Source organism: Pseudomonadota bacterium, from assembly GCA_016711215.1.
In the GTDB taxonomy this organism is placed as follows: domain Bacteria; phylum Myxococcota_A; class Polyangia.
In genome coordinates, this window is sequence record JADJTL010000001.1 from 1 (window position 1) to 57,671 (window position 57,671).

Sequence of the window (57,671 nt, forward strand, 5' to 3'; positions counted from 1 at the left end):
ACGGCTCGATGGTTAATGGTATCGGCATGTTCGATGATCAGGTTGGGGCGGCTTCGGCGCGGAAGTTGTTAGCCGACGGCGCCCCGACGGTGCCGCTACGGGGGTGGGGCGCTGGCTGGGGCTTCGGTCGCCGGTGGGGGGAGGGTGGGGACCCCAGGCGGCGCGGCCGCCCGCGGGCGATTCGTCGAGCGGGCGATTCGTCGAGCGGGCGATCGCTTCAGCGGGCGATCATATCGACGGGGAAGGTCGGCAGGGAGCACTCGGGTCGGTCGCTGAGCGGGGAGCGCGGCGCCTCGCTCGCGGCGAGGATTCGAGTCGGCGGTAGCAGCACGGCTGCTCGCTCCTTGGCGCTGATCTGCGTCTTGAACCAGGCGTCGTAGGCGGTCCTTGTGCCGCGGGTGGTCGAGACCTCCAGCTTGGCCGTCAGCGTGCCGCCGGCCTGCCGGAGATTCGGATAGCTGGCGGCCAGGCTGATCGCCAGGATCCCGTGCCGCTTCAAGGAGGCCAGCTCACCGGGCTGCGAGACGCCGTCGTGATTCGCGTCGAGCCAGAGCGACAAGCGGGTGAAGACCGCGTCGCGCGCGTCCAGCACGCGGTCGCCGTTGCCGCCCTCTGCCGGCTCGTCGAAGAGCGCGAGGGCCTCGACGCCGTCGTAGCAGCGCCCGTCGCGGCAGGGCGTTTGTTCGCCGAAAAGCTCGGCGCCCGTGCTGATCACGCCGTCACCGTCACGATCGAGCACGAGGAGGCCGTCCCGCGCGCCGACCCAGGTGGTGGCCTGCGGCCTGCCGCTGCCCACGAGGTCGAAGCGCACGCGCTGCGTCGAGAGCTCGACGCCATCCTCGTCGAGGTCGATCACGATCGGCGAGCAGCACTCGGGGAAGGCCTTGCGCGGGGCGGGCTCCTCGCCCGGTAAATAGGTCCTGCCGTTCGGCGCTGGCGGCGGATACATGACGTCCCACCAGTATGTGACCTGCGGCGGCGGCGGTGGCGGTGGCGGTGGCGGTGGCGGCGGCGGTGGCGGTGGCACGGCCGGGGCGGGTGGCGGAGGGGGCGGGGGCGGCGGCGGCGGCGGCGGCGGCGGCGCGCAGAGGTTGCGCTCGCTGATGGTGCGTCCGAGCTCGTTGCGGAGCACCTCGACCTGTTGGTCGATACCGACCTGGATGCCCTTCTCGCGCTCGCCGTCGATCTCGCGGCGCGCCGGATTGACGGCGCTGAGATCGGCCGTCGGGCAGAGGACATAGTCCGCCACCAGGGTCGTCACCTTGCGCTTGGAGCGCGTCCGCGCCTGTTCGGCAACGCCGTCGGGGCCGATCCTGCAGCCCTCGATCTGAGTGATCGCCCACGTGCGCTCCCCGTAGACGAGCTCGACGCCCTCGGTTACGCCTCGGCGGTAAGCGACCAACTTGCGGCTGGCGTTGTTCTCGCACTTCTCCGCCGCCCTGAGCTCGTGGGCCGCGTAGGCGGAAGCGGCCAGGGCGCTGTTCTGCGCTGACGCGATACCCCAGGCCGCGATGAAGCGATGCGAATCGCTGCTGAGGTCCGGATAGAGCGTGCCGACGTGCTCGGCTGCAGCGCTCGTGTCGTCCGGGATCGAGCTCTGGACCTTCTCGAGGGCTCGGCGCACGAGCTCCTCGCAGGGGGTGCCCTCGCTATCGGTCGCCGGTACATCCAGCGGGCAGTCCCTGTACTGGGCGATCTCGGCCTCGGTTAGCGCCGCTGCCACCGTGCCGATGCCGATCATCGCCTGAGGCTTGGTCTCGCTGTAGCGCGCTGCGATGGCCTCGGTTCCCGGCAGCGGATCGCCCAGCCGCTCGGCCTTGAGCTGGCTCAGCGCGGGCAGCTCGATGCGGCGCGCGGCCAGGTCCTCCTGGAGCGCTGCGACGAAGGCGTTGACGCCTGCCGCTCGGGCGGCCGCGGTTACCGTGTTGGCGGCATCGCTCGTGGCGTAGGCCTCGTCGTCCGAAACGCTCTCGAGGGGCGCGGCGCCGCTCGGGTCGCGGCGCGCTTGCAGCTCCGTCAGGGAGGGCTGCTCGACCGGCGTGTTGGAGCAGCCGGGTGCCAGCGCGAGTGCCAGTGAAAGGCCAACCGGCGCCAGTCTGCTTAACCAGGACGCGGGGAGCCACGCGCCCGCGCTGGACGAAACCAGCTGTCTCATTCTCATCATCGTCAGACCTCCGAGCGCTAGGACGCCAGGGCATGCGCCTCCCATCGCAGAAGGACGGCATTGCCCCTGGCGGAAGGAGGCAATAGCAAGTACCGCGCCGCGCGCAGCGCGGGCCCTTCCGGGCTGGCTTCGACCCTCGGTGGCTGTGGCACTCGTTCGCACTGCGTCGGTATTGAAGGGTTTCGTGAGTCGGTCGAGCGCGCTCGCCACGAGGTGTGGGCTGGGTCGGTCCCGCCAGGCCGCCGCTCCAAGGGCAGTCAGCGGGGCTCAGCGGGGCTCCGAGCCCTCGGGTGTGGGGGGCCCCCACGCGGCAGCACCGCGCGCCACGGCCATTGCGCACGCCGCTCGGGCGGCCCAGTAGCCCTCCGCGCAGCACTCGCGCTAAGGTGGGCCGCTGCGGCCCGGCGGCCGCAAGGTGCTCTAATGCCTGATTCATCGCTTTCGTCGCTGCGCTGCATTGCCTGTGGCCAGGTCGAGCCCGTGACCACCTCGCGCTTTCGCTGCAGTGCCTGCGGCGACCTGCTGCGCGTCGACCACGACCTGCCGCGCCTGGCGCGGCGCTATCCGGACCTCAAGCAGCGCTTCGCGGCGCGCCTACAGGAGCTGCGCGAGCCCTATGTGTCAGGGGTCTGGCGCTACCACGAGCTGATCTTGCCCGACCTTCCCGCCGCCGCGATCGTCACTGTCGGCGAGGGCCATACGGGGCTCTATCGACGGAGCGCGATCGATCGCTTCGTCGGGGTCGCGACGGCGTATATCAAGCACGAGGGCGAGAATCCGACGCTGAGCTTCAAGGACCGCGGCATGACCGCCGGCGTCTCGTGGGCCAAGCACGTGGGCGCGCGGCGCGTGGCCTGCGCCTCGACCGGCGATACCTCGGCCGCGATGGCCTGCTATGCGGCTGCCGCCGAGCTGCCGGCGCTGGTGCTCCTGCCGGAGAACAAGGTCTCGATCGAGCAGCTCGCGCAGCCGATCGTCTACGGCGCCCGCGTGCTCGCGTTGCAGACGGACTTCGACGGCTGTATGGGCGTGGTCAAGCAGCTCACCGACGACGGGGAGATCTACCTGCTCAATTCGATGAATCCCTTTCGCATCGAAGGGCAGAAGGCGATCGGCATCGAGACGCTGCATCAGCTCGACTGGCAGGTGCCCGACTGGTTCGTGATTCCGGTCGGCAACGCGGGCAATATCTCGGCGCTGGGCAAGGGGCTGCTCGAGCTGCACGAGCTGGGGTTGATTTCACGCCTGCCGCGCCTGGCTGGCGTCCAGGTGCGCGCCGCCAATCCGCTCTACACCAGCTTTCGCGAGGGCTTTCGCCAACGCCACCGGATGACGGCGCAGCCGACGATCGCCTCCGCCATCCGGATTGGCGACCCCGTCTCCTTCGACAAGGCGCGGGTGGTGATCCAAGGGCTCGAGGGCGTGGTCACCGAGGTCAGCGACGAGGAGGCGATGGAGGCCAAGGCCGCGGCTGACGCCGCCGGCGTCAACATTTGCCCCAACTCGGGCGTCGCGGTGGCTGGGGCGCGGCGGCTGCGCGAGGAGGGGGTGATCGCGGCCGGTGCCAGCGTGGCGATTATTGCCACGGCTCACGGCGGCAAGTTCGCCTCGACCACGCTACCCTATCACACGGCCGCCGCGGGCCGCGGCGCCTATCGCAACCCACCCCGCGCCACGGCGCCGACGGTAGAGGCCGTCCGCGCCGCGCTGCGGGCCGAGTAGGGCCTTCAAGCAGGGGGCTTGCCTTCGAAAGGGGAGACGCGTGCCACCACAAGCAGTTGACGCCGCGGCGGCGGAGTGGCTCCAGCGCGTCACGGAGCTCCTCGAGGGCCTTCGGCTGGGTCAATACTTCTCGCTTTCCCAACAGCTACCGGACAATCAGGAGTTTCCCCTCGACGGGGGCGGCATGCTGCGCTTTCCCGCCGGGACGGTGGTGACCCTGTCGGTCAAGCCTGCGAAGGGCGAGGGAGGCGCACGATCCTTCGACCTCACCTTGGATCCGGAGCCGGACGGCTTCCTTACGCTGCCCGCCGTGAGCCCGGGGTCGCCCGCCAGCAGCCTGCTCCCGCTCCCGCAGCGACTCTTTGCGCTTGCCGCGGCCGCCGGGTTCGCTCGGTTGATGGCTGCGCCGCGGATCGGGAGCTTCACGGCCACCGTGACCTTGAATGAAGCCCGGGGTGGGCCGGCGGGGCTCTTTCCCCGCTTGCAGGTGACGCAGCCCAGAGTGCAATGGCGGGCACAGGGCGCGCGGGAAGAGCTCGGGAGGCTGGGGGCGGTGACCCGGGTTGAGCCCTACCTCAGGCAGGTCCTCGATGGCGTGGGAGGCAGCGTCAACGCCTTGCTGGCGGAGGCCTCGACGGTGCTGGTTCAGCACCTGGCGGCGCCCGGTGTCAGGCGGGTCGGCCAGCAGGCAAACGACACCTTCGGGAAGGTGGCCGGGCAGCCGGAAGAAGAGGTCTTCAACGACCTCGTGCGGCTCTTGGGCCTCACGCCCTCCAACCCGGGACCCGCCGCTTGCACGGCGGCGAATTGGCTCCGCGGCTTTCGGGAGTTCCGCTTCCAGTTCTGGTTGATGAAGTCGATCAGTAGCTCTGTGCCCGGTGACACTACGGACCGGGGGATCGAGCTTGTTGCGCCGCTGCCGATCGATTTCGCCATTCGGTATGACCTCGCTCGCAAGGTGGTCGTGGTGAGGCTCAGCCGAAATTTCTGGGTGGGGCGCCCGGCGGGGGTCAGCAGGCCCGACGGTGGGCGAAAGGAGGGCCTCTTCGTCCGCGGGTCCGGACACGTCATGCGCGCCGAGTGGCTCGAGTTCGAGCATCCTTTGACGGGTGTCGGCAGCGGAGGGTTCACCGGCGTCGGGTTGGAGACGACAGCCGGCCCGACGCTTGACTTCGCCGTCCTGATTGGGCTCGGCGCCATGTATGCGGGGTCGGATCCGGAGGCCGTCAGGCCTCTGGCGAATGCCGCGGTTCCGATAGCGGCCAGAGAGATCCTCGGGCGGCTGAACCAGGAGGTGCCGCGCGTCGCCGGCGTGCTCGATGCCTTGCTGGAGCAGGCGGCGACGCAGGCGCCGCCGCAGCTGCAGGAATGGATCGCCACCGCGCGCTCCGCGCTGACGGTGGAGGGGACCTGTCCCGTGCGTACCGTCGTCGCCACCGCGTCGAGGTAGGGGGGCTCGCTGGCGATAAAGCGTCGAGGCGGGCCGGGGACGTCAGCAACGCAGGACGCTTGCCGCTTACCGCTGCCTTGGGCCATCGTCGCGGACATGACGATTCATCGGCGTGAGCTTGCGCTCGAGACGACGGCGGCGACGGACATCCTCGACCTGAGCGGCGAGGTCGCGCGCGTGGTCGCCGAGAGCGGAGTGCGCCACGGCAGCGTGTTGGTCTTCGTGCCCGGCTCGACGGCGGCGCTGACGACGATCGAGCTCGAGAGCGGCGTGGTCGAGGACCTACGACGCGCGATCGATCGGCTCGTGCCGGCGGACGCTCCCTACCTGCACGATCGGCGCTGGGGCGATGGCAACGGCTATGCCCACGTCAGGGCCGCGCTCCTCGGCCCCTCGCTGACCGTGCCCCTGATCGATGGGCGCCTGGCGCTCGGCACCTGGCAGCAGCTCGTCCTGATCGACTTCGACAACCGCCCGCGCTGCCGGCAGGTCCTGGTCCAGGTGACGGGGGAGCCGTAGGCGCGAAGGGCGGGGTTGCGGCGGTGGTGGGGCTAGCGAATGACGTGCCGCATCGCTCGTTGAGCCCGCGACGATCCTGGCGCATTGGATCCATGGGACCGTGAGGAAGCGCTGCTGGTCGCGTCCCTGTTGGAGAGATTGAAGGGCGTGGCCATTTTCGCTCGCTGTGTCGCGTCGGCGCGTGCCTGGGCAGCATCAGTTCGCGCGTTTCGCCGCTGCGTCCGCACTTCGTCTACGTAGGTGCGGAGCTGGGCTGTCGCGCCAGCGGCGGCGTCTCCGAGCCGTTGCAAGAGGGAGCGGGTGTTCTCGCTCGCTCCCTCGTCAGCCGAACCAAGCCAGTCCTGAAAAAAGGCGCCCTTTGCCGCTGCCGGCGAGGTGGCGAGCAGCAGGCCCAGGAGGCTTGTCGCCACGACCGATCCGCACCTCATCCCACTCGACCCGATCCTCGTCCCCATCCTCGACCCGATCCTCGTCCCCATCCGTCTCGGCATTAGAGGCTCCCTTCGTTCGTCTGGCTCGCGTTTGGTTGGCGTTTGGTTGGCGTTTGCCTGGCGTTTGCCTGGGCCTGGTCAACCGCGAATGCCCATACGGGCCTCCGTGGCTGCCTCGCAGCGCGCCATCCCGTATCGGCGCCCTTGCAGAGCAACTCCCGTTCCACAAAAACGTGGGTCTGGTTCTTAATTGTTTCGGTGGCAACGCGGCGTCGCGCCCTTAGCCGCCTCCGAAAATCAATGGTCCTTGATACCGGGCCGGAGCCGCGGAACCCCGCCCAGGAACGGTCCTATTTTCGCTGGAGGTGCGGGCTGCAAAGTTCGGGCTGCGAAGGGCGCGGCCGGCGGCACGCGATGACCGTCCTCGGGCGCCCGGCCGAGGGTCGATCGCGGCCGTGTTTCCCACGCTTGACGATATGGCGAGCGCTGCGCCAAATTGCCGCCTTTCGCGAATTGTCGTTCTTCGCAAATAGTTCTTGTTCTTGTTGGGGGGAGGGTTCGATGGCCTTGCGCGTCGCCGTGTTGGGTGCCTCTGGCTATGCCGGGGGCGAGGTCGTGCGCTTGATCGACGGCCATCCGTCCTTCTCGATCGCCTACCTGGGGGCGCATTCCCAGGCCGGCCGAGCGCTGGGGGTGGCCCATCCGCAGCTCAGCGGCGGTGAGCGCCTGCTCGCGCCGAACAGCCCCGAGAGCGTACCGGACGTCGACCTGGCCTTCATGGCGCTGCCGCACGGCGCCTCGGCGGCGACCGGCGCGGCGCTGGCGGCCCGCGGCATCAAGGTCGTCGACATCGGCAGCGACTTCCGCATGGACACGGCCGCGCGCTACGAGGAGGCCTACGGCGCCGCGCATCCACTGCCCGAGGAGCTTCCGGCCTGGGTCTACGGCCTGCCCGAGCTCTTTCGCGCCCGTATCGTCGGCGCCGACCGCGTCGCCGCCCCCGGCTGCTACCCGACGAGCTCATTGCTCGCGCTGGCGCCGCTCCTGCGCCAGGGGCTGATCGGCGAGCAGGGCCTCGTGATCAACGCGCTCTCTGGGGTCTCGGGCGCGGGCCGTGCGCTGCGCGAGGATCTGCTCTTCGGCGCGGTCGCCGAGAGCGTGCGCGCCTATGGCGTGACGAACCACCGCCATCGGCCGGAGATCGAGATGGGCCTCGAGCTGGCCTGTGGCCGCCCGCTGCGCGTGCTCTTCACGCCGCACCTGATGCCGATGCAGCGCGGCATGCTCGCGACCTGCACCGCGCCGCTGGCGCGTGCGGTGACCCGCGCGCAGCTCCTTGCCGCCCTGCGCGAGGCCTACGCCGACGCGCCCTTCGTCAGCGTGATCGACGACCCGCCGCAGACGCGCTGGGTCGTCGGCTCGAATCGCGCCGTGCTGACGGCTTACGTCGACGCGCGGACCCAGAGCGCGGTGGTGCTGAGCGTGATCGACAACCTGTTGAAGGGCGCCGCGGGCCAGGCCGTGCAGTGCGCCAACCTGATGTGCGGGCTCGACGAGGCGGCAGGCCTGCCGCGGAACGGAATCATGCCATGAAGAAGCCCTTCCCCGCTGACCCCGAGGCCGAGGGCGCGATCGTCGCCGCCCGCGGCTTTCGCGCGGTGGGCCTGGGTTGCGGGATCAAGCCCCAGGGCCTCGACCTGGCGCTGCTGGTCGGGGAGCGCGCCGTGCCGGCCGCGGCGGTCTTTACCAGCTCGCTGGCGGCCGCGCCGCCGGTGCAGCTCAGCCGCCGACATCTCGCGCAGCCCTATGCTCGCGCCGTGCTGGCGACCTCCGGCTGCGCCAACGCGGGCACCGGCGCGCCGGGTCTGCAGGCCGCCGAGCAGTCGGTGAGCGCCGTGGCTGCCCAGCTCGGTTGCGCTGCCGAGGAGGTGTTGGTCTGCTCGACGGGCCTGATCGGGCCGCGCCTGCCGGTGGAGAAGATCGTCGCGGCGCTGCCGCAGGCGGTCGCGGGGCTCGACCGCGGTCGCGAGGCGGGGCGGGCCGCCGCCGCGGCGATCTGCACGACGGACAGCCGCAGCAAGCAGTCGCTGCGCCGCGGCGGTGGCTTCGTCGTAGGCGGTATGGCCAAGGGCGCTGGGATGATCTGCCCAGACATGGCGACGATGTTGGCCTTCATCACGACGGATGCCGTCGTCGATCCGGCGCGGCTGGCCCGCAGCCTGCATGCGGCCGTCGCCGTGTCCTTCAACTCGCTCAATGTCGATGCCTGCCAATCGACCAACGACACCGTCATGGTCCTGGCCTCGGGAGCTGCTGCGGTCGAGCCGACCGAGGCCGAGTTCACGGCGCTTCTGAGGGAGGTTTGCTGCGACCTGGCCTTCCAGATCGCCGCCGATGCGGAGGGCACGACGCGGGTCGTTCGGCTGCGCCTGCGGGGCGCCACCGACGATGCCGTGGCTCGAAAAATCGGCAAGCATGTCGCCAGTTCGGACCTCGTGCGCGCGGCGCTCTGGGGCGGCGACCCGAACTGGGGCCGCATCCTCGCGGCGCTCGGTACGGCCGGCGTGCCGCTCGATTGCCAGGCCGTCGAGATCGACTACGCGGGCGTGCCCACCTGCCGCGCTGGCGCGGCCGTGCCCTTCGACGATCCGGCGCTGGCGGCCCAGGTGGCCACCGGCGACTTCGCGATCGATATCAGGGTCGGTACGGGACCCGGCTGCGCCGAGGTGCTGACCGCCGACCTGACGCCCGACTACGTGGTCTTCAACGGGGAGCGCTCGTGAGTCGGCCGGACGATGGCGAGGAGGTCAAGACCGGCCTCACGACCAGCCCGGGTCCGGCTGCCGCTGGCGCGGCGCGGGCGGCGACCACGCTCAAGGCGCGCATCCTGATGGAGGCCAAGCCCTACATTCAGGCCTATCGCGGCAAGATCGTCGTGATCAAGTACGGCGGGTCGGCGATGACCGACGAGGCCCTGCGCGAGAGCTTCGCGGGCGACGTCAGCCTGCTCAACCTGGTTGGCATCAAGCCGGTGATTGTCCACGGTGGCGGGCCGCAGATCACGCGGGCGATGCGGCAGGCGGGCGTCGAGCCGAAGTGGGTCGATGGCCTGCGCGTCACCGACGCCGAGTCCGTGCGCGTGGTGCAGACGACGCTGGTCGGCGAGATCAATCCGGACATCGTGCGCCTGCTCAGTGGGCATGGCACGATCGCCGCCGGGCTCAACGGCCTCGACGGTCAGCTGCTGGTTGCGCGGCCCAAGGACGCGCGCCTCGGCTTCGTCGGCGAGGTCGACGAGGTCAATCCAGCGATCATCTTTGGGCTGCTCGACCGCGGCATCGTCCCGGTGATCGCGCCGATCGGCCATGGGCGCGACGGCGCGGCCTACAACATCAACGCCGACACGGCGGCGGCGGCGGTGGCGGAGGCGATCGGCGCCGAGAAGTTGGTCTACCTCACCGATGTCGAGGGGCTCTACCGCGATCTCGGCGACCGCAACAGCCTGCTTCCGCGGATCAGCCCGGCCGGGGTGCGCGCGCTGATCGACTCCGGCGCGATCTCGGCCGGCATGGTGCCAAAGCTGCTCTCCTGCCTCGCGGCGCTGAAGGGCGGCGTCCAGCGGGCGCATATGCTCGACGGTCGTCTCGAGCACGCGCTGCTGCTCGAGATCTTCACGCCCGAGGGCGTCGGCACGATGATCACCGCGGAGGATGAACCATGAGCGCGAGCTGGCCAGCGCGGGCCGACGCCGTGCTGATGGCGACCTATCGCCGCGCGCCGATCGTCTTCGTGCGCGGCGAGGGGAGCTGGCTCTACGACGAGGCTGGCAAGGCCTACCTCGACTGTCTGGGCGGGGTGGCGGTTTGTTCGGTGGGCCACGCCAATCCGCGCGTCGCGCGGGCGATCAGCGACCAGCTCGGCACCCTGGTCCATGTCTCCAACCTCTTTTACACCGTGCCACAGGTCGAGCTGGCGGAGCGGCTGGTCGCGCGCTCGGGCCTCGATCGCGTCTTCTTCGCCAACTGCGGCGCGACGGCCAATGAGACGGCGATCAAGCTCGCGCGGCGCTGGGGTCAGCAGGGCGCGCAGCGGCGCCACGGCGTCATCTCGCTGCTGGGCTCGTTCCACGGCCGCACGCTCGCCACGCTGGCGGCCACCGGGCAGCCCGAGAAGCAGGCGGTCTTTGAGCCGCTGCCGCCGGGCTTCAGCCAGGTGCCGCCCGAGGATCTCGACGCGCTCGCCGCGGCCATCGAGCCGACCACGGTGGCGGTGATGATCGAGACCCTGCAGGGAGAGGGCGGCGTACGCCCGCTCGGTCCAGCCTACCTCGAGGGCCTGCGGCGCCTCTGCGATGAGCGCGGGCTGCTGCTGATCGTCGACGACGTGCAAGCGGGGATGGGACGTTGCGGTCGCTGGTTCTCGTGGCAAGATCTCGGCCTCATGCCCGATATCGCGACCACGGCCAAGGCCCTCGGGGGCGGGCTGCCGATCGGCGCCTGCCTGGCCCGCGAGGGGGTCGCGGCGGCCTTTCGCCCGGGAGACCATGCGACGACCTTCGGCGGTGGCCCGGCCGTCTGTCGCGGCGCCCTCGCGGTGCTCGACGAGATCGACGAGCGCGACCTGCTCGCCAACTGCGTGGCTCGCGGAGCCGAGCTGCGAGCGGCGCTGGAGCGCGTGCCGGGGGTTTGTGCGGTGCGCGGGCGCGGCCTGCTGCTGGGCGCGGTGCTCGAGCGGCCCTGCGCCGAGGCGCTGGTGGCACGCGCGCTCGAGCTCGGGTTGGTGGTCAACAACGTGCGGCCGGAGGTGGTGCGTTTCGCACCGCCCCTCTCGATCACGACCGGCGAGGTCGGCGAGGCAGCGGAGCGTTTCGCGCGGGCGTTGGTCGCGGTCGCGACCTGAGCCGAGCGAGCAGGCAGTCGGCGAACAGGCAGTAGAAGGAGCGACGCAGATGTTGTACGCGAGCGCGGTGAGGGTTGGGGCGTTGAAGCTCGGTCGAGCGCGGGGCGCGCTGGCTTGCCTGGCGGTGACCGGTGTGCTGCTGCTGGGCTGCAACGATTCGCGGGTGCGCGAGCGCGAGTGCCGGACCGACGACGATTGCCCGCCGCATCACGTTTGCTCGGTGACGGGGCAGTGCGTGCCGGAGGTCGGCGATGGCGGCGTTGGCGACCTGTCGCGCGCGGATCTCGGTCCCTGCGGGGGCTGCGCCGAGGGCGAGCGCTGTGTGGCCGGGCGCTGCATCGAGATTCAGAGCTGTCGCCACGATAACGAGTGCAGCAACGACACCTACTGCGACGAGGGTCAGTGCATCCCCTGGGGAACGGGTCCGAAGGGCGACTTCGACCGCTCCTGCTCCACGCTTCAGCCGATCGGGCTCTTCGCGCCGGCGATCCAATGCGCCTGGAGCGGCCCGCCCTCCGGCGACCGTTTTCCGGCCCACCGCAACGTGCTCGGTACCCCGCTGGTCGTCGACTTCGACTTCGATGGTGACCCGCAGCAGCGGCATCCCTCGATCGTCTTCGTCTCCTACGACGGCACCGACGGCAAGGCGCAGGCGGAGTACTGCGCCGACGGTCATCACGGCGTGATTCGCGTGATCGACGGTGAGCGCTGCGCGCAGCAGCAGACCGTCGATCCAGCGCTCGGACGAATTCGGGCCGCGGCGATCCTCGCCGTCGCTGATCTCGACGCCGACGGTCGGCCCGAGATCGTCGCCCTGCGCTGCGAAGGCGGCGTGGTCGCGTTCACCTACGACCGGACGCAGCAGCGCTTCACGCAGCTTTGGGACGCGCCGCATGCCGCGAGCAAGACCTATAGCGGCTGGACCGGCCCTTCGATTCATGACCTCGACAACGACGGCAAGCCCGAGGTGCTGAGCTGGGGCGTCGTCTGGGGCCACGATGGGCGGCTGCTCGACGACGCGCTGGGCGACCTGAGCTACGACGCCGGGTTCATCCCCGTGGTCGCCGATCTTCAAGGTGACGGGCTGGTCGAGCTGACCAACGGTGAGACGGCCTGGCAGTGGCGCGAGGGTCGCTGGCAGCCCTGGAAGCAATATGACCACGAGCGCGGCCAGGTGGCCTTCGGTGACTTCGGCACCTACGGCGCCGAGGCGGCCGCGGACGATCGCCAGCGACTGGATGGCGTGCCCGAGATCGCCGTCGTCGCGGCTGGCCAGGTGCGGGTGCAAACGCTCGACGGCCGCATCATCTTCGGGCCGCTGGCGCTGCCCGCCGGCGGCACCGGTGGCGCGCCGACGATCGGCGACTTCGACAAGGATGGGCGTGCCGAGCTGGCGGCCGCCGGCAGCGATAGCTACACGGTCTTCGATCTCGACTGTGGCAAGAGCTGGCAAGCGGCGCCCTGCCAGGACGCGGCTGGCATCCTCTGGACCAGCCGCTCGCAGGATCACAGCTCGAACGTGACGGGCTCGTCGGTCTTCGATTTCGAGGGCGACGGCGCGGCGGAGGCGGTCTACGCCGACGAGTGCTTCACGCGCGTCTACGACGGCAGGACCGGCGAGGTGCTCTTCTCGCAGTGGCGCACCTCCTGCACCTGGTACGACAACCCGGTGATCGCGGACGTCGATGGCGACTTCAACGCCGAGATCGTCGTCTCGGCCAACGCCAACTGCCAGACCTACGAGGGCAACGAGAACGGCGGCCCGTGGCAATGCGCCACCGATCGCGCGACTTATCCCGAGCGCCATCCCTTGACCGACGAAGCGCTCGATCCGCTCTTCGCCGGGCTGCGCTGCCGAGGTGCGGAGGACTGCCCTGGGGGCTCGTGCAATGAGGGGCTCTGCCGCTGCAACAGCGATGCGCAGTGCGGCAGCGGCGGCGGCTTCGGCTGCACGCCGCCGCGGGCGGGGACGGCGGGGGCCGGCAACGTCTGTCGCGCGGTCTTCAAGGGCTACGTGCAGGGCGTGCGCGTCTATCGCGACATTCAGGACCGCTGGGTGCGCTCGCGCATGATCTGGAACCAGCACGCCTACGCCGTGACCAACGTCGACGAGACGGGCACGGTGCCCCGCACCTCCGCCTGGCAACAGAACTGGAAACAGGCCGGCCTCAATAACTTCCGTCAGAACGTGCAGGGCTCGCTCGAGCCGGGAGCGCAGCCCGATCTGACCGTGCGCCGCAACCAGAACCTGGCCTGCGAGCGCGAGGGTTGGCGCTTCTCGGCCAGCCTCTGCAACCGCGGCCTCGAGCCGGTGGGGGCCGGCACGCCCGTCACGTTCTATCGCGGCGCGCGCGATGCTGGCGGCACACCCCTCTGCATCGGCCGCTCGGAGGCGGCGATCGGGCCCGGTGTCTGCACCGAGGTGACCTGCCTGTGGCAGGACGCCGACGGCACCTTCTCCCTCGGGGCGGACGTCTACGCCATGGGCGACGATGACGGCACGGGCCTGGGCCAGAACCGCGAGTGCAAGGAAGGCAACAACGGCGCCCGCATGCGCCGCCCGCTCTGCACGGTCATTTACTAAGCTCACCTCCTTCTTCTCTTCGCGCTGCTAGGCTGACGGGCAGGCCGGCGTGCGTTGCTTGCCTGCGCGAGCGGGGGGGCCGGGGCCGGGGCACGGGTCGTCCTGGCCCTCGGCGAGCGGAGGAGAACGCAGGGTGGTGGGACCGCCGCAAGGTTGCATGGCGCGCTTGGCGCGCTTGGCGCGCTTGGCGCCCGAGCGCGCGCGGTCCTGCTGACGCTGGCCGCCCTCGGCCTCGGCGTCGGCTGTCCCGGCTCGATCGGCTTCGTGACGCCAGCCGGCGACGCCCGTCGCCCGGCCCGAGACGGCGGGAGCTCCGATCAGAGCGCTGGTTGCCGACCGGCGTGTCTTGCTGGTCAGCGATGCGTCGACGGCTTCTGCTATCTCGGGGACGCCCCGCCCGCGTGCCCGGCGCAGCCGACGCGGCCCTGCAGCGTCGCGCGCGGCAGCGGCACGCAAACCTGCGCCCGCGGCGTCTGGGGCGCTTGCGTCCTGGAGTCGTGCGACGACGCAGCGGCGACGCCTCCGGCCTGCGGCTTCACCCCTCGGAGCTGCGCGGGCGCGCCGCGTGCCTGTGCTGCCGTCAGTCACCAACTACCCCTGCCGACCCACTTCAGCGCCGCCAGCGGTGGCGCGTCGTTCCTCGCCACCGACCCGCCGGAGCTGATGTTGCAGCCGAGCCTCTCGCCCGATTACACGCCGGGGCTCTGCTACCGGGTCTACAACTACGGGCTGATTCCTGACGTCGATGATTACCCGGCGGCTACCTTCACGACGGAGGCGCCCAGCAACGCCAGCGCTGAGGCCTTCGCCGCGGCGAGCTGTGCCGCCACCGGCGTGCCGCTCGAGCACCGGCGGCCGCCGACCGGCGACGGCGTTTGGGCCTCCGGCGCACCGACCTCGAATAGCTGCCGCACGCAGGTGATCCATGCGAGCATCGCCGACCACTCGCTCTACACGGTCTTCCTGCCGCCGAACTGGTCGGCCGACGCGCCCGCCGCGACCTACCCGATCCTCTTCAACGGCCAGTACGACCTGCACGCCAACACCTTTAGCCAGTACGGGTCCCTGCTCGCGCGCGTGGTCAGCGAGAGCGGCCTGCAGGGTCGCCGCGGCGTGATCGGCGTCTTGTGGAATGGCGGCGGCGCGGCGGCGAGCCGCACCACCAACGAGCGCGCCCTCGCTCAGTTCGCCGCGGTCATCGCCCAAGTGGTCGAGCGCTACCACGGCAACCCGCAGTGGATCGTCACCTTCGGTGCCTCCCGTGGGGGGGGCACGGCGCTGGCGATGGCGGCCAACCCCAACGGCGCGCCCTACCGTGTGGTGCTGGCCGCGGCGCAGGTGCCGCCGACGCTCCTTGGCGACCACGCCCGACTGGGCACGGTCACCTATCCGGCATTGCTCGGCGCCGTGAGCTGGAGCACGGGCCTCGCCGACGCCTGGTTGACCGGCTGGACCTACCCGAGCTGCGCCGGTCGACCGGCACTCACGGGGCTGCGCGGCTGGCAGGCTCACCTGCACGTGCTCGTCGGCACCACCGACCCAGCGGTGGCGGATACCCAGCACAGCCTGCTCTCGGAACGCTTCCTCGGCGCGCTGCAGCGCGCGGGCACGCAGATCTACCTCGAGATCGGCGAGCACGACCACATCGTGCCCTACCCGCACCAGGTCCGTTACGCGACGGCGCTGCGCGCGCGCGGGTTGCCGGCCCAGGTCGAGGTCGTGCTGCGCGGCGGTCACGGCTCGCTGCGCACGACCCTTGGGGGCGCGGGCCCCGCCTTCGACTACCTGGAGCGGCTCGTCCGCGACGCCGGGCTCGCGCTCGCCAACAGCGCCCAGAGTCTCCAGGCGTCGCCGCCCGCCCTGGTCACGCCCGGGCTTCGCTTCCACCGCGTGCGCCGCGGCGATGGCGCGACCGAGCTCGTCTCGCCGGCGAAGGGGAATTACCCCTTCGCGATCGATGTGCCCTGGATCGTTGCCGCCGGCACCGGCTTTCCCGTGATCGCCGTCGGCGAGCCGGGCACGCTTTACGAGTTCTCCGCGACCCACGTGCCCACCGGCGCCGCGGGGGGCACCCTCGCGGGCACCATCGCGGCGAACCACACCCGCGAGGATTGGGTCGAGCTGCCGGTCACGCAGCCCCTCGGTGCCTACCGCTGGGCCCTGCGCATCCAGCGCCCGGGCGAAGGCTGGCAGGAGATCCCCAGCACCGCGACCCCCACCGGCGCCCTCTGCACCACCGAGGTCATCCCCTCCGAGCCGCCCCTCACCGGTGACGCTGCCAGCGCTGGTGCCCAGCCGCCGACGGTGCCGGGCTACGCCGGCACCAACTGGGGTCTCTCCGAGTATTGAGCCGCCGAGCGACGCGCGACGCGACGCTCAAGGTGCCGGCAGCTCGAGCCGCACGTCGTCGTAGTAGACCTCGCCCTCGTAGTAGTTGGTGTGCGGGTCGCCGAACATGAAGTAGTCGGGCCAGCCGACGCCTGCGGGCCAGACGGCGCCTGTCACTGCGGGCCAGCTCGCGGCATCGAGGCAGCCGCTGGTGGCTGTCTCTCCGGGCTGGTTGTAGTGCCAGACGCAGGCGGTAGCGGCGTCGAGGGTGGCGCGGTAGTGCTGGCGCCCGCCGTAGGCGAAGTCGCCGCTGACCTCCAGCGTATAGCGTCCACCGTCGCGCGTGATGCGGACGTCGTACCAGGTCGCCGGGCGGTAGGCGTCGACCGCGCGAATCGCGTCGAGCTCGGCCTCGCGCTGCCACTGGCCGGCGGCGTAGGTGACGAAGCGCTTGCCGATCTCGACGCGGTCGGCGTCGAGCGCACGATCGCGCCCGTCGATCGCGAACATCGTCAGCCCGTGCTTGCCGCTGGCGACGAAAGATTGCCCGTTCCAGATCTCGACCCAGGGCGGCGGCAGGTGGTTGTCGGTGTCGATCACGACCTTGCGGTGGTGGTGGATCCAGATGTTGTTATGAGGCCGCGGGCGGCTGTCGAGGATGGCTAGCCAGTAGCAACCGTTATCCGTCTGCGCGCTGGCGTCGCGCCAGGGCTCGGCGCGCTCACCCCCGCTGTAGCCGTTGGCGCCGCTGCCGTCACCAAAGCTCAGATGGCCGACGCGCAGCGAGACGCGATAGCGCGCGGGAAGCGGCGCACTCGGCCGCACGACGGTCGCATCGGTGTGGCGTGGCGAGCGCAGCCGCAGCACCTGATTCGACCCACCGCTGGGGTCCGCGACCACGCTCGCGAGGGTCGTGAGCGTGGTCGTCGCATCGCGCGTCGAGGACTCGAGCGTCAGCCAGGCGGCCTCGCCGAAGGGCAGGCTGAGCCGGTACGCGCTCGGTGGCGCGAGGCCTTGCTCCGTGAAGTAGCTGCCGCGATCGGCGAAGGGGCCGTCGTCCGGGTAGCCATCGGGCTGCCACGCGGCCGTGCCCAGCGCGCCGGTCTCGAAGTCCTCGAGGTGGCTTACAACCCAGCCGCCGGCCATGCCGTCTGCGCCGGCGCGGGCATCCTTGCGGTCGGTCGACGCGCTGCTGTCGCCGCCCTCGGGCTGGCCCCCGTCGCGCGTGCTTGTGTCGCGGTCGCTGCGCGCATCGGCCCTGGGTGGCGGCTCTCGCCCATCCTTCGACCAGGGCACTGGGCGATGCTGGTGGCAGGCCGCGCCGAGCAAGAGCAAGCCGGCCAGCGCGCCGCGCCGCGCCTCGCTCGCCCGGCGTGGCGGGCCCGCGCCCGGTCGCGTTCGTCGCAGGTCACGCCGCTGCACGCCGCCCTCTTCGCTCCCTCAGTCGGCAGCCGCGGGCGTGTTCTCGCAGCGCGAGGGAGCCTGCAGCACGCAGCGGGTGGCCGCCGGGAGCGCCCGCTGCGCCAAGCGATCGTCGACGAAGCGCAGCAGCTCGGGCAGCGCCCAAAGCGTGGTCTTGGTGTGGCCAGCGTCCCGGCACTCGAGGTACTGCAGCGGCAGGCCCTGGCTACAGAGCGTCGCGAAGCTCTCGCGCTCGATCGGCGTGTTCACCAGCTGGTCGGCCTCGCCGGTGACGAAGAGCATCCCGTAGCTCTCGCTCGCCTGGCCGAGGCGTGCCACCGAGGTCGTCGTCAGGCCGTTCTCGCGCACGATGCAGCCCCAGGGATCGAGCGCGGCGAAGCGGTCCTCGGCAGCAGCGCTCAGCACGCCCGGCGAGAAGACCTCCTCGAGCGCGGTGGGGCGGAACGCGTCCCCCAAGTCACAGCCTGCGCCCAAGAGCGCTGGGATTCTGCTCGGCCACGGTTCCGCGAAGACCTCATCCAAGCGCGCGCCGACCCCGTACCAGAAGGGCACGGTGCCGAGGAAGGCCACCGCGTTCTTGCTCGCGTCGACGAGGGAACGCAGCGCACGTTCCGATTGTCGCAGGAGATCGGCCGGTGGCACCGTGGCCACCCCGCCCAGATGCTCGAGCTCCCGCGCGTAGTAGGGCGCGAGGCGCTCGACCCAGAGCGCCGCATGGCCACCCTGTGAGCCGCCAAAGGTGACGAAGCGCGGTCGCGCGCAGACGCCGCCGCGCTGGCTGGGCGCGAGCTGAGCAGCGGCGCGCAGGGCATCGAGCGCCGCGATCGCCGTCGGCTGGCCCGCGAGGTAGGGGTGGAGGAACCCCGTCTTCTCGCCGTCCGAGCGCAGTCCGAGGAAGTCGGGGATGACGACGACCCGGCCATACGATGCCAGCGCCGCGCCGAGGAGCTGCGTGGCCTCGTCGCCGCCGACCCCACAGCCATCGGTGAAGCCGCTGGTGCCATGCAGCAGCAGGAGCATATCGAGCGCCGCGCCGGGAGTGCTGTCGTTCGGGTAGGCCACGACCGCCGTGGCCTCGATCAACTGGCCCCGGTCCTGGGTGCGGTAGGTGATGAGCTGCACCGCCGAGTCGTGCTGAAGCGGCTCGGGCAGGCTGACGCCCGAAACCGCCAGCAGGGTGTTGAGCAAGCTGGCGCGCAGGACCCGCGGCTCCCCGGCGCTGACGATGGCTCCGAGCTCCGAGCCGCGCAGCCAGCGGTACGCGCCCTGCCCGCAGCGCGCCGGAGCGTCCGCCAGCGCGTCGGTCTCCACCGTGCCCGCCACGAGCGGCGCAGGAAAATCGCAGGTCGCAGCATCGGCGCTGGCCGCGTCGGCCGCCGAGGCGTCGGAGGCAGCACCATCGCCACCCGCGTCGCGTCGCGCGCTGACGGCCCCGTCACTGCAGGCGCCGGCCGCGAGCAGCAGCGGCAGGGCGAGTAACCCCAGCCTGGAGCGTGAGCGCATGCGTTCTCCGTCGTGGCGCGACCGAGCGCGCGCCGCCGCTACTGTGCGCCGCTACTGTGCGCTGATCGTCGCGCCGACCGCGGTGAAGCCGAGACCAATCGACATCCGATTGTTGGGCAGGTCGGCGTGGAAGAGCTCCTTGACCAGCAGGTTCCCGCGGACGATGGCCAGCGTGAGCTGCTGTCCGGCGCCGAGCTGGAAGGTCGAGCGGATCGTGTCGGCCGTGCTACCCGTCGGCTTCTCGACCAACGTGGCGTTCCCCAGGTCGACGGCGACCTGCAGCAGTTGGTCGACGTTGAACGCGCCAGCGATGATGCCCGAGGTGATCGTCGTGCCCGTCAAGGTCCCACGGATGTGGGCCTGCTCGATCGTGAGGATGGGGCGAATCGTGTCCGCCATCGTCAGCTCGAGCTGCAGCTTGGCCGGCCCCAGGTCGAAGGCGCCCGTCGTGATTTTACCGCCGAAGAGCAGGTCGTTCGGGCTGTTCGCCGCCGGGGTGAAGAGGTGGCTGCCGTTGAAGCAGCGCGCCGCGGCCTCGAGGCCGCACGCGGCCAGGTCGTTGCTGTCACAACAGGTCTGGTCGTCGGCGAGCCAGAGCTGGCCCTGCGCGTTGCTGGTGTTGGCGAAGTCGGCGGCGCGCATGCGCAGCGTGAGCAGGGTCTTGCCCTCGAAGACGGACTCATCGACCTGGGTCTGAAAGTCACCGTCGGAGAGCGAGGCCACGAAGGTCAGGCTGGTGCGGAACTCGTTGTCGACCTTCCCGTCCCCGGTGAGGTCGATCGCATAGCTCTTGGTGGCCGTGGGCAGCAGCAGTCGGTTGACCACGAAGTCACGACAGTTGGTGGTGCAGCCTGTGCTGCTGCTCGCGGCGTCGCTCTTGAGGCCGCCGTCGCCTGTGGCGACCGCTACCGTATCGCCGCAGGCCGCCAGGGGCAGGCTCGCCGCCAGCAGCAGCACGAGGGCCTTTGCGATCAAGGCCAAGGCCGTGGCGGACGCCAGGCGTGGCCCGAAGAGCTTGTAGCTGCGTTTTCCCATCGGATGAACCTCCATGTTCGGGTCAGGGTCGCCGGCGGCACGCGGCACGCGGAGCGACCGAAGACATACACCACGCGGACACATACACCAGGCGTGGAGCCGGTGCGACCCTTGAGTCCACCGGCCCCTCGATCGTGAACGAGGATCGGGAGGCGTCAACCCGGCGGTGCGCACGAAGGTGCGCGCCAGTTGACCGATGGTCTTGCAGCGCAAGGTGTGCGGAGCGTCTCAGGCCGGCCTGGGCCCGGCAGTTGGGTCGCTGGTTTGCATGCGGCGTTGCAGGGGCCGCGGCGCCGCCGCGCTGCGGGGCTGGCGGTGCTATATCGCGCTTGCGCATCGGGCCTGGTTCCGCATGATCGGCGCCAGGCGCCAGGCTGGCGCCTCGAGGGTCGTGGGACGGCGCGCGCTGCGTGCCGAGGCAGGGGAGGGGAGATGGCGCTTCAGCCCTTAGACGAAGGTCGATGCGAACGCCGAGGCGAAGGATCGGGCCGGTGCGAAGGGTCGGGCCAACGAGCGCGGCCCCCGGGGCCTCGGGGCGCGTGGTGGCGCGGCGAGCGCTGGCCGCTGACGATCGCCCTGATCGCCGCCGCGCTGGGGGGCGCCGCGCTCACGGCGCGGAGCGCCGCCGCCGAGGAGATCGTCGTGGCCATCGCCCCCGAGGGCCTGCGCTACCTCGAGCGCCAGCTTCCTGCCCTCGTGCCCCAGACCTATTCGATCGAGCCCACGGAAAAACGCGAGCTCTATAGCTGTTTGAACGTCGAGACGTCCCTGCGCGTGAAGGGCGGGACGGGCCGCGTCGAGCTCGACGGCGTGACGCTGAGGGCGACCGACGGCAAGCTCGTGCTCCAGCTCACGGGCCGCGCCGAGGGGCAGCTCAGCTTCGAGCTGGACAACGTCGTTCCCTGCGTCTCGCCCAGCCCGAATATCGGCTGCGGCGTCGATTTTCGCTTCGAGGTCGACGCGCATGCGGAGCTGACGCCCGTGCTCGAGGCTGGTCGCATCCGCCTGCAGCAATCGACCATCGAGGTCGATGTTCCTCCGTCGGCGGTCGTGATCGAGCCCAGTGGCTGTGGCCGCGTCGAGAACCTGATCATCAACTTGGCGGTAGACGAGCTGCGTGGTCGGGCGGCCGAGGCTCTCGAGGAACGGCTGCGCAAGGTGATCATCGAGGAGCTCGTACCGCGGCTCGAGGCGTCGCTCGCGCGGCCCCTGAACTACCAGGCGACGACGAGCGCCGCTGGCGCCAGGGTCACCGTGGCCGCGACGCTGGCCGAGCTGACGGTCGATCGCGACACCATCGGCGTCGGGGTCGACGCCGCGTTTTCGGCCGCTCCGGCCACGAGCTGTGCGCTCCCTGAGGTGGCCGCCCCGGCGACGGTCGTCGCCCGACCCAGCTGGTCCTGGCGCGGCGCGCAGCTCGGCGTGGCTCTTTCGACCTCGTTGCTCAACCGGGGCCTCTGGGCGGCGTGGCGCGCTGGCGCCTCGTGTTTCGCGCTCGACGCGGTCGCGGGGCTCGGCGCCGGGGTGGTGCGAGCAACGGCGCCACCGGTGGCGTCGCTGGTCCAGGGCGAGGGTCTGCGCCTCAAGCTGCGCTTCCCCGAGATCAGGGCCGAGTTTGGTCCGGGGGGCGCAACGGCAGCCGCGACCCTCGCGGTGGAGGGGGTTGCCCAACTCCTGATCGATCCCGGCGCCCGCGAGGCGCGTCTCGACTTGATCGCGCTCGACGCCGTGGACGCTCGCCTCGACACCGAGCTCGCCGACGCGCCCGGTCTGGACCTCGGCCGCCGGCTGGCCGCCGTGGGCTCCGCGCTGCTGGCGCAGCTGCACCAGCGCTACGATGGGCAGGTGGTCGTGCCGCTGAGCGTGGTGCAGCAGAGCGGCGGGGTCTGGGGCGAGAGCTTCCTTTACGTCGACCGGGTGCAGACGGCGCAGCACCACTGGCTGATGTACCTCAAGGCCTTCGCGCGCCCGGCCGAGGACATCCAGGCACCCCACACGAGCTGGGCCGAGCAGCCCGCTGGCACGGCGCGGCCCGAGGCCGTGCGCCTGGTCGCTAGCGGCAGCGACGATTTGACCCCGGGGCCCCTCTTGCGCTTCCAGTGGCGCGTCGGCGGCGCGGGCTGGAGCGCACCGAGCTTCGCGCGCACCTACAAGCCGGCGGCCAGCAGCGGCAAAGTGCTCGCGGACGGGATGTACGAGGTCGCCGTGCGCGCCGTCGACCTGAATGGCAACAGTGATCCGCAGCCGCTGACGACGCGTTTTCAGATCGATGGCGTCGCTCCGACGGTGGCCATCGCCGGCCCAATCATCGCGGGCGAGACGCTGAGCATGCAGCTCTCCGCAGACGACAACCTGACGCCCGCCGCCCGCGTGCGGGTCGCGCTGACGGTCGAGGCTGAGGCCGACGGGACGGTGATCTACAGTCATCCCTTCCAAGCCAACGTGCAGGAATTCAGCGACCCGCTGCCCCCCGCTGGGCGCTACCGTGCGGTGGCCGTGGCCCGTGACGAGGCCGGGAATCGCTCGGAGCCCGCGAGCGTCACCTTCGACAGTCCGGGGCCTCCCGGGCCGGCGGCCCGTGGCCCCGTCAGCCCGCTCGCTGGCGGCGGGGGCTGTGCGCTGGGGGGCGCGCGTGCGGACGGCCTGGCCGCGGCGCTGCTGCTCTTGCTGGTGCTAGCGCTGGCTCGGGGCGTCTGGCGAAGGAAGGCGCGCGGTGGCGGATCCTACGCTGCCGTCACTTGCATCGACGCCCGCCAACGCTGATGTAGGTATCGCCTCGGCTCGGCGCGGCAGGCGTCGCCCGCGCAACGCTGCGTTGGCCTTTGAGACTAAGGCTTTGACGCGACCTGCCGCGCCTGGCATACGGATTGCTCAACGGCCCGGCGCGGTGCGGCACGGCGTGCTGCGGCGCGGTGCGGGATGGCCCGGGGGCTGCTTCCCGGCCACCCCGCAGGTGTTGATCCGCCCGCAGGTGTCGATCCGATAGTGTGATGTGAGGTCTTGGCGCGAAGCCTAGGCTGAAGCAGGGCTGAAGCGGGGCTGAAGCAGGGCTGAAGCAGGGCTGAAGCAAGGTTAGGCGCATTCGCTGCGCGAAGGAGACTCCGATGAAAAAAGTCGAGGCAATCATCCGGCCCTTCAAGCTCGACGAGGTCAAGCAGAGCCTCAGCGACGTCGGCGTCCAGGGGATGACGGTGACCGAGGTCAAGGGCTTTGGCCGCACGGGAGGCAAGGAGGAGGTCTACCGCGGCTCGACCTACGTGGTGGAGTTCGTGCCCAAGGTCAAGGTCGAGGTCGTGGTGGCGGACGGGCTGGTGCGCCAGGTGGTCGAGGCGATCACGGCGGCCGCCCGTACCGGCCGTATCGGCGATGGCAAGATCTTCGTCAGCACGGTCGACGAGGTGCTGCGTATTCGCACCAGCGAGAGCGGCGACGAGGCGCTCTGAGCCTCGCGCCCGGGCTGCCGCGCGCGGCCCGGGGCGCCTACGCTCAGGTCGGAAGGTCGCGCTGGTAATCCGGACGGCTTGATTGTATGGAGTGGGCGCAGATGGCGCCCACGGGCGCGGGCCGCGCAAGACGGGCCCACTTCAGCGAGAGCACGAACCGATCAGCAAGTGAACGAAGCAAGAGAACGAACAAGGAGCAGAGGGAGCATGAAGCCGAAGGATGTGTTGGCGTTCGCCGAGAAACACGGCGTCAAAATGGTCGATTTCAAGTTCCTCGACATGCCGGGAACCTGGCAGCACTTCGCGGTGCCGGTGTCGCGGCTCGAGGAGTCGCTCTTCGAGGATGGGTTGGGCTTCGACGGCTCGTCGATCCGCGGCTGGCAGCCGATTCACGCCTCGGACATGCTGGTGATCCCCGATCCGACGACCGCGCGCATCGACCCCTTCATGAAGGACTCGACGCTCAGTCTGATCTGCAACATCTTCGACCCGATGACGCGTGAGCCCTACTCGCGCGACCCGCGCAACGTGGCCCAGAAGGCCGAGCGCTACCTCAAGTCGACCGGTCTGGCCGACACGAGCTACTTCGGGCCCGAGGCCGAGTTCTTCATCTTCGACGACGTCCGCTATGACCAGACCGCCAACGGCGCCTTCTACCGCGTCGACTCGGTAGAGGGGCAGTGGAACACCGGGCGTGAGGAGCAGCCGAACCTCGGCTACAAGCCGCGCTACAAGGAAGGCTACTTCCCGGCGCCGCCAACCGACAGCCTCGTCGACCTGCGCGCTGAGATGTGCCTCGAGCTCGAGAAGCTCGGCATCCCGGTCGAGGCGCAGCACCACGAGGTGGCGACGGCCGGCCAGTGCGAGATCGACATGAAGTTCGGTCCGCTCGTCGACATGGGCGACATGTTGATGTGGTTCAAGTACGTGATCAAGAACACGGCGCGCCGCAACGGTCGCACCGTGACCTTCATGCCCAAGCCGCTCTACGGTGACAACGGCTCCGGGATGCACGTCCACGTCAGCCTCTGGAAGGGCGGCAAGCCGCTCTTCGCCGGCGACAAGTACGCCGGCCTGAGCGAGATGGGGCTGCACTTCATCGGCGGCATCCTCAAGCATGCCCCGGCGATTTGCGCCTTCTCGAATCCGAGCACCAATAGCTACCGTCGGCTGGTGCCCGGCTACGAGGCGCCGATCAACCTGGCGTATTCGAGCCGTAACCGCTCGGCCTCGATCCGCATCCCGATGTACTCGTCGTCGCCGAAGGCCAAGCGCGTCGAGTTCCGCACGCCGGATCCCTCCTGCAACGCCTATCTCGCCTTCAGCGCGATTCTGATGGCCGGCCTCGACGGCGTCGAGAACCGGATCAACCCCGGAGACCCGCTGGACAAGGACATCTACGCGCTCAAGCCCGAGGAGCTGGCCAACGTGCCGAAGGTGCCCTCCTCGCTGCCGGAGGCGCTCGAGGCGCTGAAGAAGGACCACGACTTCCTGCTGCGCGGCGACGTCTTTACCGACGACGTGATCTCCGAGTGGTACGAGTACAAGATGGAGAAAGAGGCCAAGCAGGTGCTGCTGCGGCCGGTGCCCCACGAGTTCGCGCTTTACTACGACTGCTAGAGCGACTCGCCCTACCGCGCGCGCTTTTCTGCTCGTGCGCGGTAGGCGCCCCCCTCTGCTCAGCCGCGAGAACCCCAAGAAGTAGTTCCCTGCGCCGACGCCGTGCGATGATGCGCCGATGTTTGGTGCATGCGGTGGGTCAAGTTTGCGCGCGCTCGGGATGCTGGGCATCGCGGTGCTGCTCGGCGCTGGGTTCGCGAGCTGCTCGGCCTGTTCTTCGCCCCCGCCGGAGGCTCTTCGACCGGCGGCCCAGCGCGCCGCCTCGCGCTCAGCGAACGCCGAGGCGACGGTTAGCCCTCCAGCCGCTTCCCCGGGCGAAAGCGCACGACCAGCTGATGGTGGCGCGGCCCAGGTGGACGAGCTGGCAGCGCTGCCCGCAGTCGAGATCACCCGCTCGACGCCCCCCGACGAGTTCCGCCAGCGGGTCGTCTACCAGATGCAGCAGCTGGCCGGCCACGACATCCGACGCTTGCAGGATGCCATCAACGCCGCGTACCTCAGTGCGGGCTGGCAGCGTGGTCGCGACGCGACCGCGGCCGAAGACCGACGGGCCCGTGCGCAGGCGTTGGCCTGGGGATTTTATTTGAAGTCCTTCCTCGCGCGCGGCCGCGACCTGCCCTTTGCCATGGATGATCTGGCCGATGGTCCGCTCGCCGAGCCGGCGACCGAGGCTCCTCGGCAACAGCTCTGGCGCCGGGCCGCCTGGCGGCCGCTGCAGGCGACCGCTGCAGCCGCCGCCCTCGCGCCGCCACCGACGACCGCCCCTGAGCCTCAGCGCGGAACCGTCGACCTGGCGCAAAAGGCGCTGCGCCTCGACGCCGAGCTCGGTGCACTGGAGCATACGGTCGGTGCGATCAACGAGCAGCTCGCGCGCAACGAGCGGTGGATTCGCAGCCAGGGCCAGCGCGCGCCGGCGGCGCGAGAGGCGGCGCAGCGGTTGGTGAAGAGCGCGGAGCAGGCGATTGGCGCCACCGAGGCTACGCTGCTGCAGCAAACGCAGCGCCTGAGGCCTTAAGGCGCGAGTCCGCGGCGGCGGGTCTCGACAGCGCTGCGACCAAGCCTCCGTTGCGGCGTTAGAGCCGCCGCTCGGCCCCCCGCTGCGCGGGGGTGGGGGCTCGCGATCAGGCTTCCGCGGTGACGAGCGCCGCCGCCCGCCGCGCTGCCCACGTGCCCAATTTGCGCTCAGCGCTTGGCCTGGCCCGAGGGGCCGACGTGCGGGCCACCATCTGGTGCGTAGCCGAAGATACCCATCTCCGAGAGGTCCAGCCCGTTGATCTCGTCCTCCGCCGTGACGCGATTGCCGACCAGCTTGTCGATCAGCCAGAAGCACAACGCGGCGGTCGGCGCGACCCAGAGGATGTTCGCCAAGATGCCGATCACCGAGGCGCCGAGCTGGCCCGCGTCGCCATAGAAGAGGCCCGTGACGCCACGGGCCACGCCGTTGAGCCCCTGTCCGTAGGTCCCGTTGGCGAAGAGTCCGACCGAGAGAATGCCCCAGATCCCATTGACCCCATGGACGGCCGACGCGCCGACCGGGTCGTCGATCTTCAGCTTTTGGTCGATGAACATCGCTGCGACGACGACCAAGGCGCCCGCGATGCCCCCGATGACCACGGCGGCCCACGACGAGACGAAGGCACAGGGGGCCGTGATCGCCACCAGTCCGGCGAGCATGCCGTTGGCGAGCCAGGTAGGATCGGGCTTGCCGAAGCGCCACATCACGTAGAGGTAGGCGCCGAAGGCGCCGGCTGCGCCCGCAAGCATCGTGTTGACGGCGACGACGGCCAGGCGCGTGTCCATACCGGCGAGCGTCGAGCCCGCGTTGAAGCCGAACCAGCCGAAGGCGAGGATGAAGGTGCCGACCATGACCTGGGCGATGTTATGCGCGGGGATCGCGTTCACCTTGCCGTCAGCGCCGTACTTGCCGATGCGTGGACCGAGCATCTTGGCCAGCACGAAGGCCATCACGCCGCCGGTCATGTGCACGCAGGAGCTACCGGCGAAGTCGACGTGGCCATGGCCGAGGCCGAAGTTGGTGCCGAGCGCCGCGAGCCAGCCGCCGCCCCAAACCCAGTTGGTGTAGATCGGGTAAATCAGGGTCGAGATGGCGAAGCTGAGCAGGATGAAGCTGGAGATCTTCCAGCGCTCGGCCAGCGATCCCGTCGGGATCGTCGCCGTCGTGTCCATGAAGACCATCTGAAACAAGAACATCGTCGCCACGGCCGGTGTGAAGGTCGTCAAGGGCAACATGAAGCCGGAGTAGCCGAAGAGCCCGAAGGGCTTGCCGAAGAGCTCGATCGTGAACTCCTTGGCCAACGAGGCGTCGCCGCCCAGCGTCCCGAGGGCACCAACACCGCCCATCTGGAGGCCGAAGCCGATGAAGTAGAAGCCAAGTACCCCGATCGCGTAGACGAAGAAGTTCATGCCCATCGTGTGGGCGACGTTTTTGGCGCGGGTCAGGCCGGCCTCCACCAGCGAGAAGCCCGCCTGCATGAACATCACGAGGAAGCCCGCCATCAGCGTCCAGACGATGTTGAGGGCGGTTTGGGTGTCGGCGACCTGCTGGCTGAGCTGGGTAATCGGATCGGCCATCGATTCTTCTCCTCGCTTTGCAGCGCGTTGTAGAGGACGCGCGTCCGCAAAGCACCGGGCGTGCCAGACTGCGTGGCGCCTGGCCAGCCGCGAGGAGTGGTGCGGTTCCGAGGCCTTGTGCGGGCGGGGCGGGAGCTGGGCCGGCGAGTCGGGGCAGAGGGCGAAGCACGCCGCGGTGGGTTTCTCTGCAACTGGGTACGCCGAGGTGGGTTCCCCGGCGCGGAGGCGGCCGACGCGGTGGCCGCCGGTCTCGAACGCCTCAGCTGCCCGTGAGCTGCGCGATGACGCTCGCCGCAGAATAGGAGGACTGTCCCCGCGGTAGGAAACGCAGGAGCCCGGCCAGGTCGTCGCCGGCGGTCACGAGTGGGGGCTCGGCGTAGCCGTTACGACGCTGCCCGAGACCGACGTTGGCCAGCAGCGCGTTACACAGGCACTTGCGTCCCTGCGCCTGCTCCGGACGTCCGCGCTTGAGCTCGAAGGTTCGGTCGCTCTCGGCCGCGCAGCGATAGCCGATCGTCCCGCCCTCGGCCTTGAAGGGGGTGCGGAGGTAGCCGACGTCGCAGATCCGACGGCGCTGCTGATAGACCTCGGCCTCGGAGAGCGTCTGCGGCAGGTCGAGCACCTTGAAGGGAAAGCCGGTTGGAGAGGCGTGGGCGTCGGTGAAGACGCAGGCCTCACCAGCGAGGACGCGGCGCAGGGTCTCGCCCTTGAGGTGCTGGTCGAGGCCCGACTCCTCGCAGAAGGCGAAGGCGGTGCCCACCTGGATGCCCGCCGCGCCAACCGCGAGCGCGTGCTCTAGCGCCTCCCGGCTGGCGCAGCCGCCGCCGACCCAGAAAGGGCGCCCGAGCTTCGCCACCTGCGCCAGGTCGATCTCGTCGTCAGGGCCGTAGACGGGCTGGCCCGCGGCGTCGAACTGTCGCCGGCCGCGCGGCGGCGCGTTATGTCCGCCCGCCGTCGACCGCTCGATGACGAAGCCCTCGGGTGGCACCTCGATCGCCTGCGCGAGGTGGGTCGCCAGCTCGACGGAGGAGACGATGGCGAGGAAGCGCGGCCGCCGCGGTGGCGGGGTACCGGCGTCGAAGAGCTCGGTTGGACTGAAGCGCACCCTGAAGTCGTCGGCGGGCGCGGCGTACTGGACCTTGAGGTCCAACGACACGTCCTCGTTGCGCGCCAGCTTGGTCAGGACCGCGCCGATCGGCGCGGGACTGCCGGCGCCGATGATCACGAAGTCGACGCCCGCGAGCATCGCACCGTAGAGCGATGCGAGCAGCGGAAGTTGGATCTTGAAGAGGAAGTTGATGCCGATCAGCCCGCCCTGGCCCTGCTCCTTGGCCAGCGTGACCTCGGCGAAGTTGGCGACGACCGAGAGCTCCTGCAGCGCGCGGGTCGGCTGCATGCCGTACATCGGTACGCCCTTGAAGGGCTCCGTCGGCGCCTGCCCTTCAGCGACGAAGTAGCGCTCGAGGACGCGCGTGGCCATCGCGGGCGCGGGGAAGCGCCCGAGGGCGCGCCGAAGGTGGCCGCCCGGATCGCCGAGCTGGAGCTGTCTGGCGTAGACGACCTCGAGCGCCGTGCCCGAGACGACGCCGAGCTGGCCGGTTCGCGCCACCGCCCCGGCAAGCTGCCAACCCGATATCCCGACGCCCATGCCACCTTGGATCACCCGCGGCAGGCCGCCGCCCGGCGCCGACGTTAGGGTAACGGTTGCGTCGTTCATTGGCGTCTTCTTTCCGTGGTCTTGGGGCCGCATGTAGCACACCCGCTGACGACTACCAGCCGATTGTCATGAAGTGGTCATCGGCCGGCGCGCGCGCTCTTGCCGCAGCGCGCGTCAGCGCTTCGGCTGGTAGAGCGCCTGGAGGTTGGCGCCGAGCAGACCCGCGTCGTAGCTGCGCTCGTCGATCAGGGGCAGCCCGCGGGCCTGCTGCTCGTCGACCAGGACGATCAGGCGCAGCTGCTCGGTGCGGGTCGAGATGCGATCGGCCGCGGCATCGTCGGTCAGCCAGCGGTAGCGGTCGAAGGCGCGGAGGTCCAGCGGGCCGGTGTAGCCACGCAGCGTCTTCTCGCGCTCGACGTTGAAGTACTGGGCGAAGTACGACATCGCCAGCTCACGCACGCTGCGATACACGGGGTCGCGGTAGCGCAGGCCCGTGGTGTTGGACTTGGCGAGGGCGCCCCAGCAGCGGCCCTCGCGGAAGAGCGCCAGCAGGTGCTCGTCGTCGCGCCCGTTGGCCATCAGATCGAGCAGCAGCGGCTTGTGGCCGAGTCGTCGTAGCGCCGCGGCCGCGAAGAGCGCGCCGTCGAAGCAATGGGCGGTGCGCTCGCGGAGCACCCGCAAGGGGCAGCGGTAGAAGCTGTCGGGGCTGTAGCGCAGCGTCTCGAGCCAGGCCTGAATAGCGGGCGGGCTCGTCAGTCCCGCCATCAGCCGTCGCTCCGCCGCAGTCAGCGCCGCGTCGAAGGCCACGTCGGCTACCGATGGCTCCGAGGCGCGCGGCGGGCTGGAAGCGTGCATCCGTCGATCCCCTCGGTCGCGTCTCCGCCGAGTCTCAGTCGCGTCGCAGTCGAGACTCAGTCGAGTCGCGCCAGGACTGCCTCGGTCATCGCGCTGGTCCCCAGTGTGCCGCCGAGGTCGCGCGTGCGGGCACCCTCGTTGATCGCGCGCTCGACCGCTTGCTCGATGGCGCGCGCCTCGGCCTCCAGGCCGAGCGAGTGCCGCAGCAGCAGCGCCGCGCTGAGCATCGTACCGAGCGGGTTGGCCACGCCCTTGCCCGCGATGTCCGGCGCCGAGCCATGGATCGGCTCGTAGAGGCCACGGCGGCCCTCGCCGGTCGAAGCGCTGGGCAGCAGCCCCAGCGAGCCGCCGATCACCGCTGCCTCGTCCGTGAGGATGTCGCCGAACATGTTCTCGGTGACGATCACGTCGAAGGCGGCCGGCTGCGTCACCAGCCGCATCGCCGCCGAGTCGACGAGTTGATGCTCGAGCTTGATCGCCGGGTACTCGGCCGCGACCTCGATCGCGACCTGGCGCCAGAGCCGCGAGGACTCGAGCACGTTGGCCTTGTCGACGGAGGTGACGTGGCCGCGGCGCTGCCCGGCGAGCTGACAGGCGAGGCGGACGACGCGGCGAATCTCGACGTCGGTGTATTCGAGGGTGTCGACCGCGCGCTCGCTGCCGTCCTCGCGCCGCTCGCGCAGCCGCGGCTGGCCGAAGTAGAGGCCCCCCGTCAGCTCACGCACGACCAGCAGGTCGACGCCCTGCAACCGCTCTGCCTTCAGCGGCGAGGCGTCGGCCAGCGCTGGATAGACCCGTACCGGTCGGAGATTGGCATAGAGGCCCAGGGCCTTGCGGATCCCGAGCAGCCCCTGCTCCGGGCGCACGGGCGCGCGGGGGTCGTCCCACTTCGGGCCGCCGACCGCCCCGAGCAACACGGCATCGGCGCGCAGACAGGCCTCGACGGTGGCCGCAGGGAGCGGCCCTCCCGTGGCATCGATCGCCACGCCGCCGATCTGCTGCTCGTCGTAGCGCAGCGCGTGGCCATGACGCTTGGCTACCGCGTCGAGGAGGCGCCGCGTCGCCGCCACGATCTCCGGTCCGATGCCGTCGCCGCCCAAGAGTACGATCGTTGCGTCCACCGCTTCCCTCCGTCAGTGCTGCCTCAGTGCTGCATTCGCACCGATGCGTCTTGGTGTGGCCTGGCCAGGCGGCGCCTCAGCTCTGCTGCTGGGCCTCGAAGGCGGCGATCTGCTCAGCATGGCCCAGCAGGTAGTCGAGCTGATCGATGCCGCGCAGCAGGCAGTCGCGCGCGAAGCGGTCGATCGGGAACTCCGTCGCGGGGCCTCCCGGCCAGCGCAGGTGCTGGGCCTCGAGGTCGATCGTCAGCGCCAGGTCGGGCTGAGCCTGCAGCAGCGCGACGAGCTGCCCGTGGAGCGCGGGCGTGACGGCGACCGGCAGCAGGCCGTTCTTCAGCGCGTTGTTGCGGAAGATATCCGCGAAGGAGGTCGAGACCACGGCGCGGAAGCCGGCCGCGATGAGCGCCCACGGCGCGTGCTCGCGCGAGGATCCGCAGCCGAAGTTATCGCCGGTCACGAGCACCTGCGCGCCCGCCGCCGCCGGCTGATTGAGGACGAAGGAGGGTTCCTTGCGCCAGTCGCAGAACAACGCCTCGCCGAGGCCGTCCTTGTCGGTGACCTTGAGGAAGCGCGCCGGAATGATCTGGTCGGTGTCGATGTTGTCGATCGGCAGCACGACGGCCCGCGCTGTGAGTGTCTTGAACTGCGCCATCTCATCCCCCCGTGGCCGCTACCGGCGCTGAGCTGCCCGGTAGCAGGGTGCGTACGTCCGTGACCACGCCGGCGACGGCGCAGGCTGCCGCGGTCAGCGGCGAGGCCAGGAAGGTGCGGCCGCCCGGACCCTGCCTGCCCTCGAAGTTGCGGTTGCTCGTGCTGACGGCGTACTGGCCGGGCTCGAGCTGGTCGCCGTTCATCGCGATGCACATCGAGCAGCCGGCCTCCCGCCATTCCGCCCCGGCCTCGCGAAAAACGCGATCGAGCCCCTCGGCCTCGGCCTGGCGCTTGATCTGTTGCGAGCCCGGGACGACCAGGGTGCGCACGCCCGCCGCCACATGCCGGCCGCGCAGGATGCTCGCCGCGGCGCGCAGGTCGCCGATGCGCGAGTTGGTGCAGGAGCCGACGAAGACGACGTCGATCTTCTGGCCGAGCAGCGGCCGGCCGGGCTGCAGGCCCATGTAGCGCAGCGCCTTCTCCAGCGTGGCGGGATCGGTGCCGGCGGGCACGGCCGCGGGGCTCGGAATCGGCGCGCTGATCGGGATCGCCATGCCGGGGTTGGTGCCATAGGTGATCATCGGCTCGAGCGCGCTGCCGTCGATCGTCGTCGTCTTGGCGTAGACCGCGTCGGGATCCGAGGGCAGGGCGCGCCAGCGCTCGAGCGCCCGCAGCCAGGCCAGGCCGCGCGGGGCGTGCTCGCGCCCGGCCAGATACTCGAAGGTGGCGTCGTCGGGCGCGATCATCCCGGCGCGCGCGCCGCCTTCGATGCTCATGTTGCAGACGGTCATGCGCCCTTCCATGTCGAGGCCGCGGATCGCCGAGCCCGTGTACTCCAAGACATAGCCGGTGCCGCCGCCGGTGCCGATGCGCGCGATCAGCGCGAGGATGATGTCCTTGGCCGTCACGCCGGGCTTGAGGCGGCCGTCGACGCGCACCTCGTAGGGCTCGGGGCGGGTCTGCAGCAGACACTGGGTGGCCAGCACGTGCTCGACCTCGCTCGTGCCGATGCCGAAGGCCAGCGCGCCGAAGGCGCCATGTGTCGAGGTGTGGCTATCGCCACAGACCACCGTCATGCCCGGCTGCGTGCGACCGAGCTCGGGACCGATCACGTGCACGATGCCGTTGCGGCTCGTGCCGAGGGCGTGCAGCTCGATGCCGAACTCGCGGCAGTTCGCCTCCAGACGTCGCAGCTGAGCGGCGCCCGGTCCGTCGGCGGCCTCATAGCCGCCAGGCAGCGTTGGGGTCGAGTGGTCCATGGTGGCCAAGGTGCGCTCGACCCGCCGCACGCGCAGGCCGCGCGCGCGCAGGCCGCTGAAGGCCTGGGGCGAGGTCACCTCGTGGACCAGGTGCAGGTCGACATAGAGCAGCGCGGGATGTCCCGGCTGCTGCGCGACGATGTGAGCGTCCCAGACGCGTTCGAACAGGGTCTTGCCCATGCGAAGTCTCCTCGGGAACCCGGCGGGTGGGCCCCCTGCCTGCGCTATGCGGAGGCCTTCGGCGCCGCCGTCGAGGCCTTGAACTCCCCGGTCGCCGGGCGCGCGCTGGCGTCGCGGGCGCGCTCGAGGGCGCCGATCAAGCGGTTGATCGCCGTCAGGTAGGCCTTGGCGCTGGCGACCACGATGTCGGTCTCGGCGCCGTGCCCGCGAAAGACCCGCGTCGTCGTCGCCGCGTGCTGCGGGCTGATCCGCGGACCCGGCACCTCGGCGCGAATGCGCACCCCGACCTCGCCGAGCGCGTCGATGCCCTCGGTCACCGAGTGGACGGAGAACTCGAGCAAGGTCGTATGGAGCTCGACGATCTGGTCGATGGCCTTGTAGGCGGCATCGACGGGGCCGGTGCCGACGACCGCCCGCACGTGCTGGGTGCCGTCGGGCCCCACCAGGCGTACGGTCGCCGTGGGCATGCCGATCGAGCCGCAGGAGACCTGCAGGCCGTCGAGCGTGTAGTAGTCACGCGCCTCGAGAAACTCCGAGCTGATCAGCGCCTCGATGTCGGCGTCGACCACCTGCTTCTTGCGGTCCGCGAGCTGCTTGAAGCGATCGAAGGCCTTCTCGAGCTGCTCGCCCTCGAGGTGGTAGCCGAGCTCGACCAAGCGCAGGGCGAAGGCGTGGCGGCCCGAGTGCTTGCCGAGCACCAGCAAGGTCTGCGCCGCCCCCACCGTCTCGGGCCGCATGATCTCGTAGGTCTGATGGTGCTTGAGCATCCCATCCTGGTGGATGCCCGACTCGTGGGCGAAGGCGTTGGCGCCGACGATCGCCTTGTTCGGCTGTACGGCGATGCCCGTGCAGGCGCTGACGACGCGGCTGGCGCGGACGAGCTGCGTCGTGTCGATCTGCGTGCGCAGGCCGAGCTGGGCGCGGCGCGTGTGCAGCGCCATCACGATCTCTTCCAGCGCCGCGTTGCCGGCGCGCTCGCCGATGCCGTTGAGGGTCACCTCGGCCTGGCGCGCACCGGCGCGCAGCCCCGCCAGCGTGTTGGCGGTCGCGAGCCCGAGATCGTCGTGGCAGTGGACCGAGAGCACGACGCCTTCGACGCCGGCCACCTGACTGCGCACGCCGGCGATCATCGCGCCGTACTCCTCGGGCATCGTGTAGCCGACCGTGTCGGGGATGTTGAGCGTCGTCGCACCGGCGGCGATCGCCAGCGCCAGCACCTCGTGCAGAAACTCGGGCTCGGTGCGGCCGCCATCCTCGGGGCTGAACTCGACGTCGGCGCAGAGGCTGCGCGCGTAGGCCACCATCTCGCGCACGCGGTCCTTGACCTGCTCGCAGGTCATCCGCAGCTTATGCTCGCGGTGAATCGGCGAGGTGGCGAGGAAGGTGTGGATGCGCGGCCGCCGCGCGTCCTTGACCCCGCTCCAGGCCTTGTCGAGGTCGCGCTGCGTGGCGCGCGCCAGACCGCAAATGATCGGTGGCTCGTCGCTCGGCCGCCCCTCGACGGCGCGCTGGCCGACCTCGCCGGCGATCGCCTGGACGGCGGCCAGGTCATCCGGCGAGGCCGCCGGAAAGCCGGCCTCGATGATGTCGACGCCGAGCCGGGAGAGCACCCGCGCGACCTCGATCTTTTCGGACGAGGTCATCGTCGCGCCGGGCGACTGCTCGCCATCGCGCAGGGTCGTATCGAAGATGCGTACGTAGTCCTGGTCTTCCATCGCTCACCCCCAGGGCGCTGGCCCTCGCCAGAGGCGCCCGCCTGCTGCGCGCTCCACCGGTGACGCCGCGGCCGCGCTCGCTTGCTGCGCGCGCGGTCCGCGCGTGGGCGCTGGTGCTACGCCGCGCTCGAGGCCGCCAGCGGACGAGCCCCGCTGCCCGGCTCCACCGTGGCCAGCTCGGCGCTGCGGGTCATCGCCACCATGCCGCTGTTGACCATCTCGAGGATGCCGAAGGGCCGGAGCAGCGCGACGAGGCCGTCGATCTTCTCCTGCTCGCCGGTGATCTCGACGATCAGCGCATCGGTGGCGATGTCGACCACGCGCGCGCGGAAGACCTTGGCGATCTCGAGGATCTCCGCGCGTTCGGTGGCGGCGGCCTTGACCTTGATCAGCGCCAGGTCGCGCGCGACCGAGGGAACGGCCGTGATGTCGCGCACGCGCAGGACATTGACCAGCTTGTAGAGATGCGCCTCGAGCCGCCGCGCCGTGTCGTCGTCGGCGCAGGTGATCATCGTCAGGCGCGAGACGCCCGGCTCGTGCGTGCGTCCGACCGTCAGCGACTCGATGTTGTAGGCACGGCGGCGAAAGAGCGAGACGACGCGGTTCAGCACGCCGGGCTTGTCTTCGACATAGGCGATGAAGGTACGGGAAATCGCGCGATCCATCGTTACACCTCCGAAGTCGGGCTGCGATGCGGGCGGCGGATCATCTTGTCCAGGTCCGCACCGGCCGGCACCATCGGGTAGACGCTGTCTTCCTTCTCGACGCGGAACTCGACCAGGAAGGTGCCCGGCGCCTTGCGTGCGGTCTCGATCGCGCCGGCCACCTGGTCACGCCGCGTCACCACCAGGCCCTGAAGCCCGTGGGCCTCGGCCAGCTTGACGAAGTCGGGGCTCTTCATCGGTGTCGCCGAGTAGCGGCGATCATAGAAGAACTCCTGCCACTGCCGCACCATCCCGAGGTAGCCGTTGTTGATCACGGCGATGTTGAGCTTGAGCTGCTCCTGGGCGCAGGTCGCGAGCTCGCACGCCGTCATCTGGAAGCCGCCGTCGCCGGCGATCGCCCAGATCTCCTCCTGGGGCTGCGCGAAGCGCGCGCCGATCGCTGCCGGCAGCGCGAAGCCCATCGTGCCCAGGCCGCCCGAGGTCAGCAGCTTGCGCGGGTAGTCGTGCTTGTAATACTGCGCCTCCCACATCTGATGCTGGCCGACGTCGGAGACCACCAAGGCCTTGCCCTCGGTCGCGCGCCAGAGATCGTGCATCACGTGGGCGGCATAGAGGTGGCCGTCGTCGGGCAGCGCCTGGATGTCGCGCACGGCGGTCTCGCCCTTCAGCGTCGCGATGCGCGCCAGCCACTCGGCGCGGTCCTTATGCTCGAGCTGCGGCTGCAGCGCCAGCAGCGTGGTGCGCAGGTCGGCGACGATCGGCAGGTCGACCTTGACGTTCTTGTTGATCTCGGAGGCATCGATGTCGATGTGGATCTTGCGCGCGTGTGGCGCGTAGGTCGCCAGCTTGCCGGTCACGCGATCGTCGAAGCGCATGCCGAGGGCGATCAGCAGATCGGCCTCCTGGATCGCCGTGTTGACCCAGGCCTCGCCGTGCATCCCCATCATGCCGAGGCTCAGCGCGTGGGTCGCCGGAAAGCCGCCCAGGCCGAGCAGCGTCAGGGCGACGGGCAGGTGGCCCGTCTCGGCGAAGCGCACGACCTCGGCGGTGGCGCCGGACTGGACCACGCCCTGGCCCGACAGGATCAGCGGGCGCTTGGCGTCATGGATCAGCTCCAGCGCCCGCGTCAGCGCGGCCTGCGGCACGGCGGCGGGCTCGCGATAGCCCGGCAGCTCGATGGGATTGTTATCCCAGGCGAACTCGGTCGAGGCCTGCTGCGCGTCCTTGGTGATGTCGACGACCACCGGCCCGGGACGTCCCGAGCGTGCGATGTAGAACGCCTCGCGCAGCGCGGGGGCGATCTCGTCGGCGCGGGTCACCAGGTAGTTATGCTTGGTGATCGGCAGCGTCACGCCGGTGAGGTCGGTCTCCTGGAAGCCGTCGGTTCCCAGCAGAAAGCCCGCGACCTGGCCGGTGATGCAGACGATCGGCGAGGAGTCCATCATCGCCGTGGCGATGCCCGTGACCAGGTTGAGCGCGCCCGGGCCCGAGGTGGCCACCGCGACGCCGACCTTGCCCGAGGCGCGGGCGTAGCCGTCGGCCATGTGCGCGGCCCCTTGCTCGTGGCGCACCAGCACATGGCGCACGTCGTAGTCGAGCAAGGCGTCATAGGCCGGCATGATCGCCCCGCCGGGGTAGCCGAAGCAGACCTCCACGCCCTCGCGAGCGAGCACCTCCCAGATCACCTGGGCTCCCGTGCGTTGCATGATGTTCTCCTCCTTGCGGCTGATGACCCCGCTGGGGGCCGGACCTAGCACGAACCCGCTAGGTGTTGAAAACAAAAACCCCCGCAGCCAGTCTTGGTTGCGGGGGCGAAGGCTGACTCCGAGTTACGCTAAACCCAGGGAGGCCCACACCCCGCGCCTACACCGACGAGCAGTACGAGAGCGAGGACGGGCAGACCAAGGAACACGGGCGCCTGTGACGGCCGCTGAAACATCGGCTGCAACGGCGCCCGGGACGCGGGCGTGCAGGACGAGGGAGTGCGGGACACGGAGACGCGACGGTTCAGCATAGCGGCCGGAGTGTGCGGCGAGGGCAAGGGGTGAGTCAAGAAGAATCGCCCTTCCCTGGCTAGCGGTTCAGCCCGTTCATCACTTGTTCTATTGTTGTCTATTGTTGTCTATTGCTGGTGGTGTTGTCTATTGCTGGTGGACCTGCCGCGCAGCCGGCGCGCGAGCGCTCCGCCTGTGCCGAATCCGAAGCCACCCAGGAGTGCAGAGGAAAAGACGACAGCCTCAAGATTGCGCCTTCCGATATCAAGGAAGTCCGTGGACGGTGGGGAAAGACCCAGCTGGGTCATGGCGGTAACCGTATCGCGGCCCAAACTCTGTACGCCACCGCGGGCTTGTTCCGCCGCTCTGCTCAGGAGCCCACTGCTAGAGGTCCAGGGAAGCGTCTTCTCCTGCTCGACGACCACGGAATAGGCGCCTCTGGCGCTCGTCGCTACCTTCGTCCAAATGGCTACGCCAACCTGGCCCAACCCCTCCCAGCCTTTGAAGGCTGATGGCGTCCGATGCGGCGAGGGGAATAGAGCGGTCGGTCCCACCAGAAGGCCTTCCTTGCCCGCAAGCGAGGTTGGGCTGGGAACCAAGTCCGTCCGCGCCCCGACCTCTGTCCCGGCGACATATGCCGCGGCAGTGACCCCAAGGACGCCCGCACCGACAAGTGAAGTGGGTATTGCAGCAGCGGGCGCGTACCCGGCGAGGGAGTGGCTCGCAGTAATCACCGCCGCTTCGAGCGGTCGATCGACCACGTAGTTTCGCGCGGGCGCGTTGATTCCGAGGACCCCTAACGCGCCAACAGCGCCCACCAAAAGCGCGTTGCGGGTCGATCGTCCAACGCGCCTTACGATCGATGTCCCATGGGGGGTTGCCCAAGCAGGCTGCGCAAGGGCGCCCAGGCTAAGGCTGGCAAAGAGCAGAAGCGCAATCGAAGGCGTGCGGCGCAGCATCATGGGACGTTCCTTTCGGCGGTCTGGCGAGGGGCCTATGCATAGCATGTACCACGGCGTGCGCAGCTCGCTGCCGCAGGTGCGGCGGCGGCCGGCTCGCTATTTCGGTGGGTTGCGGCCGCGGGGGCGGGATGGGGGGCGGCGGCCGGGCTGGCCGGGGTGGCTCGTTTTCGACGAGGGCAGGGGCTCAGGCTGCCTTTTAGGGCGAGGTCCTCGCGTGGCCTCGCCCTCAGCGGCCTCGCCCTCAGCGCCCGTGCTGCTGGTCTTCGCGCCGGCAAAGAGGCTACAGGCGGGGTTGTGGGTCTCTTCGTGGTGGGCAAAGCCGAGGCTGCGGAGCAGCTCGACGAAGGCGCGGCGGGCGGCGGCGTCGAGCTGCAGGCCGAGCAGCACCCGGCCGTAGTCGGCGCCGTGGTTGCGGTAGTGGAAGAGGCTGATGTTCCAGCGGCCGCCCATCTCGCGCAACAGGCCGAGCAGGGCGCCGCGGCGCTCGGGGAACTCGACCCGCCAGAGGGTCTCGTCGCGCAGCCCAGGGGCGTGGCCACCGACCATGTAGCGAATGTGCAGCTTGGCGGTCTCGTTGTCGGTCAGATCGACGACGCCGTAGCCCTCGGCGACGAGGCGGGCCGCCAGCGCCTCGCGCTCGGTCCGACCCTCGCTCAGCTCGACGCCGACGAAGACCTGAGCCCGGGTCGCGTCGTGGTAGCGGTAGTTGAACTCGGTGACGCTGCGCTCGCCGATCGCGCGGCAGAAGGCGAGGAAGCTGCCCGGCCGTTCGGGGATGCTGACGGCGAAGATCGCCTCCCGCTCCTCACCGAGCTCGGCGCGCTCGGCGACGTGGCGCAGCCGGTCGAAGTTCATGTTGGCGCCGCTCTCGATCGCTACCAGCGCGGCGCCGCGCAGGCGCTCGCGCGCGACGTATTTCTTCAGCCCGCGAGGGCCAACGCGCCAGCCGGCTCGGCGATGGTGCGGGTGTCCTCGAAGAGATCCTTGATCGCGCCGCAGGTCTCGTCCGTGCTCACCAGCAGCACCTCGTCCACCACGCGCCGCGCGAGGCGGAAGGTCTCGCGGCCGACCTGTCGGACGGCGACGCCGTCGGCAAAGGGGCCGACGCGGTCGAGCGTGACCCGCCTGCCGGCGGCGAGGGCGCGCGAGAGGGTCGGGGCGTCGTCGGGCTCGACGCCGATCACGCGCGTCTCCGGGCGTACGAACTTGATATAGGCGCCGACGCCGGCGATCAGCCCGCCGCCGCCCACGGGCACGAAGACCGCGTGCAGCGGGCCGCTGTGCTGGCGCAACAGCTCCATGCCGATGGTGCCCTGGCCGGCGATCACGTCGAGGTCGTCGAAGGGATGCACCAGGGTCAGCCCGCGCGCCTGGGCCAGCCGCTGCGCATGCGCGCCAGCCTCGTCGAAGCTGTCGCCCTCGAGCACGATCGTGGCGCCGAGCGCCTGCACCGCCTGTACCTTGATCGTCGCCGTGGTGCGCGGCATCACGATCAGGGCCTCGAGCCCGAGCTCGCGCGCGGCCAGCGCGACCCCTTGGGCGTGGTTGCCGGCGGAGGCGGCGATGACGCCGCGCCGGCGTTGCGCGTCGTTGAGCTGGACGATCTTGTTGTAGGCGCCGCGGAGCTTGAAGGAGAAGACCTGCTGCAGGTCCTCGCGCTTGATCAAGACGCGGTTGCCGAGGCGGCGTGAGAGGCGCGGCGCGGGGCTCAGCGGGCTCTCGCTGGCGACCTCGTAGACGCGGGCGCGGAGGATGCGTTCGATCATTCGATTGAGCATCGGTGGAGCATACGGCGCGCGCCGCTGAGCGCGCCAGCGAGCTGTGGCGCGGCAGGCGCCGGGCGCGATCGGTCGCGCCATCGCTGGACGGGCTGCTCGAAGGGGCTGCTAGGCGGGGGGCGGCGTGGCGCGTGCCGGCGAGCGCAGCGCCAGATCGCGGCGCGGCGCCTGGCGGCGGAAGCGCACGTGCAGGTGATCGGCGTGACCGCGCCAATGACGCACCAGGCCGCGGCGGCGACCCGGGTACTCGAGGAGGCTCGCTAGCGTCTCCGCGGCGTAGCCTTGCGCGCGGGCGTGGACGTAGAGCGCGCGCTGCAGGCGGCGGTCGAGGAAGATCACCTGCACGTCGCCGGTGTCGATCAGGCGCAGCAGCAGAAACCAGGTGCGCTCGAGGTCGAGGGTGCGTGGTGTCGCGCGAGCGTAGCCGAGCGTCTCGCGCTTGAGCACGACGCGGATGTCGACGTCCTGGCCGGTGTCGTGCGAGAGGTGCGGCCGCAGTCGTCCGCCCCAGCGACGGCTGAGGTCGTGGACCCAGATCGGCGAGGCCTCGGGGAAGTGCTCGTGGTAGGCGGTCATCACCTCGCTCAGGCGCTGCACCGTCAGCGCCGTGCCCCAGGCCTGATCGGGCGTCCGCACCTTCAGGCCCGGGCGGTCGGTGAGCTGGACCAGCCCATGGATGCGGCGATAGCGGCGTCGGTGGCGCGAGCGCCGCTGGGCGGTGCCGCGGGTCGCGAGCGCGCGCCTTGCTCGAGTCCGCGTGGCGCTGCGCGTCGAGGGCGTGAGGGCGGCTGAGGTCGCGACGGAGGGGGCCCCGAAGCTCGCGGCCGGTGCGGCGTCGAGCAGCACCGTGGACACCGTCGAGGCGAGGATGGTCGGGTCGGCGCCGGCCGCGCTGAGCCCGCCGAGCAGCGTGGCGGCGGCGAAGCTAGACAGAAACGAGTAACTTGGCTTACTGACCATGCATCGGATCATGAGCAGCTAGCGTGCCAGCGAGCCTACCGGCGGTAGCCCCGCGGCGGACGCAGAAAAGGCGAGTCATCACGAGAAAGCCTCGCGCGGCGCCCTGCGCAGGCTGCAGCCAGGCGGCCACAGCCTGCAGCCTCCAGCCTGCAGGCAAGAGGCTCGTCAGGGCCGCTCAGGCCGGTCGGCCGGGCGCAGCGCGCCAGGCCCTGGCGTGTCGTGTCAGGGGTCTGTCAGTGGCGCGGTCGGATCGCCTCGGGGGACAGCGCACGATAGGGCCGGCCGTCCTGCGCCGCGAAGAGGTCGGCGATCTCGGCCGGTCTGAGGATGTGGAACTCGCCAAACTCCTCTCGCGCCTCGCGACGTGGGGTGTCGCGAGGTCCCGCGGGCCCCCTGAGCCAGGTGGCGAAGGGCTCGAGGTGGAGGGCGTTCAACGTGAAGCGCAGGTCGCCCGGGTCGCCCTCGAAGGCCCGCGCGCCGAACGCTTCCTGGAGGAAGGCGAGCTGCCGGGGACTCGCCTTGGTCGTGCCGCCGAAGGGCACGAAGCGGGGACGCGAGGAAGCCTTCGGGAAGGGTGATCGCACGAGGAGGATTCGATCCAGGCGTGGGTCGGGCTGCGGAAGCGTCAGGGCGATCGGAAAGCTCACCGTGACGCGGACGATCCGGGGCAAATCCATGCCGGCCGGCAGGCCGCTGGAACGGCTGCCGAGGGGCAGGCTCCAGTCATGAACCTTGCGCTCGGCGGCGCTCAGGTCGCCGACGAGGGCGAGCCCGGCGTCCCAGGTGACGGTCGAGTGAATCCGGGGCGCGATCAGCTCGCTGCGCGGGATCCACCGCAGATCGTTCCGCTCCGCCGTGCGCTCCTGGAGCGCTGCTCGCCAGTCCGCCGGGACGATCAGCCGCTCGCGCCTGAAGAACTTGGCTGTCGGACGGCCGTGCTTGCCCCCGGGACCGAAGTAGACGTCAAAGGGCTGCGTCGTGCCCGCTGCGGAAGTACCCCGCGCGTGGGCCCCGCCCGTCCAGTCGGCGCGCGCCTCGGCGGAGCCGAGCAGCACGAGCGTGAAAACAAGCCCTGCGGTGAAAGTGGCCCGGTGAAACATAAGGACTCCCCCCATTTTCGACCCCCCAGCGCGAGTCCGCGTCTCCGCGCCCTCGTGCCCCCCCCTACCCCCAAAGCACAACCCAAGGCCAAGCGTCCTAGACGAAGACCACGGTCTTGTTGCCGTGGACGATGATGCGGTCCTCCAGGTGCCAGGCGACGGCGCGCGCCAGCACCTGGCGCTCGATGTCGCGGCCGAGCCGTCGTAGCTCGCCCACCGAGTGGCGGTGCGAGACCCGGATCACATCCTGCTCAATGATCGGCCCGGCGTCGAGCGCCGCGGTGGCGTAGTGCGCCGTGGCGCCGATCAACTTGACGCCGCGCTCATCGGCCTGCTTGTAGGGGTCGGCGCCGGCGAAGGCGGGCAGGAAGGAGTGATGGATGTTGATGATGCGCTGCGGGTAGTGCGCGACGAAGTCCTCACCGAGGATTTGCATGTAGCGCGCAAGCACGACCAGGTCGGTCTGCTCGGCCAGCAGCTCGAGCATGCGCCGCTCGCCGGCCAGCCGATCGTCGGGGTTGATCGGCACCTCGTGGAAGGGCACGCCGAAGTCCTCGACCGCGCCGCGCAGCGTTCCATGGTTCGAGATGACCATCGTCACCTGCGCCGGCAGCTCGCCGCGGCGCCAGCGCCACAGCAGCTCGAGCAGGCCATGGTCGGTCTTCGAGACCAGGATCGCCATGCGCTTGAGGTCGCTGGCGTAGCTGATGTGCCAGCGCATGCCGAAGCGGGCGGCGACGACCTCGGAGAAGCCGCGCTCGAGGGCGCTGCGCGAGACGTCGAGGTGCGGCGTCTGGAACTCGAGGCGCAAGAAAAACGTGCCGCCGCTCGGATCGGTGGAGTGCTGATCGAGGGCGGTGATGTTGACGCCGTGGTTGTAGAGGAAGCCCGTGACCGTGGCGACGATGCCGGGGCGATCGTCGCAGGTGATCAGCAGCCGCGCGGTGGTGTCGCGGGCGTTGCGGCTCACGCGCCCTGCTCCGGCCTCATGGCAGCAGCACGCTGGCGCCGCTGGTTTGCCGGGCCTCGAGCGCGCGATGCGCCGCTGCCGCCTCGGCCAGCGGCCAGCGCTGGCGCAGGTCGAGCTTGATGGCGCCGTCGCGGACGAGCGCGAAGAGCGCCGTCGCGCTCGCCAGCAGCTCCTCGCGGGTGGCCGTGTAGTCGCCGAGCGCGGGCCGCGTGAGGAAGAGCGAGCCGCGCTGCGCCAGGATGGCCGGATCGAAGGCTTCGGGGCGTCCCGAGGCGTTGCCGAAGGCGACCAAGAGGCCCCGCGGGCGCAGGCAGGCGAGGGAGCCCTGGAAGGTGCTGCGCCCGACCGAGTCGTAGACGACGGGGACGCCGGCGCCGTCGGTCAGCTCGCGGACGCGCGCGACGAAGTCCTCGCGCGTGTAGACGATCGGATGGTCGCAGCCGTGGGCTCGCGCGAGCGCGGCCTTGGCCTCGCTGCCGACGGTGCCGATCACCGTGGCGCCCAGGTGCTTGAGCCACTGGCAGGCGATCAGCCCGACGCCGCCGGCTGCCGCGTGGAAGAGCACCGTCTGGCCGGCCTCGACGCGGAAGGTGCGCCGCAGCAGGTACTCGGCGGTCAGGCCCTTGAGCAGCAGCGCGGCGGCCTGCGCGTCGTCGAGAAAATCGGGCAAGGGGACGAGTAGCGTCGCGCGGAGCACGCGGGCCTCCGCGTAGGCCCCGGGCGGGCCGCCGGCGTAGGCCACGCGCTGACCGACGCGCACGGCGCTGACGTCGGGCCCGACCGCCTCGACGACGCCGGCCGCCTCCAGGCCGAGGCCCGAAGGCAGCGCCGGTAGCGGATAGAGCCCGCTGCGGTGGTAGGTGTCGATGAAGTTGAGGCCGATCGCGCTCTGGCGGATCAGCGCCTCGCCGGGGCCGGGGAGGGGGAGCTCAATGGGCTCGATCCCGATCACCTCGGGACCGCCGACGGCGTGGATGCGACAGGCGCGGATCATCACTGGGGGCAGCTCCTCGGTGGCCACGATAGCAAGGAGTGTGGCAAAAAAGAACGTCCCAAGGCGGGAGGAGCGACGATGGTGGCAACAGATACGCTCGAGCAGTTGGCGCGCCTCGACCTCGACCGCCGCGCGCGCAGCGGAATCCCCGAGGTGATCTTCGCCGAGCGCAAGGAGCTCGAGGTCCTCTGCGCCATCGCTGAGCGGATGGCGACGGCCTGCGGGCGCGCCCTGCTCTCGCGCGTCGAGCCGGGGCTGCAGGCGACGCTGGCGCAGCGCTTGGCGCCGCGCTTCGTCGTCGAGGTCCACGCGCAGGCGCGCATGGTCGTCGTGCGCCGCGCTGAGGCTGCAGCGCCGAGCGGCGGCGGCGTGATCGGCCTGCTGGCGGCCGGGACGGCGGATCTGCCCGTGGCCGAAGAGGCGCGGGTGATGGCGCAGGAGATGGGCTGCGAGGTGCTTCACCACTACGACGTCGGCGTGGCCGGGCTGCACCGCCTGGTCGAGCCCCTGCGCGAGCTGCTGGCGCGCGAGGTGGCGGCGGTGGTCGTGGTGGCGGGCATGGAGGGCGCGCTGCCGACCGTCGTCAAGTCCTTGGTGCCCGTCCCGGTCATCGGCGTACCGACCTCGGTGGGCTACGGCTTCGGCCGGCCGGGCGAGGCGGCCCTGATGACCATGCTGCACTCCTGCGCCCCCGGGCTGACGGTCGTCAATGTCGACAACGGCCTGGGCGGCGGGGCCACCGCGGCGCTGATCGCGAATCGGGTCGCGGCAGCGGCCCTCGGCCGCAGCAGCTCTGTCGAGGCGCTCGTCAGCGCCCTCTAACGCGAGCGCTGCGCGAGCCTTGTGCGTTCCGTGATCCCGGAGGTCGGGGTATAATTCCCCGCAAGCGAGGCGCGCGACCGTGCCCAACGAGCCCGTCGACAAACATCGTTGCCTCCACGATCCAGCCTACCTGGCCGATACCCTGCGCCAGGCCTTGGCGTCGGTGGAGCTGGACTCGTTGCTCTGGCGGCTCGCCGAGCTCCTGCATCAGCGGATGGGCTTCCACTGCGTGTCCTTCGGCGTCGTCGAGGGATCGGGGGTCACCTTTCGCACCCCCCACGGCGCGCGCTCCGATTGCCCCTTGCAGCCGCTCGGCGCCTGGCAGCGCCCGCAGCAAGCCGGGGCCCTGGCGAGGGTCCTCGAGCGGCGCGAGACCGAGCACTGCGCTGGCAGCCCTCCAGGCGCGGAGGTGGCCGCGGCCACCGAGGGCGGTGTCGGGCGCGGCTGCACGCTCGTGCCCCTCGTGCACCAGCAGAGCGTCGCCGCCGTGCTGGTCGTGGCCGAGCCGGGGGGGGGGCCGCTGGCGGCGGACGAGGTGCGCCTGCTGGAGCGGGTGGCGGCTCTGGCGGCCCCGAGCGTGCTGGCCGCGGCGCGTTTGGATCAGGAGCAACGCCGCGCCGGCTACCTGCAGATCGAGAGCGAGGTCGGTCGCATGGCGATGGCCTCGCCGGATCGAGGGCAGCTCCTCGGCATGGTTTGCCGCGGGTTGGTGGATCGGCTGCGGCTGAGCTTCGCCGCGCTGGTGATTTGTGACGAGAGCGGCGGGTTCCCGGTGCTGGCGCGCTACGCCAGCGCTGCGCCCTTCAGCGAGGGCGTGGACGCCGAGCGCTGGCCCGCGCGGGTGCTGGCCGGGGCGGGGGCGGCCGCCCTGGCCGAGCACGCGCCCTGGTGCTGCGACGACCTGAGCGGGTCGCCTGGCGTGCAGCCGATCGTCGTCGGCACCCGCTCCGTCCTGGCGCTGCCGATCGGGCTGCTCGGCGACGTCGTGGGCGTCTTGGCGGTCGAGCATCCGACGGCGGGGTACTTCACCAGCCTCGAGCGGGCGCGGATGGGCGACCTGGCGCTGATGCTGGCGGAGGCGCTGGACCACGCGGAGATCTTCGACCAACAGCAGCGCCGCTGGCAGCATTTGCTCTTGGCCAACGAGATGGCGCGGGTCGCGAGCGAACGCCTCAACGTCGAGGAGATCGCCTGCCGCGTGGTGAGCGAGCTGGCGCATCGCTTTCGCTATCCGACGGTGGCGCTGTGGTTGGCGGAGCCGCCCCACGTGGTCTTGCGGGCCGTCCGGAGCCAGCTCGCGCTCGATACGGGCGTCGGCGACCGCGAGCGCCTGGGAGAGGGCTGCGCCGGCTGGGCGACGCAATACGGTCGCGTGGTTCGCGTCGACGAGGCCGAGCAGCTCGGCGATCGTCGAGCGCTCGGCGCCGGGCGCGAGAGCTTGCTCTGCGTGCCCATCGGCAGCCCGGATTGGCCGATCGGCGCGTTGCAGCTCGAGAGCCCGGAGCCGGGCGTCTTCGGCGAGGATGATGAGCTGCTGCTCGAGGCCCTGGCCCACGCGCTGGCGGGGGTCTTGGCGGGCGCGCAGGCGCTGGCTCGGACCCAGCGGCTGCGTGAGGACCTGACGCGGATGATCGTCCACGATCTGCGCAATCCGCTCCAGGCGGTGCAGCTGGGCCTGGGCTCGCTGCTCGCCAGCGAGCGGCCGGCGGTCGAGGCGCGCGAGCGGCTGCGGGAGAGCGGCCGCTGCATCGACGAGATGCTGGCGTTGGTCAGCAGCCTGCTCGACGTGGCTCGCTTCGAGGATGGCAAGATGCGCTTGCGTCTGGCGCCGGCCGCGCTGAATGACCACATTCGCGCGGTTGTCCGCCGCTACGCGCCGCTGGCCCGCGCGAAGGCCGTGCAGATGACGACCGTGCTCTCGCCGCAGCTCCCCGCGATGCAGCTCGACGGCGAGCTGATCGAGCGCATGCTCGCCAACGTCGTCGGCAACGCGCTCAAGTTCACGCCCGAGGGGGCGCCGGTGACGATCCAGAGCGCGCTGCTGGAGACGCCGCGGCCAGAGTGGTCGTTGCCGGCGGGGACGGTGCTGGTCAGCGTGCGCGACAGCGGCGAAGGCATACCGACCGAGTACCACGAGAAGATCTTCGAGAAGTTCGGTCAGGTCGAGGCGCGCAGGGCAGGGCTGACGACCTCGACCGGCCTCGGTCTCGCGCTCTGCCGCTATGTGGCCGAGGCCCACGGCGGGCGCATCTGGGTCGAGAGCGCGCCCGACGACGGTTCGACCTTCCTGATCGCCTTGCCGCTCGCCGCCGCGGGCGGCAAGCTGGCGGGGGCCGGCGCCCGGTCGCTCGCCTCGGGGGAATAGCCCCCGGCCGCTTCGGGTTTTGGCCCGTCACGGCGCGCCGCTGACGCCAGCCGCCGACCTCAGTCGCGCAAGGCCGCCGCGGCAGGGCTGATTGCGCAGGGCTGATTGCGCAGGGCTGATTGCGCAGGGCTGATTGCGCAGGGCTGATTGCGGCGCGCCGCGGCGCCGTGCTAGCTAGGCGCGCGTCTGGGTCTCAAGCGGGCGGGCTGATTGCGAGGGAAGAGGGCATGCAGAGCGAGCTACGTGCGATCAACGAGATGGTGATGGCAGAGAGCGGGCTCGTCGAGCGACTGCGCGGCGAGGTCGGCAAGGTCATCGTCGGTCAGAGGCAGATGGTCGATCGCATCCTGATCGGCCTGCTGACGGCGGGCCATGTGTTGCTCGAGGGCGTGCCGGGCTTGGCCAAGACGATGGCGATCAAGACCATCGCCAAGACCATGGACCTCGCCTTCGCGCGGATCCAGTTCACTCCCGATCTGCTGCCCGCCGATATCGTGGGCACGACGATCTACAACCCCCATACGGGGCAGTTCTCCGCCAAGACCGGGCCGATCTTCGCCAACCTGGTGCTCGCCGACGAGATCAACCGCGCCCCGGCCAAGGTGCAGAGCGCGCTGCTCGAGGCGATGCAGGAGCAGCAGGTCACCCTCGGCGACACGACGCACGCGCTGCCGACGCCCTTCCTCGTGCTCGCGACGCAGAACCCGATCGAGCAGGAGGGCACCTATCCGCTGCCGGAGGCGCAGCTCGACCGTTTCATGCTGATGATCAAGGTCGGCTACCCGACGCCCGAGGAGGAGCGGTTGATCATGGACCGCATGACCGCCGGCGCCGCGCCCGAGGCGTCGACGGTGATCCGGGCGGCGGAGCTGCTGCAGGCGCGGCAGGTCGTTAAGCAGGTCTATGTCGACGAGAAGATCCGCGATTACATCGTCAGCGTCGTGACCGCGACCCGCCGGCCGCGCGAGCATGGGTTGGGCGAGCTGGCTGACCACATCGAGTACGGGGCGAGTCCGCGGGCGTCGATCTACCTGCTGCTCGCGGCGCGGGCGCACGCCTTCTTGCAGCGGCGCGGCTTTGTGACGCCCGAGGACGTCAAGGCGATCGGCGCCGACGTGCTGCGGCATCGGATCATTCTGACCTACGAGGCCGAGGCTGAGGAGGTGACCAGCGAGGACCTCGTGCGCCAGCTCTTCGAGCGGGTCGAAGTGCCGTGATCGACCGCGAGCTGCTGCGCAGGATTCGCAAGATCGAGATCTACACCGGTCGGCTGGTCAACGATCAGCTCGCGGGGCAGTACCACAGCGTCTTCAAGGGCCGCGGGATGGCCTTCTCGGAGGTGCGTCAGTACCAGCCTGGCGACGATATCCGCCTGATCGACTGGAACGTCAGCGCGCGGATGAACGACGTCTACGTCAAGCTCTTCAGCGAGGAGCGCGAGCTGACGGTGATGCTCCTCGTCGACATGAGCGCCTCGAGCGCCCTCGGCAGCCAGCCGAGCAGCAAGCGCGCCCTGACGGCGGAGGTGGCCGCGACCTTCGCGTTCTCGGCGATCAAGAACAACGATCGGGTCGGCTTGATCATCTTCAGCGATGGCGTCGAGCGCTTCGTCCCGCCGAAGAAGGGTCGCAAGCACGTCCTGCGCGTGATCAGCGAGATCCTCAGCTACCGACCGCGGCGGATGGGCACTGATCTGGCCGCGGCGCTCGGTTACCTCGGTCGCGTGGTGCCGCGGCGTTGTGTGGCCTTTCTGCTCAGTGACTTCGTCGGCGACGCCGAGCTCCCCTTGCCCGCGCGTGATCTTGCCGCGGCGCCGGATCGGCACGCCGCGAGCGTGGCGGGCGGCGCGGCGGTGTCCCGGATGGAGCGAGCGTGGCGGGTGATCGCACGGCGCCACGACCTGATCCCGGTGGCGATCAACGATCCGCTCGACCAGTCGCTGGCCGGGCTCGGCATCGTGCGCTTGCTCGACGTCGAGACCGGTGAGCTGCTGACCTTTGACAGCGCCGGGCCGGAGGCGGCGGCGTTTGCTCGCCACATGCGCCGCGCGCGGCAGGAGCGGCAGGCCTTCTGGCGCCGCCTCGAGCTCGATGGCATGGAGCTCTCGACGGCAGAACCCTATCTCAGCACGCTGGTGGCGTTCTTTCGCCGGCGGCAGCTGCGGCTCCGGCACGGATGAGCCGGCGAGGGCCTCAGCCGCGGTGGTGGCCGCGCTTCTGCCTCGTGGTGCTGCTGGCTGGCGCTGGCGCCGCGCCGGTGCGTGCGGCCGCGCCCGATGCGGGAACGACGACGGCGGCGCCGAGCTGGGCGCCGAGTCTGACGATGACCATGCGGCCCTCGCATGCCCATGTCGGTGACCCGCTGACGGTGACGCTGGTAGCGCGCTGCCCGCAGGGCGTCGCCGTCAACCTGCCGCTGCAGCTCACCTTGGGCGATTTCGTCGAGCTCGGGCGCAGTGAGTCGAGCAGCGAGCCGACGCCGGGCGCCGCCGCCGCGCCGCGCGTGCAGACCTTCAGCCTGCGCCTCGCTGCCTACAAGCTCGGCACCCTGACCTTGCCGGCGTTGCCGGTGACGGCGATCGGCAAGGGCGGCGAGTTGCTGACGCTGCGGACCGAGCCGAGGTCGGTGCGCATCAGCAGCGTGATGGCCAACGAGCCGAACCCGCGGCTCAAGGCCCTCGAGCCGCCGGTCGTCGTCTATCGTCGCACCTGGTGGTTGCTCTACCTCGTCGGCGGTGTGTTGGCCGCCGCGGCGAGCGCCGCCCTCAGCGTGCTGGCTTATCGGCGACTCCAGGCGCGACGCCAGCAGCGACCGCCGCCGCAGCCCTTGCCCGCGCATCAGCAGGCGCTCGAGCGCCTCGCCGCGCTGCCGATCGACCCGTGGCTCGCCGAGCAACGGCAGAAGACGCTCTACGCTGCGCTGTCGGAGATCCTGCGCGCCTATCTCGGGGCTCGCTGGGGCTTCGAGGCCCTCGAGATGACCACGAGCGAGGTCCAGACGGCGCTGATCCTGCGCCTCGTGCCTGCGGAGCAGCGCGCGCGCGTGCAGGGGCTTTGTCAGGTCTGTGACCTGGTGAAGTTCGCCAAGCTCCAGCCGGAGGATCAGGCCGCGCGTCAGGCGGTGGCCGAGGTCGAGGCGATCGTGCGCGTGATGGCGGCGAGCGCGGAGGCCGGCCTGCGGCCAGCGACCGCGCCGATCGCGGCGGTGGCGCCGTGAGCCGCTCGACGAAGGGGCAGGACCTGCCCGAGGCGGCGCCGGCCGTGACCGCGCGGCGTGCGCCAGGCCCCTGGGGGTTGCTGCTGACCGTGCTTGCTGCGGTCGTGGCGCTGCTGGGTTGGGCGCTTTCGTCGGCCGGACAATTCTCCTTCGGTCGGCCCTGGGCGCTCTTGCTGCTGCTCGTGGCGCTGCCGCTGGCCTACTGGCTGCTCTTCGTGCTCCTGCCGCGGCGTGGCGCGCATCTGCGCGTCTCGAGCACGAGGGTGCTCGGGCGACTGCGGCCGGGTCCGATGGCGCGGCTCTTGCCTCTGCCTGGGGTGCTGCGGCTGGTGCTCTTGGCCTTGCTCATCGTGGCGTTGGCGCGCCCGCAGACGCGCGAGCGTGGCGGCGCGATCGAGGTCGAGGGGATCGACATCGTCGTCGCCCTCGACCTCTCGAACAGCATGGAGGCCGACGACCTGGTCCCCAATCGGCTGGAGGCCGCCAAGCGCGTGTTGGACGGCTTCATCAGGCGGCGCCGCAGCGACCGGCTCGGCCTGGTCGTCTTCGGTCGCGAGGCCTACACCTATTGCCCACTGACCCTCGACTACTCGGTCTTGATCAACCTGCTCGGCGGCGTGCAGCTCGGGCTGATCGACGGCGCGGCGACGGCGATCGGCAATGGTCTCGGGCTCGCGCTGGCGCGGCTGCGGCCGAGCGATGCGAAGAGCCGTGTCGTGATCCTGCTGACCGACGGCGACAACAACGCCGGCAATCTCGCACCGCGCGAGGCAGCGCGCTATGCGCGCGACATGAAGGTCAAGGTCTTCACGATCCTGATGGGGCAGCACGCGCCGCCGCGCGGCGCGGGGGCTGATCCGCTGGCCGGATTAGGGCGGTCGTCGCAGCGGCTTCCGGCGAATCCAGCGCTGCTGGAGTCGATCGCGCGCGAGACGGGAGGCCGCGCCTTCCTGGCGACAGATCGTGGCGCCCTCGAGCAGACCTTCGAGACGATTCTCAGCGAGCTCGATCGCACGACGCGGCGCGATGTGGCAGCGTTGCACCGCGATGCGCAGCAGCCCTTCCTCGCGCTGGCGCTGCTCTTACTCTTGCTGGAGGCCGCCTTGCGCCTGACGCGCCTGCGCGAGCTGACCTGAGGACGATGATGCGTTTCGCTGAGCCCTCGCTGCTCTGGTTGCTCTTGGCGGTACCGGCGCTGATCGTCGGCTTGGCCTTGCGTTTTGGCTGGCGGCGTCAGGTCCTCGCGCGCCTCGGGGACGCCGGGCCGCTCGCGCGCCGGCTGAGCCCGCTGAGCCATGGGCGCCGGCTGGCGAAGAGCGCGGCGCTGGTGCTGGGGCTGGCCTTGCTCGTGCTGGCCTTGGCGCGGCCGCAGGCGGGTGAGCGCACGACCCTCGCCCCGCAGCTCGGGCTCGATCTCGTCGTCGCGCTCGATCTCTCCAAGAGCATGCTGGCGCGTGACGCCTTTCCCAGCCGCATCGAGCGGGCAAAGGCCGAGCTCGGTCGGCTGATCGATCGGCTGCGGGGCGATCGCCTCGGGCTCGTCCTCTTCGCGGGCTCGACGCTGACCTATCCCCTGACCACGGACTACGCGGCCGCCAAGCTCTTCCTCCGCGACGTGGGGCCGGCTGACATGCCGCGCGGCGGCACGGCGATCGGTCAGGCCGTGGTGGCGGCGACGCGGCTACTCGGCGCCGTGCGCGGTCACGGCCCGCCGCGGGCGCAGGTCATCGTGGTGCTGACCGACGGCGAGGACCACGAGAGCGAGCCCCTGGCCGCGGCGCGCGAGGCCGCCCAGCGCGGGATCCGAATCTTCACCGTCGGCATCGGATCGCGCTCCGGGGAGCCGGTGCCTCAGCTCGACGCGCGCGGGCAGATCGTCGGCTATCTGGAGCATGAGGGTCGCCCCGTCGCGAGCCGACTCGACAGCACGACGCTGAAGGAGATGGCGTCGCTGACCCGCGGGCGTTACCTCGAGATGGAGCCGCAGCACTTCGCCGTCGAACCGGTGATCGCGGCCCTCGAGCGGCTCAATCGCTCCGCCGTCGACGCGCGGCTGGTGCGGCATTACGACGAGGTCTACGCCTTCTTCGTCTGGCCGGCCTTCTTGCTGCTCTTGGGGGAGCTCTGCCTCAGCGAGCGGCGGCGCTCGCGTCGCGAGGAGCAAGACGCATGATCCGATCCTCGCCTCACTTCGGCCGCGGGGGGCAGGCCCTGCTGCTGCTGCTCGTTCCCCTCTTCGGCGGCGCCTTCGATCTGCTGCGTACGCGGAACGCTGCGGTGGAGCGTGGCAACGCCGAGCTCGCCGCCGGTCGAGCCAAGGAGGCGCTGGCGGCCTACGACGAGGCGCTGGCGGCGCAGCCCGACGCCCAGGGAGTCCACTACAACCGCGGGGTCGCGCTGCACCGGCTCGGTCAACACGACGCGGCGCGGCAGGCGCTGCTGCGTGCGACCCAGGGTGAAGACCGCGCGCTGCGCGCCAAGAGCTTCTTCAACCTCGGGGACGTGGACTTCGAGCAGAAGCGCTTCGCGGAGTCCGCGACGGCCTTCCAGCAGGCGCTGCGTCTCGACCCGCGCCATCGCGCGGCGAAGTGGAACCTCGAGCTGGCGTTGCGGCGTCGCGAGCAGGAAGAAAAGAAGCAGCGTCAGGACAAGAAAGGCGAGCAGCAGAAGCCCGAGCAGAAAAAGGGCGAGCAGCAGAAGAACGAACAGAAAAAAAGCGAGCAGCAGAAGCCCGAGCAGAAGCCCGACGCGAAGAAGCAGCCGCAAGCGACGCCCAAGGGGGAAAAGGGCGCCCGGCCAGATCCGCAGCAGCCACCACGCGAGCCCGCGGCGACGCCCTCGCCGGCACCGCGCGAGCAGCCGGCGCAAGCGGCAGAGCGCGCTGCCAAGACGGCCGCGGAAGAACAGGCCGAGCGCGAGCGCCAGCAGGTGCTGGATGCCCTTGATCGTGGCGACAAGAACGTGCAGCGTGAGCGCGCGCGGCTGCAGCAGGGGCTCTATCGGCCGCCGCTGAAGGATTGGTAGCGTGAGCTCCGGCGCATGGGCTTTTCGGTCAGCGCGGCGAGCGCGTGCGCGTGGCTCGCGCGTCGTGGGGGCGGCGGCCGCGTTGGCGTTGCTCTGCCTGGCTGCCGCGGGCGCGCTGGCCCAGGGCGTCAGCCTCCGCTTGACGGCCGACCGGCACATCACCGCCGTGGGGGAGCCTGTCGTCGTCACGGTGGAGCTTGCCGTCGAGGGGCGCGCGGACGTCGAGTTCCTCGAGCCCACGCTCCGCGGTTGGCGCCTGCTGAGCAACAGCCTCGTCAGCCGCAACATCGAGCTGATCAACTGGCAGATGCGGCGGCGTGAGACGCGCGTCTACGAGGTGGCGGCGCTGCAAGCGGGGACCCTGGCCTTGGGGCCGGCGGGCGTGCGCCTGGCGCAGCGCGTCGTGCGTTCGAATACGGTGCAGGTGGAGGTGCGCCCGGCAGGGGCGAACACGCCGGCGGGCGCGCCGGCCGCGCTGCCGACACCGAGCGCCAGCGCCCGCGGGGGCGCGCAATCGGGCGGCTTCATCGTCGCTCAGCCCTCCCTGACGCGGGTCTACGTCGGCCAGCAGCTCGTGGTCACCTGGCGGCTCTACACGCAGTCGGAGCTGCTCTCCTTTGGCATCGAGACCCGGCCGACGACCGATGGCTTCTGGAGCGAGGACGCAGGCTCGCCGCGGCGGCTCGACCTGGAGCGGGTCGTGCTCGATGGCCAGGTCTACGGCACCGCCTTGCTGCAGCGCTCGGTGCTCTTTCCGCAGCGCGCGGGGTCGTTGCCGATCGGGCCCTTCGAGGCCCAGCTGCAGACGGCCGACACGCTGGGGGAGGGCCCGCTGCTGCGCCGGGCCGACGGCCTGACGATCGAGGTCTTGGCGCTGCCCGCCGCGGGCCGGCCGGCGGGCTTCGCGGACGCCAACGTCGGCCACTTCGCGCTGGCGGCCCTGGTCGACCGGGAGGCAGTGGAGGTCGGCCAGGCGGTGACCTTGCGCTTGATCGCCCGCGGCAGCGGGAACCTGCGGCAGCTCGTCTTGCCCGTGCTCCCTGCGCTAGCCGGTGTGCGGGCCTTCGAGCCGAAGCTCACCGACCGGCTGGAGGCGGGCGAAGCGGGGTTGCAGGGTGAGAAGGAGGTCGCCTACCTCCTGCTGCCCCAGCAACCCGGCGAGCTGCGGATCCCGGCCCTTGCCCTGGCCTACTTCGATCCTGAGGCGCGCGCCTATCGCGTGGCGCAGACCAAGCCGCTGCGCCTGCGCGTCACCGGACAGGCCGCTGCTGCCTCGCGCGGCGCCCCTTCGGCTCAGCCGGCGAGCAACGTGCTCGGTCCGGATATCCGACCGCCGCGCCCGGCCGAGGCGCTGCAGGATCGCTTGCCACGCGCGCCGATCAACGCCCTCTATCTCGGCCTGGCCGCCCTGCCCCTCTTGTTGCTGGCCTTGGGATGGGGGGCGGAGCGGGTGCAAGCCGCGCGCAGCGCCCCGACGACGCGCGCGCGCCAGCGGGCGATGCAGCGGCGTGTGCGGACAGGGTTGCGCCAGGCTCGCGCGGCCGCAGCGCAGGGGCGGCCAGCGGCGGAGGCCTCTGCCTTGCTGGTCGCGGCGCTGCATGAGCAGCTCGATCATCGGCTCGGGCTGCGGGCCGGCGGGCTGACGCGCGAGGCGCTCGCTCAGGCGCTGCGCGGCCAGGGGGTCGGCGACGAGCTCGCCGCCGCCGTCGGCGCGTTGCTCGATCAATGCGATCAGGCGCGCTTCGCCCCCGGCGCTGCGCCGCAGGCGCTCGGCGTCGCCACCGTCGACGCGGCGGAGGCGGTCATTCGGGCCCTTGCAGCGGGCACCGCGGCGGCAGGCGCAAGCCGCGATCCCCGCGATGAGGAGCGCTCATGAGCTTGCCTTCGACGGCGCGGCGCCTGGCCTGGCTACTGCTTGGCGCCCTCTTGCTGGTGGCGCCAAGCGGCCTGCGGGCGGAGACGGTGGACGCAGCGTATCGTCGGGCGCTGGCCGACTACTACGGTGGCCGCTATGCGGCCGCGGCGCAGGCGCTCGAGCGGCTGGCCGCGCTGCCGCTGCGGCACGAGGCGCTCTTCTACAACCTCGGCTGCGCTTACTATCGCCTCGGACGCCTCGGTCCCGCGGTCTACGCCTTCGAGCGGGCCCTGGCGCTGGAGAGCGGCTCTGATGATGCGCGGCATAACCTGCGGCTCGCGCGCCAGCGTGCGGCCCAGGGCGGACGCGACGTGCTGCGTGGCGTCAGCGATCAGCCGGCGTGGCAGCGCGCCGCCAGCGTCTTCGAGCTGCGGACCGCGTGGTGGCTGACGCTCATCCTGTGGTGGGCCGTGCTGGCCGGCTTCGTGCTCGTGCGTCGGACCGCGCCTGGGCCCGCCCGCGCCGGATTGGTCGCGGGCAATGCGCTGCTCGGCTTGCTGCTGTTGGCCAGCGTCGGGCTGCTGGGGGCGCGGATCCACCTCGAACGCAGTGTGCGCTACGGTATCGTGCTTCCCGACAAGCTGGCGGTGCGCGAAGGCCCAGAGGCGGCAGCCCGCAGCGCCTACAGCCTACACGCGGGGCTGCGCGTGCGCCTCGTCGGCGAGGTCAGCGGCTGGCGCCGCCTGCGCCTCGGCAACGGCCTCGAAGGCTGGGTGCGCAGCGACGCCATCGGCCCGATCTGAGAGGCTCGATAGGCCGCCCTCGACAGGCCGCCCTCGACAGGCCGCCCTCGACAGGCCGCCCTCGACAGGCCGCCCTCGACAGGCCGCCCTTCCCTCTTGGGGCGGGGCGCCGCTCAGAACATGCTCTGTGCGGTTGCCACGAATGCGGCGGCGCGCTCTGCGGGCGTCCTGCCCGTGCTCACGATCGCCTGCCGCAGCGCAGGCGTCATGCTGATCGCCTGCCGCAGTCTTCCGTTGGACTCAGTGGCGGTCGCAGCTCTGACCACCTCCGGCGGGAAGCTCGCACTTGCTGCGTCGAACACGCGCCGCGCCGCCCACGGCGCCCAGCTCCCCGGACCGGATTGGGGTAGGGATGGATCGGGCGTTGGATTGTCAACGAGGTCCCGGATCGCGCGGAGGACCGCGGGGCTGTACTCGGCCACCTCCGCGATGGTGCTTTGCAGCCAATTGGACGAGAAGTTCCGCCACGCTGCGTGGTGCTGCATCGGCTGCGTGGCTGCCTCGCCCAGCAGCTCACCGGCTTGCCGGATCGCCTCGACCCAGCCCCCTGCCGTGTTGCACCGCTCGTGCCTAGGGGATAGCTCCGTGAGCATATGGTCGATCGGCATCCGCGATTCCGGGGCTGGGTAGACGAGGCGCGTGACCATAGCCATCTCGGGGATCCCGATACTCCTCTCGACCCCGCCGATCGTCTCAGTCGCCCTTTGGTTCTGCTGGACGAATCTGCGCATGGCGTCGGCCGTGAGGCGGCGCGGCTTCCCGCGATGATTGCGATAATTGGAATTCGGCGAGCCCGCCTTTAGCTCGCGAAACACCAAGGGCTTGAGGCGCTGCGCTGCAGGTTCCACCGCCGAGGCGTGGCCCGCGGGGACGAGCATTAGCGCGCCGAGGGCGCCGATGATGAGGCGCCGAGCGGACGGCTGGGCCGCGCGGGTCGTGGACCTGGCGGAGGCGGGGGGGCTGGGTGCGAGGACTCGATGGCGCATCTCGAAGGCTCCTTCTCGGCCGGGTGGATT

At 70.7% G+C, this 57,671-nt stretch carries 41 protein-coding genes and 1 pseudogene; 23 read left to right on the top strand and 19 right to left on the bottom strand.

The genetic code is table 11. The features are described from left to right. Positions 1 to 217: 217 nt before the first annotated feature. A complete protein-coding gene (locus tag IPL40_00005) occupies positions 218 to 2,155 on the bottom strand; it encodes a hypothetical protein (protein MBK8479553.1) in 1,938 nt (645 codons plus the stop codon). Positions 2,156 to 2,587: 432 nt separating this feature from the next. Here IPL40_00005 and thrC point away from each other — a divergent pair, with 432 nt between their 5' ends. The 9 genes from thrC (at position 2,588) to IPL40_00050 (ending at position 16,118) form a co-directional block, all read left to right on the top strand. Continuing rightward, positions 2,588 to 3,886 (top strand): threonine synthase, encoded by a 1,299-nt coding sequence (thrC, locus tag IPL40_00010; GenBank protein MBK8479554.1) that lies wholly within the window; start codon positions 2,588 to 2,590, stop codon positions 3,884 to 3,886. Positions 3,887 to 3,926: 40 nt separating this feature from the next. Continuing rightward, positions 3,927 to 5,336 (top strand): hypothetical protein, encoded by a 1,410-nt coding sequence (locus tag IPL40_00015; GenBank protein ID MBK8479555.1) that lies wholly within the window; start codon positions 3,927 to 3,929, stop codon positions 5,334 to 5,336. A gap of 96 nt (positions 5,337 to 5,432) precedes the next feature. After that, positions 5,433 to 5,855: a YjbQ family protein gene (locus IPL40_00020; GenBank protein ID MBK8479556.1), complete on the top strand. Its 423-nt coding sequence runs from the start codon at positions 5,433 to 5,435 to the stop codon at positions 5,853 to 5,855. Positions 5,856 to 6,853: 998 nt separating this feature from the next. Beyond that, entirely contained in the window at positions 6,854 to 7,879 is a 1,026-nt protein-coding gene (locus IPL40_00025; protein ID MBK8479557.1) for an N-acetyl-gamma-glutamyl-phosphate reductase, read from the top strand. Beyond that, positions 7,876 to 9,069: a bifunctional glutamate N-acetyltransferase/amino-acid acetyltransferase ArgJ gene (argJ, locus tag IPL40_00030; GenBank protein ID MBK8479558.1), complete on the top strand. Its 1,194-nt coding sequence runs from the start codon at positions 7,876 to 7,878 to the stop codon at positions 9,067 to 9,069. Before IPL40_00025 ends, argJ begins: the two co-directional genes overlap by 4 nt. A gap of 107 nt (positions 9,070 to 9,176) precedes the next feature. Continuing rightward, complete coding sequence (gene argB / locus IPL40_00035) at positions 9,177 to 10,007, top strand: acetylglutamate kinase (protein MBK8479559.1); 831 nt, start codon at positions 9,177 to 9,179, stop codon at positions 10,005 to 10,007. Beyond that, the gene (locus tag IPL40_00040) at positions 10,004 to 11,185 is read left to right on the top strand and encodes an aspartate aminotransferase family protein (GenBank protein MBK8479560.1); all 1,182 of its coding nucleotides are present in this window, start codon (positions 10,004 to 10,006) and stop codon (positions 11,183 to 11,185) included. The genes argB and IPL40_00040 overlap by 4 nt, the downstream gene beginning before the upstream one ends. Before the next feature lie 49 nt (positions 11,186 to 11,234). Further along, positions 11,235 to 13,769 carry a VCBS repeat-containing protein gene (locus IPL40_00045; GenBank protein ID MBK8479561.1) on the top strand — a complete coding sequence of 845 codons (2,535 nt, stop codon included), beginning with the start codon at positions 11,235 to 11,237 and terminating at the stop codon, positions 13,767 to 13,769. Positions 13,770 to 13,922: 153 nt separating this feature from the next. Beyond that, positions 13,923 to 16,118: an alpha/beta hydrolase gene (locus IPL40_00050; GenBank protein ID MBK8479562.1), complete on the top strand. Its 2,196-nt coding sequence runs from the start codon at positions 13,923 to 13,925 to the stop codon at positions 16,116 to 16,118. Between the two features lie 27 nt (positions 16,119 to 16,145). Here IPL40_00050 and IPL40_00055 read toward each other — a convergent pair whose 3' ends face one another. The 3 genes from IPL40_00055 to IPL40_00065 are packed head-to-tail and all read right to left on the bottom strand — an operon-like array spanning position 16,146 to position 20,057. Beyond that, positions 16,146 to 17,519 (bottom strand): hypothetical protein, encoded by a 1,374-nt coding sequence (locus IPL40_00055; protein MBK8479563.1) that lies wholly within the window; start codon positions 17,517 to 17,519, stop codon positions 16,146 to 16,148. Positions 17,520 to 17,537: 18 nt separating this feature from the next. Continuing rightward, positions 17,538 to 19,022 carry a hypothetical protein gene (locus IPL40_00060; GenBank protein ID MBK8479564.1) on the bottom strand — a complete coding sequence of 495 codons (1,485 nt, stop codon included), beginning with the start codon at positions 19,020 to 19,022 and terminating at the stop codon, positions 17,538 to 17,540. A 51-nt stretch (positions 19,023 to 19,073) separates the two neighbouring features. After that, positions 19,074 to 20,057, bottom strand: coding sequence for a hypothetical protein (locus tag IPL40_00065; GenBank protein MBK8479565.1), 984 nt, complete (start codon positions 20,055 to 20,057; stop codon positions 19,074 to 19,076). Positions 20,058 to 20,699: 642 nt separating this feature from the next. Between IPL40_00065 and IPL40_00070 the strand changes: the two genes are divergently transcribed. The 4 genes from IPL40_00070 to IPL40_00085 all read left to right on the top strand — a co-directional run bounded on the left by IPL40_00070 (position 20,700) and on the right by IPL40_00085 (position 26,135). Further along, on the top strand, positions 20,700 to 22,820 hold the full coding sequence (locus IPL40_00070; GenBank protein MBK8479566.1) for a hypothetical protein: 2,121 nt from the start codon (positions 20,700 to 20,702) through the stop codon (positions 22,818 to 22,820). 341 nt (positions 22,821 to 23,161) lie between these two features. Beyond that, entirely contained in the window at positions 23,162 to 23,500 is a 339-nt protein-coding gene (locus IPL40_00075; GenBank protein MBK8479567.1) for a P-II family nitrogen regulator, read from the top strand. Positions 23,501 to 23,707: 207 nt separating this feature from the next. After that, complete coding sequence (gene glnA, locus IPL40_00080; GenBank protein MBK8479568.1) at positions 23,708 to 25,120, top strand: type I glutamate--ammonia ligase; 1,413 nt, start codon at positions 23,708 to 23,710, stop codon at positions 25,118 to 25,120. Positions 25,121 to 25,472: 352 nt separating this feature from the next. Beyond that, the gene (locus IPL40_00085) at positions 25,473 to 26,135 is read left to right on the top strand and encodes a hypothetical protein (protein MBK8479569.1); all 663 of its coding nucleotides are present in this window, start codon (positions 25,473 to 25,475) and stop codon (positions 26,133 to 26,135) included. Positions 26,136 to 26,302: 167 nt separating this feature from the next. On the opposite strand, the gene amt is transcribed toward IPL40_00085, so the two are convergent. The 14 genes and pseudogenes from amt to IPL40_00155 all read right to left on the bottom strand — a co-directional run bounded on the left by amt (position 26,303) and on the right by IPL40_00155 (position 44,570). Then, positions 26,303 to 27,712 (bottom strand): ammonium transporter, encoded by a 1,410-nt coding sequence (amt, locus tag IPL40_00090; protein MBK8479570.1) that lies wholly within the window; start codon positions 27,710 to 27,712, stop codon positions 26,303 to 26,305. A gap of 259 nt (positions 27,713 to 27,971) precedes the next feature. Continuing rightward, positions 27,972 to 29,429 carry a nitronate monooxygenase gene (locus IPL40_00095; protein MBK8479571.1) on the bottom strand — a complete coding sequence of 486 codons (1,458 nt, stop codon included), beginning with the start codon at positions 29,427 to 29,429 and terminating at the stop codon, positions 27,972 to 27,974. Positions 29,430 to 29,543: 114 nt separating this feature from the next. Next, complete coding sequence (locus IPL40_00100; GenBank protein MBK8479572.1) at positions 29,544 to 30,224, bottom strand: hypothetical protein; 681 nt, start codon at positions 30,222 to 30,224, stop codon at positions 29,544 to 29,546. Positions 30,225 to 30,280: 56 nt separating this feature from the next. Beyond that, positions 30,281 to 31,345: a 3-isopropylmalate dehydrogenase gene (leuB, locus tag IPL40_00105; GenBank protein ID MBK8479573.1), complete on the bottom strand. Its 1,065-nt coding sequence runs from the start codon at positions 31,343 to 31,345 to the stop codon at positions 30,281 to 30,283. Positions 31,346 to 31,421: 76 nt separating this feature from the next. Further along, positions 31,422 to 31,994: a 3-isopropylmalate dehydratase small subunit gene (gene leuD, locus IPL40_00110; protein MBK8479574.1), complete on the bottom strand. Its 573-nt coding sequence runs from the start codon at positions 31,992 to 31,994 to the stop codon at positions 31,422 to 31,424. Between the two features lies 1 nt (position 31,995). Beyond that, positions 31,996 to 33,432: a 3-isopropylmalate dehydratase large subunit gene (gene leuC, locus IPL40_00115; GenBank protein MBK8479575.1), complete on the bottom strand. Its 1,437-nt coding sequence runs from the start codon at positions 33,430 to 33,432 to the stop codon at positions 31,996 to 31,998. A gap of 44 nt (positions 33,433 to 33,476) precedes the next feature. Next, on the bottom strand, positions 33,477 to 35,147 hold the full coding sequence (locus tag IPL40_00120; protein MBK8479576.1) for a 2-isopropylmalate synthase: 1,671 nt from the start codon (positions 35,145 to 35,147) through the stop codon (positions 33,477 to 33,479). A gap of 116 nt (positions 35,148 to 35,263) precedes the next feature. Beyond that, a complete protein-coding gene (gene ilvN / locus IPL40_00125) occupies positions 35,264 to 35,812 on the bottom strand; it encodes an acetolactate synthase small subunit (protein MBK8479577.1) in 549 nt (182 codons plus the stop codon). A gap of 2 nt (positions 35,813 to 35,814) precedes the next feature. Then, on the bottom strand, positions 35,815 to 37,518 hold the full coding sequence (gene ilvB, locus IPL40_00130) for a biosynthetic-type acetolactate synthase large subunit (GenBank protein MBK8479578.1): 1,704 nt from the start codon (positions 37,516 to 37,518) through the stop codon (positions 35,815 to 35,817). A gap of 1,346 nt (positions 37,519 to 38,864) precedes the next feature. After that, positions 38,865 to 40,546, bottom strand: a pseudogene (ilvA, locus tag IPL40_00135) (threonine ammonia-lyase, biosynthetic). A gap of 108 nt (positions 40,547 to 40,654) precedes the next feature. After that, the gene (locus tag IPL40_00140; GenBank protein ID MBK8479579.1) at positions 40,655 to 41,506 is read right to left on the bottom strand and encodes a penicillin-insensitive murein endopeptidase; all 852 of its coding nucleotides are present in this window, start codon (positions 41,504 to 41,506) and stop codon (positions 40,655 to 40,657) included. Positions 41,507 to 41,739: 233 nt separating this feature from the next. Further along, positions 41,740 to 42,606, bottom strand: a complete 867-nt coding sequence (locus IPL40_00145; GenBank protein MBK8479580.1) for a hypothetical protein — start codon at positions 42,604 to 42,606, stop codon at positions 41,740 to 41,742. Positions 42,607 to 42,703: 97 nt separating this feature from the next. Continuing rightward, positions 42,704 to 43,576 carry a formyltetrahydrofolate deformylase gene (gene purU / locus IPL40_00150; protein ID MBK8479581.1) on the bottom strand — a complete coding sequence of 291 codons (873 nt, stop codon included), beginning with the start codon at positions 43,574 to 43,576 and terminating at the stop codon, positions 42,704 to 42,706. Positions 43,577 to 43,592: 16 nt separating this feature from the next. Continuing rightward, on the bottom strand, positions 43,593 to 44,570 hold the full coding sequence (locus tag IPL40_00155) for a quinone oxidoreductase (protein ID MBK8479582.1): 978 nt from the start codon (positions 44,568 to 44,570) through the stop codon (positions 43,593 to 43,595). Between the two features lie 78 nt (positions 44,571 to 44,648). On the opposite strand from IPL40_00155, the gene larB reads away from it, so the two are divergent. The 10 genes from larB (at position 44,649) to IPL40_00205 (ending at position 56,655) form a co-directional block, all read left to right on the top strand. Further along, positions 44,649 to 45,392, top strand: a complete 744-nt coding sequence (larB, locus tag IPL40_00160; GenBank protein MBK8479583.1) for a nickel pincer cofactor biosynthesis protein LarB — start codon at positions 44,649 to 44,651, stop codon at positions 45,390 to 45,392. Between the two features lie 79 nt (positions 45,393 to 45,471). Continuing rightward, positions 45,472 to 47,757: a GAF domain-containing protein gene (locus tag IPL40_00165; protein MBK8479584.1), complete on the top strand. Its 2,286-nt coding sequence runs from the start codon at positions 45,472 to 45,474 to the stop codon at positions 47,755 to 47,757. Between the two features lie 227 nt (positions 47,758 to 47,984). Continuing rightward, entirely contained in the window at positions 47,985 to 48,974 is a 990-nt protein-coding gene (locus IPL40_00170; protein ID MBK8479585.1) for a MoxR family ATPase, read from the top strand. Then, the gene (locus IPL40_00175) at positions 48,971 to 49,936 is read left to right on the top strand and encodes a DUF58 domain-containing protein (protein ID MBK8479586.1); all 966 of its coding nucleotides are present in this window, start codon (positions 48,971 to 48,973) and stop codon (positions 49,934 to 49,936) included. Before IPL40_00170 ends, IPL40_00175 begins: the two co-directional genes overlap by 4 nt. Next, positions 49,933 to 50,973, top strand: coding sequence for a hypothetical protein (locus IPL40_00180; protein ID MBK8479587.1), 1,041 nt, complete (start codon positions 49,933 to 49,935; stop codon positions 50,971 to 50,973). The genes IPL40_00175 and IPL40_00180 overlap by 4 nt, the downstream gene beginning before the upstream one ends. Further along, positions 50,970 to 52,109 (top strand): VWA domain-containing protein, encoded by a 1,140-nt coding sequence (locus IPL40_00185; GenBank protein MBK8479588.1) that lies wholly within the window; start codon positions 50,970 to 50,972, stop codon positions 52,107 to 52,109. The genes IPL40_00180 and IPL40_00185 overlap by 4 nt, the downstream gene beginning before the upstream one ends. A gap of 8 nt (positions 52,110 to 52,117) precedes the next feature. Beyond that, a complete protein-coding gene (locus IPL40_00190; protein MBK8479589.1) occupies positions 52,118 to 53,146 on the top strand; it encodes a VWA domain-containing protein in 1,029 nt (342 codons plus the stop codon). Further along, a complete protein-coding gene (locus IPL40_00195) occupies positions 53,143 to 53,997 on the top strand; it encodes a tetratricopeptide repeat protein (protein ID MBK8479590.1) in 855 nt (284 codons plus the stop codon). Before IPL40_00190 ends, IPL40_00195 begins: the two co-directional genes overlap by 4 nt. Before the next feature lies 1 nt (position 53,998). Continuing rightward, positions 53,999 to 55,873, top strand: coding sequence for a protein BatD (locus IPL40_00200; protein MBK8479591.1), 1,875 nt, complete (start codon positions 53,999 to 54,001; stop codon positions 55,871 to 55,873). Then, a complete protein-coding gene (locus IPL40_00205; GenBank protein ID MBK8479592.1) occupies positions 55,870 to 56,655 on the top strand; it encodes a tetratricopeptide repeat protein in 786 nt (261 codons plus the stop codon). Before IPL40_00200 ends, IPL40_00205 begins: the two co-directional genes overlap by 4 nt. Positions 56,656 to 56,768: 113 nt before the next feature. On the opposite strand, the gene IPL40_00210 is transcribed toward IPL40_00205, so the two are convergent. Next, positions 56,769 to 57,533 carry a hypothetical protein gene (locus tag IPL40_00210; GenBank protein ID MBK8479593.1) on the bottom strand — a complete coding sequence of 255 codons (765 nt, stop codon included), beginning with the start codon at positions 57,531 to 57,533 and terminating at the stop codon, positions 56,769 to 56,771. Positions 57,534 to 57,671: the final 138 nt, after the last annotated feature.

Bases quoted from the DNA above. Each gene is read 5' to 3' on its own strand.
- IPL40_00005 (MBK8479553.1), bottom strand. From the start codon at position 2,155: ATGAGACAGCTGGTTTCGTCCAGCGCGGGCGCGTGGCTCCCCGCGTCC.
- thrC (MBK8479554.1), top strand. From the start codon at position 2,588: ATGCCTGATTCATCGCTTTCGTCGCTGCGCTGCATTGCCTGTGGCCAG.
- IPL40_00020 (MBK8479556.1), top strand. From the start codon at position 5,433: ATGACGATTCATCGGCGTGAGCTTGCGCTCGAGACGACGGCGGCGACG.
- argJ (MBK8479558.1), top strand. From the start codon at position 7,876: ATGAAGAAGCCCTTCCCCGCTGACCCCGAGGCCGAGGGCGCGATCGTC.
- argB (MBK8479559.1), top strand. From the start codon at position 9,177: ATGGAGGCCAAGCCCTACATTCAGGCCTATCGCGGCAAGATCGTCGTG.
- IPL40_00040 (MBK8479560.1), top strand. From the start codon at position 10,004: ATGAGCGCGAGCTGGCCAGCGCGGGCCGACGCCGTGCTGATGGCGACC.
- IPL40_00045 (MBK8479561.1), top strand. From the start codon at position 11,235: ATGTTGTACGCGAGCGCGGTGAGGGTTGGGGCGTTGAAGCTCGGTCGA.
- IPL40_00060 (MBK8479564.1), bottom strand. From the start codon at position 19,022: ATGCGCTCACGCTCCAGGCTGGGGTTACTCGCCCTGCCGCTGCTGCTC.
- IPL40_00065 (MBK8479565.1), bottom strand. From the start codon at position 20,057: ATGGGAAAACGCAGCTACAAGCTCTTCGGGCCACGCCTGGCGTCCGCC.
- IPL40_00075 (MBK8479567.1), top strand. From the start codon at position 23,162: ATGAAAAAAGTCGAGGCAATCATCCGGCCCTTCAAGCTCGACGAGGTC.
- glnA (MBK8479568.1), top strand. From the start codon at position 23,708: ATGAAGCCGAAGGATGTGTTGGCGTTCGCCGAGAAACACGGCGTCAAA.
- amt (MBK8479570.1), bottom strand. From the start codon at position 27,712: ATGGCCGATCCGATTACCCAGCTCAGCCAGCAGGTCGCCGACACCCAA.
- IPL40_00095 (MBK8479571.1), bottom strand. From the start codon at position 29,429: ATGAACGACGCAACCGTTACCCTAACGTCGGCGCCGGGCGGCGGCCTG.
- IPL40_00100 (MBK8479572.1), bottom strand. From the start codon at position 30,224: ATGCACGCTTCCAGCCCGCCGCGCGCCTCGGAGCCATCGGTAGCCGAC.
- leuD (MBK8479574.1), bottom strand. From the start codon at position 31,994: ATGGCGCAGTTCAAGACACTCACAGCGCGGGCCGTCGTGCTGCCGATC.
- leuC (MBK8479575.1), bottom strand. From the start codon at position 33,432: ATGGGCAAGACCCTGTTCGAACGCGTCTGGGACGCTCACATCGTCGCG.
- IPL40_00120 (MBK8479576.1), bottom strand. From the start codon at position 35,147: ATGGAAGACCAGGACTACGTACGCATCTTCGATACGACCCTGCGCGAT.
- ilvN (MBK8479577.1), bottom strand. From the start codon at position 35,812: ATGGATCGCGCGATTTCCCGTACCTTCATCGCCTATGTCGAAGACAAG.
- ilvB (MBK8479578.1), bottom strand. From the start codon at position 37,518: ATGCAACGCACGGGAGCCCAGGTGATCTGGGAGGTGCTCGCTCGCGAG.
- IPL40_00140 (MBK8479579.1), bottom strand. From the start codon at position 41,506: ATGGTCAGTAAGCCAAGTTACTCGTTTCTGTCTAGCTTCGCCGCCGCC.
- IPL40_00145 (MBK8479580.1), bottom strand. From the start codon at position 42,606: ATGTTTCACCGGGCCACTTTCACCGCAGGGCTTGTTTTCACGCTCGTG.
- IPL40_00155 (MBK8479582.1), bottom strand. From the start codon at position 44,570: ATGATCCGCGCCTGTCGCATCCACGCCGTCGGCGGTCCCGAGGTGATC.
- larB (MBK8479583.1), top strand. From the start codon at position 44,649: ATGGTGGCAACAGATACGCTCGAGCAGTTGGCGCGCCTCGACCTCGAC.
- IPL40_00170 (MBK8479585.1), top strand. From the start codon at position 47,985: ATGCAGAGCGAGCTACGTGCGATCAACGAGATGGTGATGGCAGAGAGC.
- IPL40_00180 (MBK8479587.1), top strand. From the start codon at position 49,933: ATGAGCCGGCGAGGGCCTCAGCCGCGGTGGTGGCCGCGCTTCTGCCTC.
- IPL40_00190 (MBK8479589.1), top strand. From the start codon at position 52,118: ATGCGTTTCGCTGAGCCCTCGCTGCTCTGGTTGCTCTTGGCGGTACCG.
- IPL40_00195 (MBK8479590.1), top strand. From the start codon at position 53,143: ATGATCCGATCCTCGCCTCACTTCGGCCGCGGGGGGCAGGCCCTGCTG.
- IPL40_00205 (MBK8479592.1), top strand. From the start codon at position 55,870: ATGAGCTTGCCTTCGACGGCGCGGCGCCTGGCCTGGCTACTGCTTGGC.
- IPL40_00210 (MBK8479593.1), bottom strand. From the start codon at position 57,533: ATGCTCGTCCCCGCGGGCCACGCCTCGGCGGTGGAACCTGCAGCGCAG.